Origin of the sequence: Pseudomonas sp. CYM-20-01 (assembly GCF_023169845.1) — a bacterium.
In the GTDB taxonomy this organism is placed as follows: Bacteria; Pseudomonadota; Gammaproteobacteria; order Pseudomonadales; family Pseudomonadaceae; genus Aquipseudomonas; species Aquipseudomonas azotoformans.
In genome coordinates this window covers 4,696,153-4,753,180 of sequence record NZ_AP025169.1, presented here as the reverse complement: position 1 = coordinate 4,753,180, position 57,028 = coordinate 4,696,153, and the positions used below count along the sequence as shown (strand labels likewise).

At 56.5% G+C, this 57,028-nt stretch carries 54 protein-coding genes and 4 pseudogenes (1 of these 58 cut by a window edge); 22 read left to right on the top strand and 36 right to left on the bottom strand.

Annotated elements, in window-relative coordinates:
* The first annotated feature begins 202 nt into the window (after positions 1-202).
* Positions 203-613, top strand: coding sequence for a DUF3742 family protein (locus M2497_RS21360; RefSeq protein WP_248483008.1), 411 nt, complete (start codon positions 203-205; stop codon positions 611-613).
* Here the strand turns inward: M2497_RS21360 and M2497_RS21355 are convergent.
* The 5 genes from M2497_RS21355 to M2497_RS21335 form a co-directional block, all read right to left on the bottom strand.
* The gene (locus tag M2497_RS21355) at positions 606-2,144 is read right to left on the bottom strand and encodes a conjugal transfer protein TraG N-terminal domain-containing protein (RefSeq protein WP_248483006.1); all 1,539 of its coding nucleotides are present in this window, start codon (positions 2,142-2,144) and stop codon (positions 606-608) included. The two genes, M2497_RS21360 and M2497_RS21355, sit on opposite strands and share 8 nt — an antisense overlap.
* Positions 2,145-2,154: 10 nt before the next feature.
* Positions 2,155-2,463 carry a hypothetical protein gene (locus M2497_RS21350; RefSeq protein ID WP_248483004.1) on the bottom strand — a complete coding sequence of 103 codons (309 nt, stop codon included), beginning with the start codon at positions 2,461-2,463 and terminating at the stop codon, positions 2,155-2,157.
* A gap of 3 nt (positions 2,464-2,466) precedes the next feature.
* On the bottom strand, positions 2,467-3,849 hold the full coding sequence (locus M2497_RS21345) for an integrating conjugative element protein (RefSeq protein ID WP_248483002.1): 1,383 nt from the start codon (positions 3,847-3,849) through the stop codon (positions 2,467-2,469).
* Entirely contained in the window at positions 3,846-4,802 is a 957-nt protein-coding gene (locus M2497_RS21340; protein WP_248483000.1) for a TIGR03756 family integrating conjugative element protein, read from the bottom strand. Before M2497_RS21340 ends, M2497_RS21345 begins: the two co-directional genes overlap by 4 nt.
* Before the next feature lie 105 nt (positions 4,803-4,907).
* Positions 4,908-5,162 (bottom strand): helix-turn-helix transcriptional regulator, encoded by a 255-nt coding sequence (locus tag M2497_RS21335; RefSeq protein WP_248482998.1) that lies wholly within the window; start codon positions 5,160-5,162, stop codon positions 4,908-4,910.
* A 167-nt stretch (positions 5,163-5,329) separates the two neighbouring features.
* Between M2497_RS21335 and M2497_RS21330 the strand changes: the two genes are divergently transcribed.
* The 3 genes from M2497_RS21330 to M2497_RS21320 all read left to right on the top strand — a co-directional run bounded on the left by M2497_RS21330 (position 5,330) and on the right by M2497_RS21320 (position 6,933).
* The gene (locus tag M2497_RS21330) at positions 5,330-5,587 is read left to right on the top strand and encodes a LasR-specific antiactivator QslA (protein ID WP_248482996.1); all 258 of its coding nucleotides are present in this window, start codon (positions 5,330-5,332) and stop codon (positions 5,585-5,587) included.
* Positions 5,588-5,953: 366 nt separating this feature from the next.
* Positions 5,954-6,202, top strand: coding sequence for a hypothetical protein (locus M2497_RS21325; RefSeq protein WP_169894261.1), 249 nt, complete (start codon positions 5,954-5,956; stop codon positions 6,200-6,202).
* Positions 6,199-6,933, top strand: a complete 735-nt coding sequence (locus tag M2497_RS21320) for a zeta toxin family protein (RefSeq protein WP_248482994.1) — start codon at positions 6,199-6,201, stop codon at positions 6,931-6,933. Before M2497_RS21325 ends, M2497_RS21320 begins: the two co-directional genes overlap by 4 nt.
* A gap of 38 nt (positions 6,934-6,971) precedes the next feature.
* Here M2497_RS21320 and M2497_RS21315 read toward each other — a convergent pair whose 3' ends face one another.
* The 9 genes from M2497_RS21315 to M2497_RS21275 are packed head-to-tail and all read right to left on the bottom strand — an operon-like array spanning position 6,972 to position 14,439.
* Positions 6,972-9,725 (bottom strand): conjugative transfer ATPase, encoded by a 2,754-nt coding sequence (locus M2497_RS21315; RefSeq protein ID WP_248482992.1) that lies wholly within the window; start codon positions 9,723-9,725, stop codon positions 6,972-6,974.
* Positions 9,725-10,141 carry a TIGR03751 family conjugal transfer lipoprotein gene (locus M2497_RS21310; protein WP_248482990.1) on the bottom strand — a complete coding sequence of 139 codons (417 nt, stop codon included), beginning with the start codon at positions 10,139-10,141 and terminating at the stop codon, positions 9,725-9,727. The genes M2497_RS21315 and M2497_RS21310 overlap by 1 nt, the downstream gene beginning before the upstream one ends.
* Complete coding sequence (locus M2497_RS21305; protein WP_248482988.1) at positions 10,104-11,621, bottom strand: TIGR03752 family integrating conjugative element protein; 1,518 nt, start codon at positions 11,619-11,621, stop codon at positions 10,104-10,106. The genes M2497_RS21310 and M2497_RS21305 overlap by 38 nt, the downstream gene beginning before the upstream one ends.
* A complete protein-coding gene (locus M2497_RS21300) occupies positions 11,621-12,424 on the bottom strand; it encodes a TIGR03749 family integrating conjugative element protein (RefSeq protein ID WP_248482986.1) in 804 nt (267 codons plus the stop codon). Before M2497_RS21300 ends, M2497_RS21305 begins: the two co-directional genes overlap by 1 nt.
* On the bottom strand, positions 12,421-13,062 hold the full coding sequence (locus M2497_RS21295; protein ID WP_248482984.1) for a PFL_4703 family integrating conjugative element protein: 642 nt from the start codon (positions 13,060-13,062) through the stop codon (positions 12,421-12,423). Before M2497_RS21295 ends, M2497_RS21300 begins: the two co-directional genes overlap by 4 nt.
* Positions 13,059-13,472: a TIGR03750 family conjugal transfer protein gene (locus M2497_RS21290; RefSeq protein WP_248482982.1), complete on the bottom strand. Its 414-nt coding sequence runs from the start codon at positions 13,470-13,472 to the stop codon at positions 13,059-13,061. The genes M2497_RS21295 and M2497_RS21290 overlap by 4 nt, the downstream gene beginning before the upstream one ends.
* A 7-nt stretch (positions 13,473-13,479) precedes the next feature.
* Positions 13,480-13,851, bottom strand: a complete 372-nt coding sequence (locus M2497_RS21285) for a TIGR03745 family integrating conjugative element membrane protein (RefSeq protein WP_104993674.1) — start codon at positions 13,849-13,851, stop codon at positions 13,480-13,482.
* 17 nt (positions 13,852-13,868) lie between these two features.
* Positions 13,869-14,108, bottom strand: coding sequence for a TIGR03758 family integrating conjugative element protein (locus M2497_RS21280; protein WP_248482980.1), 240 nt, complete (start codon positions 14,106-14,108; stop codon positions 13,869-13,871).
* Positions 14,095-14,439 (bottom strand): RAQPRD family integrative conjugative element protein, encoded by a 345-nt coding sequence (locus M2497_RS21275; protein ID WP_248488242.1) that lies wholly within the window; start codon positions 14,437-14,439, stop codon positions 14,095-14,097. Before M2497_RS21275 ends, M2497_RS21280 begins: the two co-directional genes overlap by 14 nt.
* An 880-nt stretch (positions 14,440-15,319) precedes the next feature.
* Here M2497_RS21275 and M2497_RS21270 point away from each other — a divergent pair.
* Positions 15,320-15,487, top strand: coding sequence for a hypothetical protein (locus M2497_RS21270; protein ID WP_248482978.1), 168 nt, complete (start codon positions 15,320-15,322; stop codon positions 15,485-15,487).
* A gap of 61 nt (positions 15,488-15,548) precedes the next feature.
* On the opposite strand, the gene M2497_RS21265 is transcribed toward M2497_RS21270, so the two are convergent.
* Complete coding sequence (locus M2497_RS21265; protein ID WP_248482976.1) at positions 15,549-16,565, bottom strand: AraC family transcriptional regulator; 1,017 nt, start codon at positions 16,563-16,565, stop codon at positions 15,549-15,551.
* Positions 16,566-16,829: 264 nt separating this feature from the next.
* On the opposite strand from M2497_RS21265, the gene M2497_RS21260 reads away from it, so the two are divergent.
* The 3 genes from M2497_RS21260 to M2497_RS21250 all read left to right on the top strand — a co-directional run bounded on the left by M2497_RS21260 (position 16,830) and on the right by M2497_RS21250 (position 19,910).
* Positions 16,830-17,213 (top strand): c-type cytochrome, encoded by a 384-nt coding sequence (locus tag M2497_RS21260; protein WP_248482974.1) that lies wholly within the window; start codon positions 16,830-16,832, stop codon positions 17,211-17,213.
* 19 nt (positions 17,214-17,232) lie between these two features.
* Positions 17,233-18,630 (top strand): D-arabinono-1,4-lactone oxidase, encoded by a 1,398-nt coding sequence (locus tag M2497_RS21255; protein ID WP_248482972.1) that lies wholly within the window; start codon positions 17,233-17,235, stop codon positions 18,628-18,630.
* Between the two features lie 65 nt (positions 18,631-18,695).
* On the top strand, positions 18,696-19,910 hold the full coding sequence (locus tag M2497_RS21250) for a DSD1 family PLP-dependent enzyme (protein ID WP_248488241.1): 1,215 nt from the start codon (positions 18,696-18,698) through the stop codon (positions 19,908-19,910).
* A gap of 86 nt (positions 19,911-19,996) precedes the next feature.
* Here the strand turns inward: M2497_RS21250 and M2497_RS21245 are convergent, their stop codons facing one another.
* Positions 19,997-20,950 (bottom strand): transporter, encoded by a 954-nt coding sequence (locus M2497_RS21245; RefSeq protein WP_248482970.1) that lies wholly within the window; start codon positions 20,948-20,950, stop codon positions 19,997-19,999.
* Between the two features lie 212 nt (positions 20,951-21,162).
* Between M2497_RS21245 and M2497_RS21240 the strand changes: the two are divergent.
* The 3 genes and pseudogenes from M2497_RS21240 (at position 21,163) to M2497_RS21230 (ending at position 23,506) form a co-directional block, all read left to right on the top strand.
* A pseudogene (locus M2497_RS21240) lies at positions 21,163-22,171 on the top strand (AraC family transcriptional regulator).
* 181 nt (positions 22,172-22,352) lie between these two features.
* Positions 22,353-23,108, top strand: a complete 756-nt coding sequence (locus tag M2497_RS21235) for a class II aldolase/adducin family protein (protein WP_248482968.1) — start codon at positions 22,353-22,355, stop codon at positions 23,106-23,108.
* Between the two features lie 101 nt (positions 23,109-23,209).
* Positions 23,210-23,506, top strand: a complete 297-nt coding sequence (locus tag M2497_RS21230; RefSeq protein WP_248482966.1) for an SCP2 sterol-binding domain-containing protein — start codon at positions 23,210-23,212, stop codon at positions 23,504-23,506.
* 34 nt (positions 23,507-23,540) lie between these two features.
* Here the strand turns inward: M2497_RS21230 and M2497_RS21225 are convergent, their stop codons facing one another.
* From M2497_RS21225 to M2497_RS21205, 5 genes are all read right to left on the bottom strand, one after another.
* Positions 23,541-24,152: an SDR family oxidoreductase gene (locus M2497_RS21225; RefSeq protein WP_248488240.1), complete on the bottom strand. Its 612-nt coding sequence runs from the start codon at positions 24,150-24,152 to the stop codon at positions 23,541-23,543.
* Positions 24,153-24,440: 288 nt separating this feature from the next.
* Positions 24,441-25,100 carry an SMP-30/gluconolactonase/LRE family protein gene (locus tag M2497_RS21220; protein WP_282578417.1) on the bottom strand — a complete coding sequence of 220 codons (660 nt, stop codon included), beginning with the start codon at positions 25,098-25,100 and terminating at the stop codon, positions 24,441-24,443.
* A 268-nt stretch (positions 25,101-25,368) separates the two neighbouring features.
* Positions 25,369-26,559: an MFS transporter gene (locus tag M2497_RS21215; RefSeq protein ID WP_248482964.1), complete on the bottom strand. Its 1,191-nt coding sequence runs from the start codon at positions 26,557-26,559 to the stop codon at positions 25,369-25,371.
* Between the two features lie 37 nt (positions 26,560-26,596).
* A complete protein-coding gene (locus tag M2497_RS21210) occupies positions 26,597-28,033 on the bottom strand; it encodes a coniferyl aldehyde dehydrogenase (protein WP_248482962.1) in 1,437 nt (478 codons plus the stop codon).
* A 55-nt stretch (positions 28,034-28,088) separates the two neighbouring features.
* Positions 28,089-29,321, bottom strand: a complete 1,233-nt coding sequence (locus M2497_RS21205) for an alanine racemase (RefSeq protein WP_248482960.1) — start codon at positions 29,319-29,321, stop codon at positions 28,089-28,091.
* A 263-nt stretch (positions 29,322-29,584) separates the two neighbouring features.
* On the opposite strand from M2497_RS21205, the gene M2497_RS21200 reads away from it, so the two are divergent.
* The gene (locus M2497_RS21200) at positions 29,585-30,382 is read left to right on the top strand and encodes an SDR family NAD(P)-dependent oxidoreductase (RefSeq protein ID WP_248482958.1); all 798 of its coding nucleotides are present in this window, start codon (positions 29,585-29,587) and stop codon (positions 30,380-30,382) included.
* 19 nt (positions 30,383-30,401) lie between these two features.
* On the opposite strand, the gene M2497_RS21195 is transcribed toward M2497_RS21200, so the two are convergent.
* Positions 30,402-30,668 (bottom strand): hypothetical protein, encoded by a 267-nt coding sequence (locus tag M2497_RS21195; RefSeq protein ID WP_248482956.1) that lies wholly within the window; start codon positions 30,666-30,668, stop codon positions 30,402-30,404.
* A gap of 238 nt (positions 30,669-30,906) precedes the next feature.
* On the opposite strand from M2497_RS21195, the gene M2497_RS21190 reads away from it, so the two are divergent.
* Complete coding sequence (locus M2497_RS21190; RefSeq protein WP_248482954.1) at positions 30,907-31,512, top strand: DUF3223 domain-containing protein; 606 nt, start codon at positions 30,907-30,909, stop codon at positions 31,510-31,512.
* 582 nt (positions 31,513-32,094) lie between these two features.
* Positions 32,095-32,343, top strand: a complete 249-nt coding sequence (locus tag M2497_RS21185) for a CsbD family protein (RefSeq protein ID WP_248482952.1) — start codon at positions 32,095-32,097, stop codon at positions 32,341-32,343.
* Positions 32,344-33,393: 1,050 nt separating this feature from the next.
* On the opposite strand, the gene M2497_RS21180 is transcribed toward M2497_RS21185, so the two are convergent.
* The 3 genes from M2497_RS21180 to M2497_RS21170 are packed head-to-tail and all read right to left on the bottom strand — an operon-like array spanning position 33,394 to position 36,731.
* Complete coding sequence (locus M2497_RS21180) at positions 33,394-34,278, bottom strand: SMP-30/gluconolactonase/LRE family protein (protein ID WP_248482950.1); 885 nt, start codon at positions 34,276-34,278, stop codon at positions 33,394-33,396.
* Between the two features lie 33 nt (positions 34,279-34,311).
* Complete coding sequence (locus M2497_RS21175; RefSeq protein WP_248482948.1) at positions 34,312-35,484, bottom strand: MFS transporter; 1,173 nt, start codon at positions 35,482-35,484, stop codon at positions 34,312-34,314.
* Complete coding sequence (locus tag M2497_RS21170; RefSeq protein ID WP_248482946.1) at positions 35,481-36,731, bottom strand: FAD-binding oxidoreductase; 1,251 nt, start codon at positions 36,729-36,731, stop codon at positions 35,481-35,483. The genes M2497_RS21175 and M2497_RS21170 overlap by 4 nt, the downstream gene beginning before the upstream one ends.
* Positions 36,732-37,532: 801 nt before the next feature.
* On the opposite strand from M2497_RS21170, the gene M2497_RS21165 reads away from it, so the two are divergent.
* Positions 37,533-38,351 (top strand): SDR family oxidoreductase, encoded by an 819-nt coding sequence (locus M2497_RS21165; RefSeq protein WP_248482944.1) that lies wholly within the window; start codon positions 37,533-37,535, stop codon positions 38,349-38,351.
* Positions 38,352-38,825: 474 nt separating this feature from the next.
* On the opposite strand, the gene M2497_RS21160 is transcribed toward M2497_RS21165, so the two are convergent.
* Both M2497_RS21160 and M2497_RS21155 read right to left on the bottom strand, forming a co-directional pair.
* Positions 38,826-39,134: an AraC family transcriptional regulator gene (locus M2497_RS21160; protein ID WP_248488239.1), complete on the bottom strand. Its 309-nt coding sequence runs from the start codon at positions 39,132-39,134 to the stop codon at positions 38,826-38,828.
* Between the two features lie 33 nt (positions 39,135-39,167).
* Entirely contained in the window at positions 39,168-39,329 is a 162-nt protein-coding gene (locus M2497_RS21155) for an AraC family transcriptional regulator ligand-binding domain-containing protein (protein WP_248482943.1), read from the bottom strand.
* A 2-nt stretch (positions 39,330-39,331) separates the two neighbouring features.
* Here M2497_RS21155 and M2497_RS21150 point away from each other — a divergent pair.
* A pseudogene (locus M2497_RS21150) lies at positions 39,332-40,374 on the top strand (alanine racemase); the annotation flags it as partial.
* Positions 40,375-40,378: 4 nt separating this feature from the next.
* Here M2497_RS21150 and M2497_RS21145 read toward each other — a convergent pair.
* Positions 40,379-41,104: pseudogene (locus tag M2497_RS21145) on the bottom strand (transporter); the annotation flags it as partial.
* 280 nt (positions 41,105-41,384) lie between these two features.
* On the opposite strand from M2497_RS21145, the gene M2497_RS21140 reads away from it, so the two are divergent.
* The 4 genes from M2497_RS21140 to M2497_RS21125 all read left to right on the top strand — a co-directional run bounded on the left by M2497_RS21140 (position 41,385) and on the right by M2497_RS21125 (position 45,856).
* Entirely contained in the window at positions 41,385-41,582 is a 198-nt protein-coding gene (locus tag M2497_RS21140; protein WP_248482939.1) for a hypothetical protein, read from the top strand.
* 133 nt (positions 41,583-41,715) lie between these two features.
* A complete protein-coding gene (locus tag M2497_RS21135; protein WP_248482937.1) occupies positions 41,716-43,644 on the top strand; it encodes a DUF1302 domain-containing protein in 1,929 nt (642 codons plus the stop codon).
* A 37-nt stretch (positions 43,645-43,681) separates the two neighbouring features.
* Positions 43,682-45,046 carry a DUF1329 domain-containing protein gene (locus M2497_RS21130; RefSeq protein ID WP_248482935.1) on the top strand — a complete coding sequence of 455 codons (1,365 nt, stop codon included), beginning with the start codon at positions 43,682-43,684 and terminating at the stop codon, positions 45,044-45,046.
* Positions 45,047-45,403: 357 nt separating this feature from the next.
* Positions 45,404-45,856, top strand: coding sequence for a hypothetical protein (locus M2497_RS21125; RefSeq protein ID WP_248482933.1), 453 nt, complete (start codon positions 45,404-45,406; stop codon positions 45,854-45,856).
* A 39-nt stretch (positions 45,857-45,895) separates the two neighbouring features.
* Here the strand turns inward: M2497_RS21125 and M2497_RS21120 are convergent, their stop codons facing one another.
* The 4 genes from M2497_RS21120 to M2497_RS21105 are packed head-to-tail and all read right to left on the bottom strand — an operon-like array spanning position 45,896 to position 52,365.
* Entirely contained in the window at positions 45,896-48,946 is a 3,051-nt protein-coding gene (locus M2497_RS21120) for an efflux RND transporter permease subunit (protein WP_248482931.1), read from the bottom strand.
* Positions 48,943-50,061, bottom strand: a complete 1,119-nt coding sequence (locus tag M2497_RS21115; RefSeq protein WP_248482929.1) for an efflux RND transporter periplasmic adaptor subunit — start codon at positions 50,059-50,061, stop codon at positions 48,943-48,945. Before M2497_RS21115 ends, M2497_RS21120 begins: the two co-directional genes overlap by 4 nt.
* 16 nt (positions 50,062-50,077) lie before the next feature.
* A complete protein-coding gene (locus tag M2497_RS21110) occupies positions 50,078-50,887 on the bottom strand; it encodes a MipA/OmpV family protein (protein ID WP_248482928.1) in 810 nt (269 codons plus the stop codon).
* Positions 50,884-52,365, bottom strand: a complete 1,482-nt coding sequence (locus M2497_RS21105; protein ID WP_248482926.1) for an efflux transporter outer membrane subunit — start codon at positions 52,363-52,365, stop codon at positions 50,884-50,886. The genes M2497_RS21110 and M2497_RS21105 overlap by 4 nt, the downstream gene beginning before the upstream one ends.
* A 97-nt stretch (positions 52,366-52,462) precedes the next feature.
* On the opposite strand from M2497_RS21105, the gene M2497_RS21100 reads away from it, so the two are divergent.
* Positions 52,463-53,152, top strand: coding sequence for a response regulator (locus tag M2497_RS21100; RefSeq protein ID WP_248482924.1), 690 nt, complete (start codon positions 52,463-52,465; stop codon positions 53,150-53,152).
* Positions 53,153-53,157: 5 nt separating this feature from the next.
* Positions 53,158-54,333 carry an ATP-binding protein gene (locus M2497_RS21095; RefSeq protein WP_248482922.1) on the top strand — a complete coding sequence of 392 codons (1,176 nt, stop codon included), beginning with the start codon at positions 53,158-53,160 and terminating at the stop codon, positions 54,331-54,333.
* A 32-nt stretch (positions 54,334-54,365) separates the two neighbouring features.
* On the opposite strand, the gene M2497_RS21090 is transcribed toward M2497_RS21095, so the two are convergent.
* From M2497_RS21090 to traD, 4 genes and pseudogenes are all read right to left on the bottom strand, one after another.
* On the bottom strand, positions 54,366-54,650 hold the full coding sequence (locus M2497_RS21090; RefSeq protein ID WP_248482920.1) for a hypothetical protein: 285 nt from the start codon (positions 54,648-54,650) through the stop codon (positions 54,366-54,368).
* 852 nt (positions 54,651-55,502) lie between these two features.
* Positions 55,503-55,707, bottom strand: a pseudogene (locus tag M2497_RS21085) (hypothetical protein); the annotation flags it as partial.
* A 390-nt stretch (positions 55,708-56,097) separates the two neighbouring features.
* Positions 56,098-56,829 carry a TIGR03747 family integrating conjugative element membrane protein gene (locus M2497_RS21080; RefSeq protein ID WP_248482918.1) on the bottom strand — a complete coding sequence of 244 codons (732 nt, stop codon included), beginning with the start codon at positions 56,827-56,829 and terminating at the stop codon, positions 56,098-56,100.
* An 88-nt stretch (positions 56,830-56,917) separates the two neighbouring features.
* Positions 56,918-57,028: the end of a type IV conjugative transfer system coupling protein TraD gene (gene traD / locus M2497_RS21075; protein ID WP_248482915.1), read on the bottom strand. Its footprint extends 1,995 nt past the window's final position; the window shows 111 of its 2,106 coding nt (coding positions 1,996-2,106); its start codon lies off the right edge, out of view; the stop codon is at positions 56,918-56,920.

Below are 57,028 nucleotides of genomic sequence, written 5' to 3'. Positions count from 1 at the left end.
TAGCGATCCGTACCTTGTATTTAGCTGGACGATTTATCTGGGTCAATCACTGTAGGGACGATGTTTCACGGGGTTTGTCTTCTGGCTTCCAATGAAGATTTTTCGGCCGGAAAAACTGATAAGCGGTCAGGCACGGGCCGTTTTCAGTAGTAGGCTGTTACTCTTGTCTCAACCATGAAAACGCTCAGAAGAGGGCGAGGCCATGCCGACTCAACAACCTGTTCGGAGTTCACGTGCCCACCGCTGGGCGTACGCCTGTGGTATGTCGGTGAAGCGTGGTTACCGTAGGTTGAAAACGTTTGAATCCCGCGTGGTTGAGCGTGCGGAAACGGCAGGTGTGCCCGGAGGTAAATTTCTTGTTCGCGGGAGTTTTCTGACTGCCAAGTTGGCATTGGTTGGATGGCTGCTCTTTATCGGTTTCTGGCTGGTCGCTTCTGTTGTGGTGTTGATCGCTGTGATTGCCCTTCTGCCGTTCAAGGCTGTCATCGACACGGATCTTCTTGAAGAAGACGATCCAGGTCCTGACTATCTTGGGGCTAACTCTTATCTTTGCAACTACGATGATAATGGCCACTACATAGGTCATTTCAAATCATCCGATGACGTCAGATAAGTTTCTTCGTAGCACCCATCAACTGATCTGTTCCTTTGCCCGCTGCACCATGCGCGGCTTTGCTTGCACCACCTAGCATCCCCTCAAGGCTGTTGCCGATTGAGTAGCCAGCCCAGCTCATGGCGGCTAAAAACAGTCCAGGCAGCACCAAGAACATCGCCCCCATCACATACTCGATCACCTGCGCCGTGACGGTTCCATCCATAAACCCGGACGTAGGCAGCGACAACAGCACCTGATTGGAAGCCGAAACCTGATTGTACAAGGTGTCGAGCATGCTGGAGTCGACCCAGCGAGCCAGTTCCCACCAGAAGCTCAACATGTGTAAGGTGAACAGCGCGAACGTCACCGTCATGACGGTCCTCAACTGGTAGGTACTGACCAACAGAATCAGCGGTAAGCTGATGATGACGCCCATGATGAGGAAGGCCTGCACCATTGGCAGAGCGGCGCGCAGCGCATTCATCGCCGGGAAGTTGCTGAAGGAGCCGAGGGCCAATCCGGTATTGGTGGCCAGGTTATTAAGCCCCTGATTGATCGAACCGCCACGAGCGCTGGAACCATAGTCCTGGTACACCTGTCCGGGCGACATGGACATCGATTGCTGGCGCGGACTGACCAGTTCGCGCAGGGTGGCATCCTCGATCTCATTGCTCGAGCGGCCAGTCAGCCAACCTTTCAGCTGAGTCAGCAGCGAAGGATCAACCTGCTGGATCAATCGCTCGCGCAAGCCAACACCGCTGTCGCTCCACCACTGCTTGCAAGTGGGGTAGCCCGCGCCATTCTCCAGCCGCGGCAAGGAAACATCGCGGCTTTCGTCATACGGCCAACTGATTCGCGGTGTGCGTGAACGATCCGTGTCGTAGTAGCCGGGCGTGTCGAGCAAATAGCTTGAGCCGATCCAGGAGGCGTCATGACTTTGTGCCTTGTTCAACTGCGGACGGTTGGTGAACAACCGAGAACGGGAATAGCCATAGCAGTCGCGGGTGAAGTCGGCGACTTCTTGCAGCAATACCTGGCTGTCGATGCGCGAACTGTCGATCTCCATGCGCATCTGCCGGATATCTGGTGCGCAGGGGATGGAGGCGGTGGCCGCGGCGGTTACCCCTTTGCTCGAAGCATGCACCAGAAACCACCAGATTGGCACGTTGGCGGAGCGTTCGCCGATAGTATTGAAGGTCGTCCCCCAGGCGGTTTCCGTCGGTTGGGCCACACTCACGCCGCAGCGCTGGCTCGCCGCATCATCGAACGCCATTGAGGCGAGGCTCAGCGGAAAGACCGGCGCGCAGCCAAACAAGACGACGACGTAGGCCAGCCACAGCCGGTTTTCGATTCGCGGCACCGAGAGCAGTCCCTTGTTTCCTTCATCCGCGCCTTGCTGACGGGCCGACAACCACTCTTGCAAAATGATTGCGCCAAAGGGCGCGGCGAACAGTCCGGTGTCGGACAGGACGCTCCAGAGGCCGTTGTTGATGATCCAGGCCAGCAGAGAGAGGTAAAACTCCAGGTAGCTGTTGGTGCTCATGAGCATGGTGGTGACCTCACAGTCGGGTGAGTTCGACGCAGGTAAAGAACACGAGCCCTAATGCTCCGATGCGCTTCATGCGCAGTCGATCCTGTGGTCGATGTCGGTAGCGCCGAAGCAGATCCCACCAGAGCGCAAAGAAGCCGCCATAGAGCAGGACGCGCCACCACCGCAGATGAGGTTGTAGGGATTCAAGTGTCTGCTGCAAGACCTCGAAACTACCCAGCGCAGTACGGCCGATCCAGACAACCAGTGCGGCTGTCAGGATCATCCCCGCGGCAATCCCCAGACTCGAAAGCAAAGTGACTAGCGGTGAGCGTTTCATGGCTCACTTGCGCCTGGCGTCAGCGTCGTTGAGTCGCCTAGGTTCGGGGTCGCCTTGCTCGACGGTACGCGAAGCATCGGCACCACCGGCATGGCGGTCGAGCACCAGGCTGGCGGTGTTGGTGGCCAGCATCCGCCGGATCTGCAGTTCGGTCCGCAGCAGGCGTATTTCGCGCTCCAGAGCGTCGATGTTTTTCGTCAAGGCGGTTTGGGCCGGCTCGGCGGAGGCGATGTTCGGTTCGTGACTGCCTGCCAGCAGCGTGCGCAGTAGCAGCAGTGCCTTGTCGAGTACACTGGACAGGGCCGTCTCGCTGGCCAGGCGTCGCGCCAGCAGATCCTGGTCAGGATCGTCGCGTAGGGCTTCGATCACGCCACGGGTCACCGGCAGCATGGAACTGGAGGCTTTAGCCAGGTTGTCAGTGGTAGGCGGCAGTGAACCCGACAGCAACCCTTGCAGAGCCTTGAGGCGTTCGCTATAGGCCTCCTGGATCAGCGGCGTCAGTCCGCTGCCGGCGGTCGCACGCAAGGTTTCGCAGGTGTCGCAGGTCGCAACTTCGGTCTCGCCCAACACCCGAACGGCCCATTCGGATTCTTCCTGCGGCGAAGCCCAGGTCTGGCAAATAGACCCACTCAGGCAATCACTGCTACTGATCGAGGCACTGTCATCCACCGACCGGTTATGCAGCAGGTTATAGCCCGCGCGCACCACGTCGGAAGTCACCCGAACGGGCGTCTGCCCATTACCTCCAGCCTTTGAGCCACCGACCCAAGACACCCCATTGTTGCCGTTATGGGTCTCGGTGTTTTTCACCGCGGCCACCGCATCACCGCCAGTTTGCTCCAGATTGCCCTGCATCTCCTGATTTTTGGCCAGCGCGCCCCAGCCGGCTTGACCGACCTTGTCGGCCATCTTCTCGGCCATGGCCTGGCAGGTCAGCTTCGAGCGGTCGAAGTCGATACGCCCCTGCATCACCCCGTTACTGAGCAACTCATAAAGGCCTGGGTTGGCGCGCTGGATGATCAACGCCGGCAGCGACATCGCGGCTTGGGTCGCGTTTTGCACGATGCTACCCATGATCTGCTGGAAACCTTCGGTGACGCCGTTCAGCTGGTTTTGCAGGGTATTGGTGAGGCTCATGTTTCCGCACATCATGTTCGCTCGCCATGAGCCGCCGACACCAAGACTAATGGGTCGGTAGAGCGAACTCGGTGAGCCGACTGCCGAGCCGCCACCGATGGTGTACATCACTCGGTCGTCGAGTACTTCGCCTTGGGTGCCTAAGCGGTAATCGCTTTCGGCGGCGTGGGCATGCGTGACCATGGCGAGCAGTCCGTAGAACACCAGACTCATCGTGCCCAACCAGGGTCGCGCGCGAAGCCGGCTCATGAAGCACCGCCTTCGAAGTCGATGCTGAACAGGAAGGTCTGTCCCTCACGTTTGCAACAGCTATAGGGCCGCCACAGCGACCAGGCGTAACCGCCATCCGTGCTCTGTACCGGATCGCTGGGGAAGATGGCGCATGTGGGCTGCACCTGGGGGGAGAGCAATTGCCATTTGTGGGTCGAAGCGTCGTTCTCGACGATCGGGCCTGGCGGCCAGTAGCCTTCGCGTTTGGCGGGCGTGAGCGGTATGTACACATGCGGCTGCCCGTTGCGGGTAATCACATCGCCGGCCCGTTGTGCCATGACTGCGGCCGCCTTGAAATCGTCGGGCTGTATCAGAAAGCCCTGCCGGGGGTAAACATTGCCCCACATGTTTACCGAGGCCTGATGACCGATTTCACGGATCCCCGGCATGAGCGATTCGGGGTAAAAACTTTCCGGGATGCCATGGCGCCAGGCCAGTGAGTCCAGGGTGCTCAGGTAGTAGGGCATGAACGCAGTTGCACCGCTGGCGCAGGCATAGCCGGATTGCGAAGCCAGTTGCGTTGCGACCCAGCCACCGGGGTGGCCGATGCCATCAACGTTCTTGAATCGAGGCAGGTTGTCGCGGCGAGCATTCGGCGTGATCAGGTTGCCGCCACCTTCTGCACCGCTGATGGGCGTGGAGAGGGTGGTCATCTCGGTCCAGGGGTTATTGCCGGTAGTGGCGTAGCTCGAGATGACCAGTTCAGGAATGAAATGACGAACCTTGGTCGAGGTTTTGACTGTGCAGCCGAAGGGTGTGCAGAGGAGCCAGAAACAAATACCGACGACCCTGTATTCGAGACAGTTTGGCGAAAGCACGGAGGAGGTGATGCTGACGGTGTCCAGCGCCATGCTTGGGCCGCACGCCAGCAGAATGCTTAGCGCCAAGGGCCGTAGTTTTGTCGGCGGAAGTGACGAGCAGGCAGCAGGCATTATCCAGGCTCTCGGTGTATGGCCTGGACAGGTTCGGTTAGGGACTGAAGACTGTCAGTGGGAATTATGAAGGCGGATTTATCGGATTTGTGAGGCGTGGGACTATTATTTGACGTAAAGGGAGCTGCGCAGCGTATCGGGGTATACAAGTAGTTGATCTGTGGTGATTTCGAAAATATTGGCGAGTTTGCACAGGACCAACAGCGACGGATTGCCTGTGCATCGTTCGATTTGACTGACGTAGGTGCGATCTACCTCGGCCATGAGCGCCAGTTGCTCTTGGGTCAGGTTTTTCATGCGTCTCATCAAGCGGATGTTTTCCGACAGATGCAGACGAAGCTGTTCGTAGTCTTGAGTCATGCGCGCAAATTGCGCCTTGAGGGACTCTCAATCCACGGGATATAGTCTACATTGGTATATCTAGGCTATTTGATGCTCATGCCTGTTATCGAGCGTTCATTTGATGTCGTTAAGATTTTCGAGGCTGGACTCTGCGTCTAACAATAAATCAGACATCTAGGGTGTGTATGGACGAAAACTACATTTCAATTCCCGCGGCGGATGGTTGCCCAAGTCTTCTGACACCTTGGGGCAGCGAGTTTTCGCCGATGATCGAGCGTGGTGTGCAATGTGCCCAGGCTTGGCTTGAGGCAACGACCGATATTCCTTTGTGGTGGGAACTGGCGCAAACCCGCAAAACCTTTCCGGTTGGTGACTGCCAGGATGCCTTCGAAGCCGGTTTTCTGTTGAGACTTCAGCAACGGCTTCGGAGCGTGTCACAGTAACCCTGTTGCTTATGGACGATTGCATCGTCTTGACCGCCCGTTTGCACTCAACCTGGCTGTATCGACACAGACCAGGCAGTTTGAGAACGATTGCCGCTTCGCTGGCGCGTTTTGTCCACCGGCTGAACAACTCGGTGCGGGGATCGTGCTTCCTTTATTTGGGCGCTGCACCAAGGGCGGCACTTGCTTCAAATGCCACCGGTCATGCATCGAACGAGAAAGTCTCTTGAAAGGTATGGTTCCAGACGCCATTCCTCTAGAATGGAGGCTGACAGAAGTAGCTTTCGCCCTGTTACAAACAGGTTTACGTAGCTAAGATTCTGATTAAGTGCAGATTCTGCACGCTCTGAGAACGTGGAGCGCGATATGAAAGCCAAACGAGTGTTGAGCGACGATCTGGTGAGCCGACTGGAGGATAAGATCCCGGTCATGGCTGAAGGCGCTATCAATACCGCCTATATCAACGCGCTGGCTGCCGGCCGCAGTGTGATGGAAGTAGTGAATGGCATGCTTGTTGAAACGACTGCCGACGGTAAGCACAAGGTTATTCGGGTGGCCAAACCCAAACACAAAGTGACGCAGGGCGGCGTCATCAAGGTGCGCCGCTGCTCATGACTGTCCCTCGGTTGAGGGTCTTTGCTGGACCCAACGGCTCCGGCAAGAGCACGATGAAAAGTGCCATCCCTTCCAACCTGATCGGTATCTACATTAATCCGGATGAAATCGAGAAGGCTGCTAAAGAGAGGGGGCGTCTGGAGTTCAGTGATTTTCAACTGGAAGTTGAGGGTGATGAGGTCCTCGGTTTTATTAGGGAACATCGGCTGGTCAGGTCTGTCCGGCTCGATGAGGAAGCGACCAACATCAGCTTTAGCAGCAACGGCCTGAATTTCCAGACGGTCGCGATGAACTCCTATTTTGCCTCCGTGCTCTCTGACTTCATCCGGAACAAACTCCTCGAAGCCCAGCTGTCTTTCACCTTCGAAACGGTGATGTCTAGCGACGACAAAATCGCTTTTATGCTCAAGGCAAGAGAGTCTGGGTACCGAACCTACCTCTACTTTGTGGCAACTGAAGACCCTGACATCAATATCAACAGGGTCAGGAACCGTGTCGCGGCAGGTGGGCACGCAGTTCCCACAGAAAAAATTGTCCAGCGCTACGGCCGTTGCCTGAGCCTGCTGCCTGTGGCTATTGCAGTTTCGGACCGGGCCTACATCTTCGATAACTCTGGTGCCGATCTGGTGCTGCTTGCCGAAGTTACGGATGGGACGGACCTTGAGTTCAAGGTTGATGAGGTCCCCGACTGGTTCATGGATGCCTACGTTGAAAAGGTGTCCAACGGCTAGCTGCCGGATTGGCCAAAGCTGGGAGCGCCACACCTCCCTTATATGGGCTCTATTCCTCGTGCGCTATCGATCCGTTCAGCTACCCGGTAAGCCGCTTCCAACTCCGAACAGCCATTCTCCTGCATCAGTGTCCAGCGTTCGGCTTTTTCCTCGGGCTCTGTCATGGCCAAGGCGAGGTAAAGACTGGGTGGCACGGCTCGAAACAGCGTCTCGAGCTTTTTCGACAGCACCACTCCCTCGGTGTATTTCCCCGGCTCTTTGCTGGCGGAGAGCAACAGGGCTTTCTGCGCCGGTGAAAGCTTCTTGAACCGTGCGATTTCTTCGATTTCCGCGGGCGGCATGTTCAAACAAATCCACCATTCGATCATGTTGAGCATGGTCTGCGCAGCCGTGGGAAAATCAGCAAGGTTCTGCGTCGCCAGCCAGAACCAAGCGCCGAGCTTGCGCCACATCTTCGTCCCCTTGACCACGAACGGCGCCAGCAACGGGTTCTTGGTGATGATATGCCCCTCGTCGGTGACCATGATGATCGGTCGGCCCAGGTACTGGTCGCGCTCGGCGAGGTTGTTCACGGTGTTCATCAAGCTGATGTAGCTGATGGACATCTGTGCCTCGTAGCCTTCGCGCGCGTAAGTGGCAAGGTCGACAATGGTCACATCGCTTTCGGGCCAAGGCGTGCCTTCGCGATCGAACAGTTCACCCTCGAAACCCTGGCAAAATAGGTCGATGGACTCGCCCATTTCCTGGGCACGCTCGCGACGTTTCTCCGGCAAGTGCGGGTCGGCGGCGACGCCCAGCAAGGCGTCGCGTACGTCGCGGGTCAGTACCTGGCGACCCGCCGCGACGCAGGTCTGCGCCGCATCGAGAATGCACTCGCGGATCAAGCTGCGATCGGCTCGACTCAGGCGCGCCTCTTCCTTGGCCTCGCCGCCGGTGATCATCAGGCGGGCAGTGATTTCCAATTCGCCGAGAACATCGCGCTGGTCTTCGCGACTGGATATCGCTTCATCGTCCAGCTCATCGATCGATAGGCTCGCCACCTCATCCGGTTGCTCGATTAGGCGCCAGGCATCGGCGAACGGGGCGAGACTAACCGAGGCGCCAGGTTTCAATTGGACCTTATTGACCGACAAGCCCTGTGTCGCGAAGTAGTTGCCCTGCAAACCAAACGAATTGCCGGCCTCGACGATAAATAAGCGTGGGCGGTACACCGCCATGATCTGCATCAGCAGGGTGACCAGGGTGGCCGACTTGCCGGCACCGGTGGGGCCGAACAACAGCAGATGGCCGTTCATGGCCCGGTCCAGGCGTGACAGAGGGTCGAAGCTCAGTGGCGAACCGCCGCGGTTGAACAGGGTGATGCCCGTGTGGCCTGTGCCGGTGCTGCGACCCCACACCGGAACCAGGTTCGCCAGGTGCTGGGCGAACATCAGCCGCGTGTACCAGTTGCGCGTGTCGCGGGCTGGGTTGTAAGCCATCGGTAGCCAACGCAGGTAACTGTTGCAGGCGGCGACTTCATCGCCTTCGCGTACCGGTTGCAGCCCCGCACCTAGCAGCGCGTTGGCCAGGCTGACCGAGTGTTGGTGCAATTGCTGCTTATCGTGACCGCGCACGTAGAACGCCAGGGTCCCGCGGTACAGCTTGTGCTGGCGACCGATGATCGCACGGGCCTCTTCAACATCTTGGCGGGTCTGAGTCGAGGTCAGGTTTTCACCGATGGCTTTGCGAGCAAGGCGGTTCAACTGATCCTCAAGTACATCCTGCGGTTTGACAACCAAGGTCAGACTCATCACCGTGCCTTCAGGTAACTGGTCGAACAGGGCATTCACCGCGTCGCCCTTGCGGGTTTCTCCAGTGAGTTGACCAATCAAGGGCGCCCGGCGAAGCTTGTCCACCACCATGACCCGGTGGGGCTGATCGTCAAAAAACCAGAGTCCGTGCTGCACATCCGAACGCGGTTCGTTGAAGAACAGCCGCTCGGCAAAGTCATGATCGAACGGCAGTTCCAGCGACACACCATCGCCCGACTCTGGATAGGCCACGCGGCGGTAGAACTCCTCGGGCTCTTCATCGCTAAGCTGGGGGGCCGGATTGAACCAGGGCAGCAGCCAGGCATACAGACCGCGGCCATCGACTCGCGTCGATTGCACCCCACATGCTTGAAGCGAGGCACCGATTCGTTCGCAAGCCTGTTGCAGGGATTGCACCGGGGTGAGCCCCGTTTCCTCAGCGTTAGACTCGAGCCAGCGATAGACCACCAGGCGTACCCGTCGGTTATTGCCACGCCAGGGCAGGCGCGTCACCACCTTATCCTCAAACAGACCGCCGGGCTTGGCGATGGCCTTCAGATGACGGCGGCTGAGCTCCAAATACGCCTCGGTGAAGACCGTGCCTCGTGCTCTATCTTGGATATAGTCGGTGAACTGGGTCAGGTAGGGGGTGAAGTTGTTGTCGTCCTGGCAGAAAAACTGCGCCACCCAAGGCGCTTGATCCAGCTCATCGAAACTGTCCTGCAGGGCATCTTCGAGGGCATCACGCGCCGCCATCAGCCAATCAGGTTCGCGCCCTTCGGTGCCGATGGGCAGTAACTCGAACACCGCAGCCACCGAGCGGTTGTCATCCAGTAGAAAACACTGTTCGGTGTCGAGGTATTCGACCCACGGCAGGTGATCGGTGAAGCTGGGGTTGCGCGCATACAGTGCAGCTTCATCTGCCAAGGTGGCGCGAGGGCGCAATGGGTGGCGCCAGGCTTTCCACGCAGAAGTGCGGTTGCCCGAATCGCCGGTACGCACTACAAGTCTTCCTGACGTTCACCAGGCAACGCGTACTGCACTCGTTGGTAGAACGGAAAGACGGTCGAGTAACCCGGGATCGGTGCCTGCTCGGTACCACTCAAATGCGGATACACGTACAGCACCAGATCGGGATTGGGCAGGCGCGGGAACAGGTTGTGGATCTCGTTCGCCGCTGTGCGCGTGTACGGTTCCTGGAGAGAAGAGGATAAATCTGCTTGGGCCAGCGGACGGCGTAACTGTTGCCGAGCCTCCAGCAGTTGCTGCTGAGTGCCTTGCGAACCGGCGCCGTTCCAGATGTCCAGCATGGTTTGCTCGCCGTGAGGCAGCAGCGTGTCCTTGTCGGTGGAACATCCCGTCAGTACCCAGCAAAGCAAGCTAATCCAGATCAGACAGGGAGGCATGGTCTTTTTCATGGCGAACGCTCCGGCCCTTGGGCTCGTAGTCGATGGTGATCTCATGGTCGAGGTGCAGTGCGACCTGTGCGGCGGGTGGCACATACACGGCAGCGAAGGTTTCGCCATACAGTTTGTTGACCCACTCGCGGATGTCGCTGACCCCACCACTGAGAATTGAATTCAGCGCGCTATTGCCACTGCTGCTGGTGACCCCGAGCGTACTGCCGCCCGAACTGATCACACTGCTGTTGTTCCGCTCATCCCCGAGCAAGGCGGCGACACCCGCACCGGCGGCAGTGATCAGGCTCTGGCTGCCGAGGTACTGTTGGGCGTTCGAGCGGCGCTCGCCAGCGATGCACGGAATGCCATACGGATCGGACAGGTAACCGAGGCCGCCACGGATCTTGTCGGTGTTCGAGCTCTGGGTGGTGGAGGCATTGCGGCTGGCTACTGCCTTCGGCTGAGGTACCGTGCGTATGGTGCCGTCTATGAATACGAAAGTGATCGACTCGACTTGCCCGCGCACGCAGGACAGGGTCCAGTCACCGGACGCCGTGCCGCTCATCACGGCCCCCGCGACGTCCGGCAGGTCGATGCCGTTGGCGGTCAGGTTCTCCGGGCCGACCAGTACCTTGAATGGGTAGGGATCATTCACTGTGCCGTCCACCGGGACTCGGCCGATCAGCGCGGTCATGGCGACCGAGCCCATCAATGTCGCGTTTTCGGGAATGGTGTAGATCGGTTTCGCGCCTTCGGTACGATCAACGGATCGCGTCAGGTCATGCTCACCCTGGGTGACTGCACGCAGCTGTTTCTGGCTGCGATCAATAGCGTTATCGTTCAAGCCCTCCAGTGAGTTGAAGGCACTAGGCAGGCTCAGTGCGGAGGCGGTCTTGCTTTTGCCTCGGGCGTCGGTGGGCCGAGCATCCGAGGGTTCAATCCACTGCAGCGCATCATTGGCAGGATGCTGTCCGTCAAACTGAGCACCGTCGCCAGGCTCGAGCCCCAATCCGATTGGCATATCCTTGCCTTTGCCGGTCAGCCCCGACAACTGATCCTGCAATTGCGTGAGCAGACCGTGAGCCTGACGACTGTCTTGTTCCGCTTTGAGTCGGGCCTCGTTGGCTTGTCGACGGCCTTCGTCGACCTGCTGGGTCACGCTGCCAAGCGCCGTCTGGATACGCGAATCGACACTGTTCTCCCGTTCGCGCAGGCGGTTGTTTTCCGTCTGCAGCGACTCGTTGTGTTTCTTCAATCCGAGCATGTCGCTGCGCATGGCCTTCACCTGGCCGACCAGGGTGGCGACCGTGTCGCGTGGGGTATCGCCCGCAATGCCGAGCGACTTGGCTTGCTCGGCGGATAACTGAATGTTGCCCTGATCAACTGGGTTCTCTAGGGAGGGCGTGCTGCCACCCGCGACCCAGGTTTTCAGGATGATCAGCACCACGCCCAGCAGCACAGTCGGTACCAGCCATTTGAGCAAGGCGTTAGCTTTCATCAATCTGCACCTCGCGCAACGGGAGGGAGCTGCACGGCGTGTTCGAGGCCGGCACCGCGAGTGACGAGGTAGGCGATCGTGGTGTCTTCAGCACTGCCGACAGGCCCTAGGAAAGCATGCTGGAAGGTCGCGGCGAACAGCTTGGCCTGAAGCCGACGCGGATCGAGTTGCACCGTCTCTGAACCACGATTGCGCAACTTCACCGCCGTCACCCAATAATCACCGAGTCGCCAGGCGGCGATGGATGTGCTGGACACGTTTTCGGTCGGCAGCAGGGTCGGCAGTTCAGTGCGCAGCTTGAGCGGTACGCGGCGTACGCCGGGCAGGGATTCTAAGGTGCGCAGCGGCGCGTACAGGCTCTGTGCGGCGTAGCGCGTCAAAGCGACCGGGATCGGCGTACGATCTGGAACAGTGAGGGTGCTAGATTCCATCTCGGTAGTCTGCACCGGAGCATTCTTGAGAATACGCACGGGCTCCAGCGGTTGATCACCAGGCGTGGCCGCGATATCCAGCAGGATGATCTCGCCCGTTGCGACCGATTGCAGCTGCAGTCGGGTCGGTGCAATGGTTTCCGACGCGCGCAGGTACAGCGTGCCGCCGGTAGATTGCACGCGTAGCTTGCCCGTCAGGGTTGAGGGCACACCGACTCGAACATCCTCATCGACGAAGATCACCCGCTCCTGATTGATCACCAGCGGGACCGCGAGGGGGAGGCGTTCCCAGTGCATTAGCTCGACGGACTGCGCCGCAACCTCCCATAACATCAGTACGACAGTCAGTGCCAGGGTAGACATCCGCTTCATGGCTCACCTCCAGGCAGGGAGATTTTTTGCGGTGTGCCCTGATAACAATCCAGTGCCAGTCCCCACTTATTGCGTTCGGGGTCCAGATCAAAACGCACCACGCGCAATGGGTAACGCACCACCACCCGTTTCACCGGTTCGGCGGCGTAATACTCATCGGCGTTGAGGTCGAGCTTGACCAGCCAGCTGTCGCGATCGAGTTGCTTGACCCTGAGCTGCGGATCTTCGCTATAGCCTCGGCCCAGGATCTCGTAGACGCCGCGCACCCGCTGGCGCAGTTCACCAGCGGCCTTGCGATACTCGTAGTCGCCGTCGAGGAAAGCCTTGCAGGAAGGTGTCAGGTAGGACTGCAAACCATAGATAGCGCGGCGATAATCCTGCTCGCCATCCGAGGGCCAGCGGTTGAGCTGACCAAAGATGTACAGGGCAAAGGCATACACATTCTCTGAGGGGATATCCCACCACTTTCGAGTGCTGCCCGAGCGCAGATCCGGTGGTACATGCACGGTCAGATCGGTCGGTGCCGAGCGCCAGCCGTACCAGAGCCCGGCACAGACCAGGGCAAGGATCATTACCGCCAGACGCAAGCTGAAGATATGGGCCTGTTGGGCGTCCACCTTGTTCCGAAAACGACTCATGGTTGCCACCGGGACAGGGCTGGGCGCAGTCGACGCGAACGGCGAACCGTCCAGGCGCCAGAGTGGAGAATCAAACTTCCGCGGCCCAGGCGCCAACGGCTGGCCAGTATCCATTCGAACTTGCGGTACAACCAGGTCTCGGGGCGGGCCCGTTTGGCCCGACGCAGTAGCGTGCCACCGGCAAATAACACCACCGTCATGCCTGCGATCATGCCGGTCGGTGCCACGGCAATGGAGGCGGTGGCAATCGCCAGAGGAACACCCAGCACCAGGCCAATGAACGCACCGATACCTAGCGCTATCCACATCTCATCGTTGGTCAAACCGCGCAACACGGCGGGATCACGACTGAGTCGCTCCGGCAGAAAAACCAAGGTGCCGTCGGCAAGACGATCGATAGAGTCGTTCACGCCAACCTCACAAAATTGCGGCGGCCTTGGTCAGGAACCAGATGATGATCACCACTAGCAGAGCGCCGATACCGACCACTGCGCCGAGGTCCTTCCAGGTCTTGCGCTGGTTTTGCACGTCGGCGTAGACGGTCAGGGAATGCCAGGCCACACCGAGAAACGCGAGCAGGGCGATCAGCAAACCGAGCAGTATGCCGCCGTCGTAGGCGTAGTTTTTGATCGTCTCGATCAACCCGGATCCTTCTCCGCGCGAAGGAGCTTCCATGGTCGGGAGTTCGGCAAAGGCCAGGCTTGGACCGAGCACCAACAACAAGCCGATTAGGCGTTGACTGGCACGATCACGCAGGTTGTTTTTCAGTGGGGCAAAGCACTTGAACATGACGGTGATCTCCGGTTTTAGGACAGCGTGAAGAACATCAAAACCAACAATGTGAGAAGTACACGGGCGTTACTGCCGCCAAACGTGCCGAAACGCACACTGCCTGTCGCCCATCCCCGGTAAGCCGTCCACATCATCCAGGCACACCACAACAAAGCCAGGACGAGAACCAGGGACAGCCACAGTGTCGAACTGCTCTGTGCCGAGAAGCCGGAAGCATGTTGGAAGGCGGCGGTCTGGGCGTCAGTCATGCTCATGGCGAGGACTCTGCGGATGGGGGGCGAGACGGTATTCTCCGACCAACTCAGTGGAGTCGCGGGGTTGAGCGCGAGAGGGGGATAAATAGCCCTGTATACCTTGACGAATGCGTTGGATGTCTTGAGTTAGGCGGGGATACTCGAAGCGATAACGCTCGTTTGATTCTGCCGAGCTAGCTGTCTGGGCTTTTGTCGCAAGATGTTCGATAGTGTCGAGTTGCTGCAAAATCAGACTCAACTGATCCTGTTCATGAGTAGATGCGGCATAGCTGCCAATATTGAACGTGATCAGTACGATCAGACAGCAGACTCGGCATAATATAGTTGGCATGTGGATAGCCCATTTGGTGATGGGGCTAGCATCCAACTGACAAATAGGACTCAGCAGTAAAAAATACGAAACACACTGCGTCATGTTATTTCGGTACAGGCGCTGAGCATGTAGCGAGCTCGGTCATACTGTCTAAGCTATGATCGCGGAGAAATCACGTATTGGAACGCTAATGCGATCTCGATCTATAAGCGTCTACCAAGGTTGATTGCAAATGATTGGTCAGGTGAGTGAAATACCCAGCTTTTAGCAGATCTGGAAGTGGCTCCAGCTAACGGTGTGTTTAGTAGTGGCCGATCCTCAGGGTAGGTCACCAGTTGGCTTAGCCGTTTACTCACGGCAGGCAACGACAACTCCAGATGGCGTGCTACTTCCGTAAGACCGGCACGCGTAGCCACCTGCTGAAAGAAACTCAGGCCAGTCATTGGATGGATGCTCCGGGAAATAAGACAGGCAATAAATTCGACTGTACCGGCGTGCCTGCGCGTAGCCTTGTTTGCCCAGGTTGCGCATAAATTGCCGGTTCGACGTGGCCGCCTTGGATGCGCCGTCTTAAGGCTACCGGGCAATTCATCTGAGCCTTCGGTTGTAAATCCTGTGTGGATCAGTTGTGTATCGGTACTGACAGATCTTTGCCTGGGGCAGGCGTTACTATTTTGCGCGATGATAACTTTTCCTACCCGCCTGCGATTGCGAGTCTAAAAACTAATAAACTAGTTGCCCAGACAGGATCGGAAGAAATGACTGTCAGTCGTTGTCTACGCTGGCGCGAAACTTATCCGCCAGCGCCATCAGCGGTGCAGCGTATTGCGCCACTACCGTCTTGATCGACTGCGGGGTGGATAAGCTGATATTCAAAATATGGTCCTGGTAATTGCGAATGCCGAGTGGCGTTGAAATAGCCACCACTTCGGGCTTCGGGATTGGTCCGGGCGCGGGGCATTTGATTGCCGACATCGTCAGCGGCGCAACGCCGATTGTCGACCCGCGGCCTTATCACCCAGACCGATTCCGCAAGTCGGCGTGGGGCAAAGTGGCGGACTTCTGAGTCAGTTCGGCTTGGTGTGATTGAATTTCTCCTCGATCAGTTTTCAGTGACATAAATCTCACTACTGAGTCTGTCGAGGCCCATGCCCGGTCCAGCGCTTGAATGCTCTGCGAAAGTTGTGGGCGTCACTGAACCCCACTTCATACGCCACTTCGTCAATGGTCAACCGTGGGTTGCCGAGCAGGGCGATTGCACGGCTCATGCGGATTTGGTCCAAGACATTCTGGTAGGACCTCCCTTGGTCTGCCAAGCGCCTGCGCAAGGTTCGATCACTCATGCACAGTTGCGTAGCGACGGCTGACAGGGACGGCGTCTGACGCAGATCTCGACGTACGATACGCTCTATGGATTCGATGAACTCATCCTCTATTGACTGCTTGGGAACGTTCATCTGAAGAAAATCCAAAACCTGCCGGTGGCTCAATGGGTCGTAGGTCGCGATGCGTTTTTCTGCCCAATGGACGTCACAGGCGAACAGGTTTTCCGACTGGTCATAACGGATAGGGCATTTGAATACTTGGTCGTAATGCGCTGAGTAGGACGGTTTTGAATAACTGAGTTCGATAAAGCAGGGGGCGAAGGTATCGCCTACCAATGTTCGTACCAAGTTAAGAAAAATACCGAAACTTTCTTCCACCAGAAACGGTTGGATATCCGGCTCGTGAAAGAGGCTGCTGGCACGAATCGTCAGGTATTTTCCGCTATCGACTCGCTCCAGTTGCAACAGCACACCAGCATGACGCTGCATTTTGATGCCCAGGTCGATCGCCTCACCCAGGGTCGGACTGGTGAGCATCGCATACCCCACCAGCCCGATCGAGCCGATTGTTTCTTGAGTGCCTATATCAAGCCCCAACCCACGGTTGCGTCCCTGGGTGCACGCCAATGCCCGGCGGATCATGGACGCGGCCTGACGAAAGGACACCAGGCAGTCAGGGTTTGAAAGGTCCGCTATCTCGAACCCCAGGCCCATGCATAAACGTACCGGGTCAATACCGAAGTCCTTGCTCATGCCGGCAAGGCAACGCAGAAGATAAGCATGAAAATTGGCTGTGGTGTAACGAGCGGAACCGTCCATCCAGTGCCCCTTTTTTGTTTGATTCTAAAGCCCAGATCCAGGTCGCGCGCAAGTATTTATCAACGGCACGAAGACTCCAAATAGAAACTACGGGTTTACGCCCCTTTAACCTTCAGTTAGCCAAGGATGGCCGCTAATGCCCCCATTCTGGCCTCGCCTACCCTGAACAGGGTCAGGCTCTTGCTTTACTTTAGCGTTGACTGAATGCGCGGTCGTTTCCCATAACAAAAAGCCTGCGAGACAGGCGTATTCGAGAGGACAGCCATGCGGCCCAGGCCCCCACTTTATCTGCGTATCGCTCATATCGGCTTGCTGACCGCCTCGATTGGCCTACTCACGGCCTGTGGCGATCAATCAAAATCCGTACAACCCACTACCAATGCCGCCAACGCGATGCCGACGGATAAGTCACTCGCGCCCATCTATGACACCAGTTGCAAAATCTGCCATGCCAATCCGCCGTCGGGGGCGCCTCAGACGGGCGACTCAAAGGCTTGGGCACCCAGGATCGCGCAGGGCGCTGACACCCTGCTGGACCACATCATCAATGGCTATAAAAGCATGCCGCCCATGGGGCTCTGTGTGCAGTGCTCGGAAGAGCAATTCCTGGCACTGACAGCCTTTATGTCCAGCCAGGAAATCAAATAAAAATCACCGGGGTACCTTCATGGCTACGGATCTTTCACGACGTCAACTGTTGCAGCATGCTGCCATAGCCGGCGCGTTTACGGCGTTAACAAGTAACAGCGCATTGGCCCAATTGGTTCGAGCACCGCGGCTTATCCCTTGGCGCAACTGGTCTGGCGGGCAAAGTTGCCTGCCGTTGGCGCGGCTGGCCCCCAAGGATCTGGATGAGCTGGTTCAGGTTATACGTCAAGCACCGGGCAAGATCCGTCCCGTGGGCTCGGCGCATTCGTTCAGTGCGCTGGTGCCGACTGACGATACTATTTTGTCGCTGAGCTATTTCAACGGTTTGCTCGATCATGACAGCAACACCTTGCAGGCCGAGTTTGGTGCCGGCACGCCGATGTCGCGCATGGGGCCGGCGCTCAAGGAGGTGGGTCAGGCGTTGAAAAACATGGCCGACATTGATTACCAGACCTTGGCTGGCGCCATCTCAACCTCGACCCACGGCACCGGGGCACGCTTCACCTCTTATTCGGGGTTTATCAGTGGCCTGCAACTGGTGACTGCCCAAGGTGAGGTGCTTGACTGCGACGCTACACATAACAGCGAGATTTACACCGCTGCGCGGGTCTCCCTGGGCGCCTTGGGCATCACCACTAAAGTCCGTATGCAAAACCGCACGCCTTATCGGCTGCGTGAGCGTCAATGGGTCGCCAAGACCGAAGAACTACTGGAGGACGTGGAGAAAAACGTCCGGGAAAACGATCATTGGGAAATGCTGGTTCTAACCCATTCCGACTACGCGCTTTCGATTGCCCTGAACGAAACCACTGACCCTGAAACACCGGCTCTCAGTCCGGAAGAGGCGAGCGGTAACGAGTTCGCCACGATCGTAGAGAAGCTCGACAAGTATGGCAGCGACTTCCCCTCTGCCAGGCGCACGCTGCTCAACAGCTTGCGCTTTGTCGCCGACTTCGAAGACCGGGTCGGCGATTCGTTCAAGATCTACCCCAACGTGCGTACGATACGTTTCAACGAGATGGAATATTCGATTCCGGCGCAGGCCGGGCCCGCCTGTTTGCGTGAGATTCTCAAGCTGATCGACGATCGGAACCTCAGCACCTGGTTTCCCATCGAATACCGCTATGTGAAGGCCGATGATATTCCCTTGAGCATGTTCGAAGGCCGCGACAGCTGTTCGATTTCGGTGCATCAGCACTACCAGATGGACCATCATAATTTCTTTGCTGCGGTAGAGCCCATCTTCTGGAAATACGGCGGGCGTCCGCACTGGGGCAAGCTGCATAGCCTGAATGCGCGCAACCTTCAGGCGCTGTATCCACGCTGGCGGGAGTTTACCCGGGTGCGTGATCAACTGGACCCGGGCGGCAAGTTTCTCAATGCGCACTTGTCATCGATTCTGGGAATGGCCCGATGAACCGCAGAGCATTTATGCTGGGCGCCGCTGGAGCGGGCGCGTTGATGGTCGGTGCGGGGGCATGGCTGCGTCCCGGCGACCGGGGCAGTCCTTACACCGCCTATTTCAGTGCATTGAACCGCGAGCTCAAGGCTCATGGGCCGATGCGACCGGTGATGCTGATTGATCTCGATCTGCTCGACCACAATATAGATCTGGTGACACAGTCGGTTGGGCGCGCCGGGAAGCACTTGCGGCTGGTGGAGAAGTCTCTGCCGTCACCTGGATTGCTGGCCTATATCACAAAACGTGCGAATACCCAGCGGCTGATGTCGTTTCATCAGCCGTTTCTGAATCACGATGCGCTGACGTTTCCCGAGTCGGACATCCTGATCGGAAAACCCTTACCGGCACGTTCCGCCGAAGTGTTTTATCAAACCCACCGGGGATCCTTCGATCCCTCCAGGCAGTTGCAATGGCTGATTGATACGCCTCAGCGATTGACGGAGTACCTGGCGTTGGCTGAAGGGCTGGGTGCGCGAATACGCGTCAATATCGAACTGGATGTTGGCCTGCATCGTGGAGGCATCGCTGACGACGCTATGTTGGGAAAAATGCTCTCGTTGATCAGCGAACATCCGCAGCATCTGGAGTTTTCGGGATTCATGGGGTACGACCCATTCGTGGGTATGGGCGTGCCCGGCGTTCTCGGCTCACCCCAGGATTTGTTCGACAAGGTGATGGTCATTTACAACGCCCGTGTGAATTATGTGCGCCAACGGTTCCCGGCGCTTTGGCGCGATGGGCTCACACTCAATACCGCTGGCAGCCCCAGTTACGGAATGCATGAGCAGGAGCGTTTGAGCAGCGAAGTTTCAGTAGGTACGGCATTTCTCAAGCCCACCCATTACGACCTGCCATCCCTGGTCGAACACGTGCCGGCTGCCTTTATTGCGACACCGGTTTTAAAAAGTACAGGCGCCGTTGAGTATCCGGCGCTGGATGACAGGTCCCGATTGTTCTCCTGGTGGAATCCCAACCAGCGCGCGACGTTCTTTATCTATGGCGGCAACTGGATGGCGGAGTTCGAGTCGCCTAAAGGCCTGGAAAGCAACGAGTTGTATGGGCGCAGTTCCAACCAGGAAATGGTCAACGGCTCACCGGCTGTGTGCTTGAATGTCGAGGATCAGGTGTTTTTACGTCCAACCCAGACCGAGTTCGTGCTGCTGCAATTCGGGGATTTGTTGGGAGTGCGAGGGGGGAAGATCGTCGAGACCTGGCCGGTGTACGACAATGTCTGAGCGCAAGCTGTAAAAGAGCCCTGACCAGCGCTCACCTCGCTCCGGTGTACCGAGGCAGCGAGGGGCGCTTTCAATCCCTGGGCGGGTCAGAGTGTGAAGGGCACACTGACCTTGGCCCAGAACATTTCGCCTTCTTGCCGATTCCGCGCATCGAACTCCTTGGCCCAGCGCATTTCAAAGCTCGCATATTTGAGAAAGGTTACATACATCGCCGGCCCGATAGCCGTCACCTGAGTGCGTACACCGTCGTGGACTTCCTCGCCGAAAATGTTCGTCACGGTTTGACCATCCTGTTTATCGTCGGTGGTTTGCTTGAGGTAGTACCCGTTCAGGCCCAGCCTCACATTTTCGCTGACCTTGTAGGTGGCTGAGTAATCGAAGTGGAGAATTTGTCCTGAACGGTATTTCGTATCGGGGTTGGTTTCGTTGAAGCTGTACGTGGATCGAATGGACAGTTCCGTGCGCTCGGTAGGTAACCAGGTTGCGGAAAGCACAGGTTTGTAGGTGTAGAAGTTATTGCTGGTATTGGCCAGGCGTGTGGCGTCGTATTCACCCGTGGGTAGGGTGACCTCAACCGCAGCCGCCAAGGTCAGGTTTTTCCCCATGTCCCACAGAACAATCGGGGCGAAGGTGGTATCCCCCCAACTTGAGCGCTGATCGCTCACGCCGAACATACTGACGTGCAGAATGTTGTAAGGACGCGCCACGTATCCCCCCAATCGCCCGCCCAGCACCCAGAACGGGCTGAGGTAGTCCAGGCGCGGGACAAAGGTGTCAGAAGATATTTTTACCTCGGAGACCTTTCCGCCCAGTGAACTCATGTTCAGTTTTTTTGCTTCGTAGTGGTTGTAATAGATGTTGAACGCAAACATGTTGTCGGGGAGGTTGTTCACATCCAGGGGCAACATCATTACCCCGTCAGTGCCAGGGCTGATGTTATCCACGCCACCTTCAGTTGCGTGAGCGGTGAGGCTGACGAGTGAGGCGAAGGCGATACTGCTGACCAGGTGCAAGGGTTGAAGTGTGCGGATCGGTTTCATAAGTGGGCTCATTATTATTGTTAGGCGCGCTGTGAACTTGCCAAGACGCCCTATAGAAATAATGCTTTGATGCGTTGCGGGGCAGGGGGGGGGAGGCCAGATTGGGGGCATATGAGGACAGTCTTTGTTCGTGCGTGGATACAGGCGGGCAAATGTCTATGATGCCCTCCCGGTGAATCCCCAGGCGGCTCATTCAGTCAGGAACCTTGAACATGCAGATGGACGTCGATCAGCACCAGGAACTCGCTCTGGTGTCGCCCCTTATGATGCTGACGCTGGCACAAACCGCGATGCGAGAGGGCGTCAGTGGCCAGAGCCTGTATCGCGGCCTGGGCTCCACCCTGGAGGATCTGCAGGATCCGGAACAGCGCATTTCCTATCGTCAGGCGTTGGCAATGATCCAGCTTGCGCTCAAGGCGGTGCCTAGCCAGGGTTTGGGCTTGCGCGTTGGGAGCCGGAACGTGTTGGGCACACTTGGGTTGCTTGGGTATGCCCTGTCACTGTGCAGGACCCTGCGCGATGCATTTACGATCAGCGCCCGCTATCAGAGCACCAGTGGTGGCATCGCTCATGCGACCTTTCACGAAGGGCCGCGTGAAACCTTTGTCGAGATCGAGAGCCAACTGTTCGATAACGGTGTCCAGGTCTTTTGCGCCGAAGAGCTGTTCGCCAGCCTCATGGTAAATGGCCGGGCCTTGCTGGGCGTTGACTTTAGCCCGATACGCGTAGAGTTTATGCACGCCGCTCCAGGCCATACTGACGCCTATCAAGCGATATTCGGCCCCGATATACGCTTCGGTTGCCTGCAATACCGGCTGGTGCTTTCGACTCACTGGCTGGACACACGTCTGTCCAATCACCATCCGCTCGCCTTGCGTCAGGCATTGCAGTTGCTGGAGACACAAAGCACCCAATGGCATCGCAAGATGGACTTGATCCAGGCAGTGGAGCGCGAAATATTCCGCGATTTGCAAGGCAGCAGCATCAGGAGCATTGCCCAAAGCCTGAACATGAGTGATCGCACCCTGCGTCGTCGGCTGACCGAACATGATGTTGCGCGACCAGGTACGTTACATGCGCTCCCAGCGTTTGCTGGAAACCCTGGGCCTGTCCGTCGAGCGCGTTTCCCATGAGCTGAGTTACAGCGACATACGCAGTTTTCGCCGCGCGTTCAGGCGCTGGACGGGACAGACCCCCAGTGCTTTTCGGGCACGCGATTGAGTCGGTTTCTTCAGGGCATCCAACAGCCGTATCGGCGAACTCGCGTGCAGGCGCAACCCTGTGCTGATGCTGACCTGAAATGACTCCCAGCTGTCCCTTTGAGCAACGGAGAAGCCCTGGGCCTGGCTTTATGCTTACCGTGTAGAACTGACAATAAGAACCATACGGTAAGGAGATTCAAATGCACATGCCTTCGCTCAAGGCGCAAGTGAGTGAGCAGGAGTGGCAGCTGCGATGTGATCTGGCGGCGTGCTATCGACTGGTTGCGTTGTATGGCTGGACGGATCTGGTGTTCACTCACATCAGTGCCCGTGTTCCAGGCCCGGAACACCATTTTCTGATCAACCCGTACGGGCTTCTGTTCGAGGAGGTCACGGCGTCTTCACTGGTGCTGGTGGATCAGGAGGGCAATCAGGTTCGCGAGTCCGGATTCAATGTGAACCATGCGGGCTTTGTCATCCACAGTGCGGTCCACGCCGCTCGCAACGATGTGCAGTGCGTGCTGCATACGCACACGCGCACGGGCGTTGCCGTAAGCGCACAACGGGCCGGCGTGTTACCGGTGTCGCAGCAGGCGTCATTCGTCCTCAGCGGGCTTGGCTATCACGATTACGAAGGAGTCGCCCTGCGTGATGAAGAGAAGCCGCGGTTGCAGGACGACCTGGGCCCGAATACGTTCCTGATGTTGCGCAACCATGGGCTGCTCACGGTCGGCCGAACCGTCGCCGATGCGTTCCTGGCGATGTACATGTTTGAGAGTGCCTGCCAGATCCAGATCAGCGCGCAGGCCAGCGGCGACTTGCTGACCATTGATCCGCAGATCCTCAAAGGCGTGGCTGACGCAGCGCGGGTGCAGACCGAAGGTCTGGGAGGCGGTTTTGTCTGGCCGGCCTTGCTGCGCAAGCTCGATCGCATGGATCCCCACTACAAGGACTGATCGGCGCCTTCGCGCCACGTACCGCTCGACTTCCGGGCGTAGGTCCGGGAAATCATGTTTATCAATCCCGAGTGCTTTGAGCACTGTATTGGAGTTTCAAGATGGAATACCTCGCCGAAGTGACCGAAAAATTCAAGTCCTCTATCGCAAGCGGCCCTGTTCCCGCTACCAGCCTGAAAGTCCACCTCAAGGACATAGGATTTCTCTGCGTTTCGGGCACCACAGTGTCGAACGACGATATCGAGGCCGATACAACCATCTCCATTTCACGCAAGGACTTCGAAAGCCTGGTGGCGGGCAAGTTGAACGCCCCGGTGGCGTTCATGCAGGGCAAGATCAAGATCAAGGGCGATCCGGGGGCTGCCTTGCAATGGCTGCCGGTGTTTCAGCGAGGTTAAAGAAAAAAGTCATGGCGATTGATATCTCTATGGCTCAAGGGCCCCAATAGCACCGACAGGTCGGCGTTATTGGGGCCTTTTGCTTAGTGAGAAGTTTCGGCTCGCCATGCCTGTTGCGCCTGTTTGCCGATTTTTTCCATCGTGTCGAAGAGATTGCGCATTTTTTTCGGGTCGGTCCCAGCATTCGGATCGCGCGGGCCTGTTCGGGCGGCATACACTTCAACGGATTTTTCTTGATGGCCTTGAACAGGGTTTGCGCGACGAACTCGGCCGTCACCGGTTCACTGGCAAAGGCAAACGCCGAGGCACCATGCTGAGCTTCCTGCTCCAGCATCAGGGTTTGCGTTGATGTCGGGTGGAGAATGGTGAAGTTCACCGGGCCGTGGCGCTCCTCCAGCGCCAGCGCATGATGAAAGGCGCGCAATGCCTGTTTCGACGCCCTATAACTGGCGATCCCGGGGATGGGCATGAAAGCGGTCATGCTGCACACCGTCACTATGTGGCCATGACCCTGTTTGCTAAAACGCCTGAGCACCGCCAAGGTGCCGGTGAGGGGGCCGAGAAAGTTGGTATTCAGGGTGCGCTGGTGTTGTTCCAGCGCAATGTCCCTGGCGTAACCGGGGCACACGATGGCCGCATTTTTGATGAGAATATCGAGCTGGCCGAACTGCTCGAAGGTCGCATCGATCGCATGCTCCCACTATACGGCCGAACAGATATCCAACTCGACGGCGCGGGCTTTTTCACCCAGAGAGGCTGCCAAGGCGTGCGCGCCTTTTGCATCGATATCTGCCAGCATCACGTTTTGTAACCCAATGAAACCGCGAGCCTGGCACTTGAGGCGCCAATACCGCTGGCGGCACCGGTCAGCAAGATAACCTGTGGTTTTTTATTCTTCATAGTGCTGTTCCTGTCGCTGCCACAAGAGAGAGGGTTAACGAGAATGTGCTGGGGCGGGTTGGCCGAATCTGTAGGTCGGCGCACCTTGAACATCGATGTTACACGCGAGCAATGTGCCTGCCTGCTCCTGATCGTCGAGCTCCACCGTGAGTGAGGTGACAAACAGGGTACGTCCATCGACAGCGCCGAAGCACGGCATGGTGGTGCCGCTGACCGGCATCTGAAGGCTGCGCAGCAGTTCGCCCTGAGGGGAGACCTGGTTGATCATTCCACGATAGATTCCGGCGCTCCAATAGTCGCCCTGCATGTCTACGGTGCCGCCGTCAGGCCGGCCGGTTTGTTCGAAGTCGAACGAGATCAGCACCCGGGGGTTGGAAATCGCGCCACTGGCGAGGTCGAAATCGTACGCGTTGATCGTCGCGCTGATGCCGTCTGTGTGATAGAGCGTTCGATGGTCCGGGCTCCATGCAAGACCGTTCGAGACAAACAGGTTGTCCAGTACCCGCGTAGATGTGCCGTCAGGCGTCACCCGGTACAGCGCTCCTGTGGTATTGATCGTGTTCTGGTCCATGCTGCCGACCCAGAAGCAGCCATCGGGGCCCACTTTTCCATCATTCAGCCGATTATCCGGTCGGTCGGGCTCCGGGTTGACCAGAAACTCAAGCGCATGGGGCTGCGGATCGAACAGGTGCACCCCCCGACTTGAGACCGGCTACGATCCGGTCATCCTGAGTGAGGCCTATGCAGCCGATAGGCGAGAGCATGTCGAAGCGCGTGAGGGCGCGGGTCTGCGGATCGAAATTGAACAGTGCCGGTGCATCGATATCGACAAACCACAGTACATTCCGTTCGGCATCTCAGAGCGGGCTCTCTCCCACGTGGAAGGGCACATCGATACACGGGGCCATCACGGGTTCTATGATATTCATGGATCAATTTTCCTGGTGGAGTAAGCGAATGGATCAGCCGATTGCTTGCTGAGTCGCTACGTGTGCCCTGTACTGTCCGCCGCCACGCAACGACAGCCAGACCAGGGGCATGGCCAGGGCGATACCCACGCCCAGCCAGTAGGAGAACGGCATGCCGCCCAACTGCGCGAAGAGTGAACCGGCCACTGCGGTGCCGACGCCTGCACCGATGAAGGTCACCACCACGCCCCAGGCGACCAGTGAACCATCCGGATCAACCTCGGACAGCAGCCCGGTCATAAACGGAATGATCACGAAGAATGAGGCGTTGAGAGCCAGTTGGCTGAAGAAGTAGGACCAACTGTCCGTGACGCGAAAGAACCAGATGATCGAGCCGATCAAACCCAGTTGTGCGAGCCAGATGATCGCCAGCCGGTGCCCGTGACTGGCGCGCAACGAAGGAATAATCGCGCCGCAGAAGCCCAGTAGGGACGATACGGACAACAGGATGCCGATCATCGAGGGCGATAGCCCTGCATGGCTGCCAACGATGCCGGAGACCGCCCACTGCGAGGCCTGGATGCCGTAGACCAGCCCGGTGACGGCCCAAATGGTCAGCACCAGGCCAATAGGCACGCGGGCACACGAACGCGATTGAGTCGACTGTTGCGTGAACTGGCCTACTCCAAGTATTGCAGGCGCCACGATCACGGCGACGCCGAGCAGCAGCACGAACAAGCAGCGGCCCAGCCAGCTCTCGGGCAGATAGGAAATCACCACCAGAATACTGCCGTTGATGGCCCCGGCCATCAGATTGATTTTGCCCCAGAGCTGGTCGGCTGCGATTCGCTGAGAGATGCCCGCGGCGACGATGACGAACAGAATGCCTTCACAGATCCCGGTGAAACCACGGGCGATGCTAATGGCCGCGGCGGTGGTGACCAGTGCGCTGGCTAACTGACCGCCCAGCGTGCCAAGGACGGCAATCAGTGTGAAACGATGCGTACCCCGGACAATCCAGCGCGGCACGAAGGCGCAACTGAGGGCCACGCCAAGTATTTCCACGCCGGCGATTTGCGTCGCGATGCTCTCATCAAGCTGGAACCGCAACATGACCGCGGCGACCAGGAAGGGGGACAGGACCAGTCCGCTCGTCGCCAGCGAGTAAGCAAGGGCGAGCCTGATAACCTCGCGGGACTTGAGTTCAGGACGCAAGGGTAACGTTGCCACTGAAGCTGATTTCATGGGGCCACCTAACTTACTTATTGTTATGAGAGAACCGTTACTTTCCCAGCATCAGACGCGTGATCAAGCGTGTGAGTTTTCCGTAGGGCGCTGCGATCCGATGGGACATGTTGAAACGGCTCAGCTTGAACACACCGCGGGCGTGGGACATTTGCACGAAACCATCGTAACCGTGATAAGCCCCGGTGCCGCTTTCGCCGACACCGCCGAAGGGCAAGTCTTCCTGTGTGGCATGGAGCATCGTGCCATTGATCGTGACGCCGCCGGAGCGGGTGCGGTCCAGCACCTGCTCAATGCTCGCCCCGTTATGGGTGAAGCAATAGAGGGCCAAGGGCTTGGGTCTGTCGTTGATCAGTTTTATGGCGTCATCCAGGGTTGCATATCCAATAACCGGCAGAATCGGCCCGAAGATCTCCTCGCGCATTACGGTATTGTCCAGGCACACATCAGTTAGGATCGTCGGCGGGATCTTGCGCTCCTGCGCTGAGCCTTCATTAGTTGGCCGCCAGACCCTCGCGCCAGAAAACTCGGCTTGCTCGATCATGTCATCGAGCCTCTCGTAATGGCGCTGGGAGACGATCGAGGTGTAGTCCTGGTTGGCGCTGATGCGCGGGTAAAGCGCTTTTGCCGCATCCAGCAAGGCGAGCGCGAATGTTTCGACTAGGTCGTCGGGCACCAATACGTAGTCCGGCGCCACGCAGGTCTGACCGGCATTGAAGAACTTTCCGATGGCAATGATCCGCGCCGCTTTTTCCAGCGAATAATCGCGGCAGTACACGACTGGCGACTTACCGCCCAGCTCAAGTGTGACCGGTGTCAGGTTGGCGGCGGCGGCCGCCATGACCTGGCGACCGATGCGTGTCGAACCGGTGAACAGCAAATGATCGAAGGATAGGGTGCTCAAATGGGCTGCCACTTCCGGCCCGCCGGTGACAACGGCAACCTGATCTGAGGGGAAGGTTGCGCTGATCAGCTCCTTCAATAGCTCAGCGGTGCGTGGCGTCAGTTCCGCCGGTTTGATAATCGCGCGATTACCGGCCGCCAGCGCCTCGATCAATGGGACCAGCGTCAGTGTCAGCGGGTAGTTCCAGGGCGCCATGATGCCGACCACGCCCAATGGTTGATAGACCACTGTTGCGCTAGCGGGTTTGAACGCCATCCCGACCTGGCGTTTCTGGGGGCGCATCCAACGTTTGAGGTGCGAGCGCACATATTTGATGCTGTTCAGAATTGGCATCAGTTCGCCTAGCTCGGTTTCGCTGAACGAGCGATTGCCGAAGTCCATAGAGATTGTGTCCAGAAACCGCTGTCGGTTGCTTTTGACCATCCTCTCCAACTTGTCCAACGCGTCGATGCGTTGCGTGTAGGTGGGGGCTCCATGGAGGCGCACGGCGTGCTGTTGCGCCTCGAAGATCGATTGCAGCTCATTGGCCGAGGCAACGGGGGCGGGCGCTGAAAATGCGGGATGGCTCATTATTATTTTCCGTTAGCGAATCGCAGTGTGGGCAGGGCGAACAACCTTAATTAGATCAAAAGAAACACTTTTTCTCTCCTCGGTAAGTGAGCACCTTGTCGACGACCTTGCCGCCCTCAATGAGCAACAGTTCATTGAAGCGCTCACACAGCTCACCGGCCTTGGCGTGCCGAAACAGGATGGGCTCGCCAATCGAAGGCGGGGTTGCAAGTGAGTGACGCACCGGAGTTTGTACTTCACCGGCGGACTCATTGGGGATCAACGTGCAACCGGCAGGCAGCCAAGGCTGTGGAAGGCGATCAGGGCCTATCGGCCCAGAGGCGATGTAGCCCCCCCCTGAACAGGTCAAGACGCCTGCCTTCGGCACGCGAGTGATGGCCAAGGCAAAGCCTGCGCAGGGGAGCGGCGTGAACGCCTGGTAATGATCGAACAACGTCGGTGCATAGAGACCGGAGCCTGCGGCCAACTCAGTGACCGATGCGTCTTCACGGGTGCTTTCAAAACTGCCGGTGCCACCACCGTTGACAAAGCGCAGGGTATGCCCATCCTTTTTCAAAGCCGCAACCACGGCCTGACGTCGTGCATTGACCTCGCGGATCGACTTGCGCTTAAGGTAGCGGACCACCACATTCTTGATAGCCTGCCCCGGTACATCGTCCATCAAGCCTGCGATTTGCCCTTCGTATCCCATCAACCCTTCCAGCACTACGCCTTGGCGTTTGGCGATGAATTGCGCGAGGGTCAGCGCGGTCGGTACGTCATGCACAGGTGAGCGGTGCACGCCGAAGTAGACGCCCGGAAAAGCCGAAGACATATCCAGGTCAATGGACAGAGCAATCACCACATCTTCCTCCAGTGCGATCTGGCTGATTTTGATGACCTGTTCGGCACAATCGACCATTAACGTGATCGAACGGCCCTTTTTTATCTGCACCGCTGCCGCCCTGATGTCCGCCAGCTCGACGCTGGGGTAGGCCACAACGATGTCGTCAAAGCCTTCGCTGGCCAGCCACGCCGCCTCACCCACTGAGTAACACAGCAAGCCTTGCATGAACGGTCCGGCTGCAAGGATCCGGCGAATGACGTGTACCGAACGCACTGACTTGGTGACCAGCCGCACAGGCAGGCTGCCCGCACGTAACTTCAGTCGTTCAAGATTGGCGGCGAATTGGTCGAGATCTATGAATGCGGCGGGCAGTGGTTGATTGGCCAGAGCATCGCGGTAATAGAGATAGTCGCGAGGCGGTACTTCAAGGCGTGTTGTTGTTTTTGTGTCTACACGGCTCATCGGGTGGTCTCTGGATGAAATATCGAGTCTTGGCGAGAAAAATACGGCGCCGTATGGGACAAGGATATAGGGGGCGGGTGATGGCCACCTAGGCTATAGATGGCCGTCAAGGGGTCGGAATAGGCCAGCCAACTCGGGGGATGCATGGCCGCTACAGACCCGAAACTGGCCTTGGGGCCTGTGCGGGTATTTCCGGGCGGGCCTCTACACTCACCCTTGGTACACAGCTCTCAATAATTGATAACAAAAACAGAGGTGAAGGCATGCGTTACGCACTGATTACAGGAGCATCGGCTGGGATCGGCGCCGAGCTCGCCCGGTTGTTCGCGCGGGACGGCATCGGCGTAGTGCTGTGTTCCAGTCCGCGTAGTCGTGACAAACTGCAGGCGCTGGCCACGGAGTTGAAAAGACTGCACTCGGTCGACGCTTATGCTCTGTGTGAGGATCTGTCGTTGCCGGGAGCGGCAGAACGCCTGGTTCTCCAGGTCAATGAGTTGACACTGCCGATCGAATACCTGGTCAACAACGCGGGTGCTGGCATTGTTGGCCAGTCTTTTCAAGACCACGACCCTGCTCAGATGACCGGCATGTTGCAACTGAACGTCGTGGCCCTGTCGCAATTGACCTTGCAGTATGTGCGACCGATGATCGAGCGTGGTCGCGGCCGCATACTCAATCTCAGTTCTTCGGCCGGGTATGTGGTTCCCCATGGTCTCGAGGCGGCTTACGCTGCATCGAAGGCCTACGTTATCAGTGTTTCCGAAGCCTTGGCCCATGACCTGCGAGGCACGGGCGTAAGTTGTACCCATATTGCCCCTGGGCCAACACGTACCAACTTCTTCAATGCCGCAGGGTTGATCGATGAGCGCCGTATGGCCAAGCTTGGCTACAGCCAACCGCACGACATCGCGCTGATTGGTTATCGAGCTATGCACGCGGGGCGAACGGCGGTCATGCCGGGCATCAGCAATAAGATTGTCACTTGGTTGGCCCGCATTTCTCCGTCCAGAACCCTGACCGGGATCATTTCTGCGTACGTGGTTTCCCGCAATCTTGATTGAGCCTGAGTGCGCTCCACGGCTAACCCGACAGACATCGGGTTAGCCACGCAGGTCCGTTTCCTTGAATAACGAAACATAACAGCACCGGAATCAACCCCAGGGTAACCAGCGTCCCTAGCACCAGGCCGCCCATCAGCGTGATCGCCATGCCTTCCCACAGTGACCCGGCAGTAGGCCAGAGTTTTAACTTGAGCTCAGCGACGTGTGCAACCGTGGTGGTTTCCTCGCGCCACTTGCTCATCTGGGTGGTGAAAAAGCTGAAACCTGCGCAGGCAAAAGTGCTCACTGCGCTCGGCTTTGAATTCGCCTGAACAATATTCGGGGAAAATGGGGGGGCGCAGTTTGGCAAGTGCTGCAGGACGTTGGCCTAAGGTTTCATTTATAGCTGCGGATATTCTGACGTGTCTTGGATACGTTACCTTGCGGTTGCGGTTGCGGTTGCGGTTTTGAGTTTACTGATGAGGTAGGGAGGCTTCCGAATGTTCTGGCTGGGGCCATTCGAATAAAAATCAAACAAGAAGCTTTTGGATCGGCTCAAGAACTATCTACAAAAAGCACCGGCAGGCGTGATCACCAATAAGCTTGCATTCAAAAAACTGCACCTGTTGCTTGCGATGCATCCGGACGCGGACAGAAAAATTGGCGTCGGAATTGAACACTTCAGGATCGAGAGAAATGCATTGGGGGCGGGGAAGGGGATCTGGCTCGTCTGCGTGGATGGCAGTGAAGATACCTTTTCCTACAAGCGGTGTATCAGAGGCGTCGTTCAATCATCCCATGGCAAGGTATACGAGGCGTTGAGGTTTGCAGTGCGTCCGCAATTGGTCGCATTTCGCGATGCACTTGGTCTGCCTGTAATGTGTGCGGCGAGCGGAGTGATCATCACACAGCGAAAAGATTTGCACATCGATCATAGGGAGCCGTTTTGGATACTGCTGGAGCGATTTTGCCAAGATCGTAAGGTCGATCTAACTAAGCTTGAAACGTTTGGAAACGGAGAAAAATTGGCATTGGTTGATCAGGATGTCTCATCCGACTTTGCGCAGTACCATCGTCTTCATGCGGAGCTTCAGCCTTTACTGAAAGCTGTCAACGTCGCGAAAGGAGGGCGCTTTGCCGGTAGGATTTAATGGCGATGGAGAACAAATCGATCCACGGTGAAGGTTTGAGGGTGTTTGGCCACACGTTTTTTCGACGGTAGTGTGCTTCCGAGGCAATACAGCGAAATAGAGGTCGTTGGCTGGATGACTGCTCTCTCCGATTGGCTGTCGACAGACCTCGATAGCATGGCTTGGAATGGCTACTGCTTTTGCTCTTGATACGGCTTCAAAAAGTCCAGAGTCAAGTCCATTCCTGCTTTAGGAATAACAGAAACCTTTTAGCTTTCAACGGGTCGTACGCCAGATGCGAGTCTCGTTTCCCGTTCCAAACACAAAGAAAAAAAGCCACTCTAACGAGTGGCTTTTTTTTGCTTGCGATTTACTGAATAGATGCTTCGGCATCTTTTTTCGCTTATGCACAAAACTATTGAAGTTCAAGAGTGAGAGCACCTCGTATTCCTGCAACATACCAAAGTAGGCGCATTGCGCGCAGATTCGGACCTCATCAATTTTGAACTAATCATAATTCCCATCCCCCTAATGCTGTGCAGATTGCTCTGGCTCAGGTCGACCTGAAGTATCTACCTATTACGCGCTTAGGTGTGGTGAATTATGAAGAGTGAACAAGTGGAAGGTGTTGCAGAAAAACTTGCCGGCAAAGCGCAGGGTGCCGTTGGGAAATTGTTCGGTGATTCGAAGCTGGAAGCTGAAGGTGCTGGTCGACAGGTTGCTGGTCAACTAACCCAGAGTTACGGCGACGCACTGGACCGCGTGTCTACGTTCGTAAAAGAGAAACCTGTCGCTGCACTTGCAATCGGTGCAGTAGCGCTGTTGGTGCTGGACCGTCTCCTGCGCCGCTGAGTCATACGCCGCGGCCCTCGGCGTAGATTAACGCTTTGATGCTGTCGCGGCTCCTTTCATCTGTAGAGCGCCTTTTCCAAGTGCTCAACGAACACGCGCAATCTGCGCGGAACATGCTGACGAGTCGGAAGCACCCTGTGGCTCACCTGAAGGGTCACTTGCAGCTAATATAGGCGCTTGATAACTAAACTGAAATCGATGATCGAAAGCCCGCGTAGTGCGGGCTTCGTCGTTTCTGGAGCCTGCTAAACCAAGATCAGGAGCCTCCATCCCATCGCTAGGATCTTGGTCTGAACTCTGCACTGTTCAAGCTCAGAGCCGCCTTAAACAGCCGTAGGTTCATCTGGTCTACACCGAGGCGGCTTTTCCAGGGAATGTCCTGGTGTAGGTGAGCCTGATCACAGCGATCCAAAGAAAGCAATGTCCACTTTGGGTCATCTGATCCGAAAGAGCGGTGATCTGTCCGAGCCATCAAGTGAATATATGAAGCAAGTCGTACGGGATTTCATCACGTTGTTCAATTGTCTGTAGTATCAGGATTTCCCGGTGTCGGAGACGCATGCTTTAGCGAGACATGCCGACTGGACGATCCATCTTGGCCTGGTCCTAAGGAAGTGCGCCACACTGCTTGGAGCTAGAACTCAGCCGACCCCCTTAGTGCCATTGAACAGCTGACAAGGTACAGGCACCTCGCTTATTACGCGTAGTCTTTATCCGTCCCGAGGTTCTTTTTCAGGAAAAGTCGGAGAGGCGACAACTATCCTGACACCGGAGGGGGAAGCGGCCTAGTGCAGCAATTTTAAATTGAGGGGGGACTGCCAATGTGGTCTGCTCTGGAGCTACTCGTGGCTTTCGAAATCAAAAACCAAAATTCCAGTTCGTTGCGCGGTATGGAATACAACCGCATCGTTAAAGGATAATTCGAATCATCAATTGGCTGAAAGCAGAGCGCCAGAGGTACCCACCGGTTCTCCGGCAGGACCTCTTGTATACCGTTATGCAACGTTTTATGCAAGCCGCAGTGGAAGATCCGTCGCAACTCCCGTCAACTCAGCGTAAGGTCTCGACACTGAACCTGTATGAAGGAACACCTGCAACGTCAATCTCGCATGAAAGTAAAGTCCCCTCTTGTCGCACATCATCAACATCTGATGCTAAAGATGTCACAAAAAGAGTTGAGGCATCATCCCCCCCCAAACAAGGCATCGTTGTAGCTAAAACAGGCATTTGCAAGCTGCGTAACAATCTTCCTTCGGGAGAAACTTGATTTATTCTTCCTCTGAAAATACCGGCACTCCAGTAATTTCCATGTACATCCATAGTTGCGCCATCGGGCCAGCCAAACTCTTCATGATCGAAAGTGAAAAAATCTCGCTCGTTAGAAATCGTACCGGTAGCAACATCAAAGTCAAACGCCTTGACTGTTGAACTTAACCCATCCGAGTGATACATAATTTTCCCATCAGGGCTCCATGCGAGCCCGTTGGAGATAAAAATCCCATCCTTAACCAGGGTTACTTCTCCGGATGCGGTAATACGGTATAACGCGCCGGAAATATTCATGCTGTTCTCGTCCATACTGCCGACCCAGAAGCAGCCATCCGGCCCAACTTTTCCGTCATTTAGCTGATTGCTGGGGCGGTGTACTTCAGGATTCACGATAAACTCAAGTTCGCCCGTTGCAGGATCAAACAGATGTATGCCTGTTTTAAGCGCTGCGACTAGACGCTCATCCTCAGATAAGCCGATACTTCCAACAAGGGCGGGCATCTGATAACGATTGAGTACGCCACTTTTTGGGTCGTACGAATGAATTGCATGGTTGTTTATATCAACAAACCAAAGCAATGACCGCCTATCATCCCATAGTGGGCTTTCCGCAATCTCAAAAGGCAAATTAGTACACACAGTCATCTGAGGGGCTATTTGATTCATTTTATTTTCCTTCACAGGTAAGCAAAAAACAACTCAGCTCGAATAGCTTAAGGGGTGCTTCCTCCGTTCTCGAAAAGCCGTCCAAACAAAAGGAATAGCTAGAACTATACCGATACCAAGCAAGATTGCGAACTGGCGGCCACCAAAAGAATGATAAAGTTGTCCAGCTATTGCTGTGCCGATGCCCGCGCCTACGAAGGTCAGCACAACCGTTCGAGCCACCAACGTCCCATCGGAGTCTATTTCTGAAAGCAGCCCAGTGAGGAAAGGAATAACCACAAAAAAAGAACAATTCAAAGCAACTTGATTTAGAAATAGGTATAACAGTGTGTTTGACTCGAAAAACCCTATAAGTGAGACAATCATCACTACCTGTGCCAGGAGTATAAGTACTAAACGATGACCATGGCTTCTACTCATGGCGGGAAATATTGCGCCGAGAAAACCGATAAGTGACGAAATCGAAAGAAAAATACCTATTGTTGAGGTCGTCAGACCGGCACGCTCACTCACCAGACCGGCAACTGCCCATTGAGATGCCTGAACGCCATAAATTAGTATCGTTACAGCCCATATCGCAAAAATCAACTCTCTTGACGGCTTACCAGTTGGTAACTTTGATCGCAATCTTTCGCCACTTTCAGCTAAACCTCCTATAGGCAGTACATACTTTGATGTCAAAATAACCAAGCAGAATAACGTGAGGAAAATCCCTCGATTAATCCACGCAGCCGGTAGAAGGGAGGCAAATATCAGAATGCTGCCATTCAATCCGCCTGCGATCACATTGATTTGTCCCCAAACGCGCTCCGCTAATGCTCGTTGCGAAAGAGCAGATGCAATCACCACGAAAATCATCCCCTCGAACAGTCCAGCCATACTCCGCGCAGCACCCATTACCTCAATGGTTGGAGCAAAATAACTTAAGGCCTGTGCGACGCCCGTGCCGAGTACACCGATAACCACAAATATAGGTGCGGCCTTGGTTATCAAACGAGGAAATACAGCGCAACTAATCGCGATGCCTATAATTTCGAGCCCCGCAATCTGCGTTGCGACACCTTCATCTAAACTGAAACGAGACATTACCCCCGCAACGAGAAACGGTATAAAAACGAGCCCGTTTGTCGCAATTGCGTAGCCTAAGGCGAGGCGAATTATTGATTGGATCGTCAATGCTTCCCTTACAATCAATTGCGCCTTCACCGCGGGGTCTCCGCAGAAGTCCTGTTCTCTGTTGGATTTGCACTGTAGTAGTTAGCATAACGAGAACGACACTGTTCGAGCATATCGCTTTCGGGTAATTTCTCAACAAACCGGGAGGGAAGCATTCGTGACAAATTCATTGAAGGCCGACCCGCAATGATCCAGTTGGCCAGCAATTCACCTAGCGCTGGAGACACCGAGAAACCGCCAACATTGCAACCGCCGATAGCATACAAGCCGGCTACACCTGGTACAGGGCCCAGAATATGATCGCCATCGGTTGTCATGGTAGGCAGCCCACCGCGATGTTCTTTTATAGCCACATCACGAAAAACTGGGAATTGTGCTTCAACAGATTTTGCCAGGCGCTTCAATACATCAATATCCAAATCTAGATCTTCAATGCGGAAATCCTTGCCCATTGAGTTTGCACCGTAAAAAATCGGATTGGATTCATAACCGCCAAACATTAGCCCGCCCCTGTCGGGACGGATGTATATATTTGCATCGAGAATTCGGACTGTGGGCTGCGCTGACGTGACTTCAGCGAGTGGCTCGGTAACCATCAACTGATGTCGAACTGGAAATGCCGGCAAAGCAACACCTGCGAAGGATGCTACAAGCCTTAGCCAGCCACCGGCTGCATCTACCACGACAGGGGCTTTGAGATCACCTCGGGATGTAGCCACCCCAGTTACCTGTCCGCGCTCCACAATGATCTGCTCTATCTTAGTGTGAGGCAATAAAGTAGCGCCTAATTTCTGTGCGGCACGCGCATAACCAAGCGGTAGTTGTCCCGGGTCTAAATAGACGTCACTCCGCACGTAACCTGCTGCAAGAATATCCTTTGGATTCAAGAAAGGCATCAATTGAGCGGCTTCCTCGGCGGAAACAAGGTCAACGTCCAACCCCATATATTTGCCGAGCTCAACACCTCCGTGAATCAAGGTGGCATGTTCCGCCGTGCGAGCCAGCGTAAGGCTGCCTGTTTGAAAATACTCCAGTGGCTCGCCAGTTTCTTCGGTAAATTCGATGATCTTTTTAACTGAGTGCGACGCGATATGCGTCATCATTTCTGAACGACGAACCTGACCTGTCAAGCCTGCAGCCCGGGGAGAAGTTTGGGAAGCTATCGCCGCCTGATCGATTAGAGCTACGTTACGACCTGCAGCAGAAAGATGGAACGCCACGCTAGCACCAAATGCACCAGAGCCAATAACTACAACATCGAAGTTACCGATTGTCATTCAACTATCTCCTTAATTATTGTATAGGTAATTGAGACCGACTGAAGCCTGAAGCATTTATCTTGAGGCGCTAAGGTTGCTGCGCCAGCGCCCATATTTAACTTTCTGCATTTTCATAAAAATATAGTATCTGCGCCCCGACGACGATAGGGCGCTTTCGGCCAGAGAAGGGTCTGCCAAGGCCATGAAAAAGGAGCACGATGTCGCGCAAGGAAGCCATTGGACTAGAGGTGTCGTCCTTTCTCGGCTGAATCGTGTCTTATTATCCGCAGAGGCCATGATGCCGAGCACACTACAATGATGGCCGCTATGGATCAGTTACTCTTTTCTTCACGTGGCATTTAACCCAGGTCGCCGCGAACGAACGGCCTGCCAAACCACTTCTGCCAAATACCCTTACGAAATTGCAACCGGCTTAAGACCACCCCAAACCTAGTGGGCCGCATGCGCCAGGAGCTTACTGGCCTGACCGAACCCCTAAAATGGCCTTATTCCCCCTTGGTCGCTAAGCATCCACCCTCATAATCTCTTGAATACGGCGGACGGCCCTGCCATGCAGCTTCATGAACACGAACCCAGTGACAACTTCCCTTTGAGGAGGTTAATAGACGGAGTCGTTGCGGCTCATATTCGATACGGTCACGTCACATATACTTGGAGAAAGCCTTCGCTCAAAACGTCGTTACGATCGGATTACGCTGACTGAAGAGGTCATTCGTTGGCAAAGAATCAGGAATAACCTTCCAGTCATTCCCCTTATTTTGATTGCCTTGCGTTATGGTAATTGCAGGAGTAATACCCATGAAGAAAAAAAATAACCAAGTTATGCTGTTAACTGGTGCCGCCAGCGGTATTGGTGCAGCCACTGCGAAGCTCGCTATATCTCAGGGTTATCGTGTCATGCTGGCAGACATTAATATTAAAGGGGCACGCGAACTGGCGGCGTCCTTGGGTATTAATGCGGGGGCTGTGGGCCTAGATATCTGCTCGGAAAAACAATGGACGAATGCCATCGAGGCGACGATCAGCAAATTCGGCCAGCTTGATATACTCGTCAATAATGCGGCAATCGTTTATACAGGTTACGCACGTGACGTGCCCCTGGCACAACATCAGCGAACACTTGATACCAACTTCATGGGGCCACTTACCGGCACCTTGGCAGTCCTCAAACAATTTAATGCGCAAGGTCATGGCCACATCGTTACGGTGTGCAGCATGACCGCGTTCATGCCTTTTCCCGGTATCGCCAGCTATGGTGCGTCAAAACAGGCGCTTCGAGCATTTCACCATGCACTCGCTCTGGAGGAACGCAATGGCCCAATCGATTTCACCATTTTGCATCCAACGTCAACGGAAACACCGATGCTTGAACAGGAAGCGAAAGACGACGCTTCGTCTTTCGCTTTTGCCAGCGAGCCGGTCACTGCAGAATTCGTCGCACAGACACTGCTCACTGCCATTAAGAAAAAATCAATAGAAGTATTTATGCCGCCCGAGCAGGCTCGCGCAGTACGCATGCTAGGCACCGACCCGAAGAAGATGCGCGCCTTGTTCGATACCATGGAGGAGATCGGCAGGCAAAGCCAACGCGCACGCCGTGCAGAGGCAGATGCGTAGGTTACGGTAAACGCGATTTAACTATAGGTCTTAATACGAAGAGGGGCTCAATCACATGAGCTCCTCTTGCAATAAGACTAGGTCATATTAATAATTCTCGTTAGAGCCAATAGCATTACGCATGCCGTGCTTCAATTTGAATCGCCTCGAGTTTCTTAGGCAGGTAATCCGAGGTTTCAATCAGGGTGAGTTGGGTACTCACAGGGTACCTCCGAAGGGAACAATCAGGGGGTAAACACTCAAGGAGAGTGTTGTACCCGAGGTGGATGCGTAACGGACACCACCTGATGACGCGCTGCGGCGAATTTCAAATACTGCGACTGACGGTCAGGAAGCGAATGCGTACGACGCTGCTGGCCATTCGAGATGAACTGAAGTGCCGACGTCATGAGCCCATCCGGGCTCAAGGGCAATGGCTCACCCAAGTGGTCAGGGGCTACTTCAATTACCACGCGGTGCCGGGAAACCTACAACTTAATGGGACTTCCGAGGCCCATGTCCGGACCAGCGCTTGAACGCTCTGCGAAAGTTGTGTGCGTCGCTGAGGCCTACTTCATACGCCACTTCGTCGATGGTCAACCGTGGGTTGGTGAGCAGGGCGACTGCGTGCACCATTCGAAGTTGATCCAGGACATTCTGGTATGACCTCCCTTGGTCTCCCAGACGCCGTCGCAAAAACCGATCATTCGTGCGCAGTTGTGTAGCGACCGCCGATAGAGACGGAGTCTGGCGTAGATCTCGGCGTACGATGCGTTCTATGGATTCGATAAACTCATCTTCCATCGACTGTTTGGCAACATTCATCTGAAAAAAAACCTACCGGTGGCTAAGCGGGTCGTAGGTCGCTATGCGTTTTTCTCCCCAATGGGCGTCGCAGGAGAATAGGTTTTCCGACTGGTCATAACGTATAGGGCATTTGAATACTTGGTCGTAATGCGCTGAGTAGGACGGTTTTGAATAACTGAGCTCAAGGCCCATCCCCGATGCGGCCAGTGATGCTGATTGATCTCGACCTGCTCGACCACAATATCGACGTGGTGATGCGATCAGTCAGGCGTGCCGGCAAACACTTGCGGCTGGTGGAGACGTCTCTGCCGTCACCTGGACTGCTGCCTATATCGCAAAACGTGCGAATACCCAACGGCTGATGTCGTTTCATCAGCCGTTTGTGAATCACGATGCGCTGACATTTCCCGAATCGGACATCCTGATCGGTACACCCTTGCCGGCACGCTCCGCCGAAGTGTTTTATCAAACCCACCGGGGATCCTTCGATCCCTCCAGGCAGTTGCAATGGCTGATTGATACGCCTCAGCGATTGACGGAGTACCTGGCGTTGGCTGAAGGCCTGGGTACGCGAATACGCGTCAATATCGAACTGGATGTTGGCCTGCATCGTGGAGGCATCGCTGACGACGCTCTGTTGGGAACAATGCTCTCGTTGATCAGCGAACATCCGCAGCATCTGGAGCTTCGGGCTTCATGGGGTACGACCCATTCGTGGGTATGGGCGTGCCCGGCGTTCTCGGCTCACCCCAGGACTTGTTCGACAAGGTGATGGTCATTTACAACGCCTGTGTGGATTTTGTGCGCCACCGTTTCCCGGCGCTTTGGCACGACGGGCTCACACTCAATACCGCTGGCAGTCCCAGCTACGGCATGCATGAACAGGAGCGCTTGAGCGGCGAATTTCAGTGGGCACGGCGTTTCTCAAACCCACCCATTACGATCTACCATCCCTGGTCGAACATGTGCCGGCCGCCTTTATCGCGACACCGGTTTTAAAAAGTACAGGCGCCGTCGAGTATCCGGCGCTGGATGACAAGTCCCGATTGTTCTCTTGGTGGAATCCCAACCAGCGCGCTACGTTCTTTATCTATGGCGGCAACTGGATGGCGGAGTTCGAGTCGCCTAAAGGCCTGCAAGCAACGAGCTGTATGGGCGCAGTTCCAACCAGGAAATGGTCAACGGTTCACCGGCTGTGGGTTTGAATGTGGAAGACCAGGTTTTTTTACGTCCCTCCCATTGAGGTAGGAACCATTCAGGCCCAGTCTCACGTTTTCGCTGACCTTGTAGGTGGCTGAGTAATCGAAGTGGAGAATTTGTCCTGAACGGTACTTCGTACCGGGGTTGGTTTCTTTGAAGCTGTGCGTCGATCGAATGGACAGTTCCGTGCGCTCGCTAGGTAACCAGGTTGCGGAAAGCACAGGTTTGTAGGTGTAGAAGTTATTGCTGGTATTGGCCAGGCGCGTGGCGTCGTATTCACCCGTGGGCAGGGTGACCTCAACCGCAGCCGCCAAGGTCAGGTTTTTCCCCATGTCCCACAGAACAATCGGGGCGAAGGTGATATCCCCCCAACTTGAGCGCTGATCGCTCACGCCGAACATACTGACGTGCAGAATGTTGTAAGGACGCGCCACGTATCCTCCCAATCGCCCGCCCAGTACCCAGAACGGGCTGAGGTAGTCCAGGCGCGGGACAAAGGTGTCAGAAGATATTTTTACCTCGGAGACCTTTCCGCCCAGTGAACTCATGTTCAGCTTTTTTGCTTCGTAGTGGTTGTAATAGATGTTGGACGCAAACATGTTGTCGGGGAGGTTGTTCACATCCAGGGGCAACATCATGACCCCGTCGGTGCCAGGGCTGATGTTATCCACACCACCTTCAGTTGCGTGAGCGGTGAGGCTGACGAGTGAGGCGAAGGCGATACTGCTGACCAGGTGCAAGGGTTGAAATGTGCGGATCGGTTTCATAAGTAGGCTCGTTATTATTGTTAGGCGCGCTGTGAACTTGCCAAGACGCCCTATAGAAATAATCCTTTGATGCGTTGCGGGGCACGGTGTGGGAGTCCATTATTGGGGGCATATTAGTACAGGCCGTTATACGGGTCTGAACAGGCCAGCTCAATCGGGATCTGGATGGCCGGGACTGACCCCAAACTGGCCTTTAGGCCTATGCACTTTTGGGTCGGTCCGGTTCTACACTCGAGTCCAACGTCAAGCCCGCATAACAAGACACCAGGCAGGTGGTGTAATGCTTTTTGCATTGATTACGGTAGCCTCAGGCGGCACCGGAGCTGAGTTGCCAATCGAGTTTCTGATCAACAATACAGGGGACGGTATTGTCGGCCTGGCTTATCAAAACTATAACGCCTTACAACTCACAGAGATGGTGCAGCTCAACATCATTTTCCTGCCTCAGCTTGCATGGGGCGTGACCTGTACGCATTAGATGTAAACAGGTGTCTCTGGATCTGAATAAGTTCGTCCGCAGGCTCACGTCAGGGTGAGCCTGAGAGTGCGCGCACTTACCCATAGAGGTAGGGCGTGAAAAATAATAATAACTGCCGCGGAGCAAAGTGAGCATGATCAAAGACGTTGAGAAAATTACGAAAGTGTGCATTTGCGCCGGAATCAGTCGGGTGTTGGCTGGCTTATTGCCCTCAGTCTTAGTTATTCCGTCTGTGGGAGCCGTAGAGTTCAGTTTTATGGGCAGTCAAGTCAAGGGCTCTCTCGACTCGACCGTATCTTATGGGGCTGCGTGGCGAGTGCAGAGTCAGGACAAGAATAACGATGCGTTAAACGGGAATGACGGCGATCGTAACTTTAGCCCAGGCCTAATTTCGCAAGTTTATAAACTTACGTCGGAACTAAGTGCCACGTATCAGAACTACGGTGTCTTTGTTCGTGGCTCGGCTTTTTATGACAGCCAGATCATGAATAATCACACCGATTACTATGATCATTCAGACATCGTTGAGCCAAGCCAGAACTCCCCCAAAGACAACCGTTTCACCTATGAAGCACGACGTGATGCCGGACGAGGCGGGCAGCTCCTCGATGCCTACATCTACGGCAAGTGGGATCCCTTTGATCATCCCCTGTCAGTACGAGTGGGCAAGCAGGTATTCAACTGGGGTGAAAGTGTATTTTATCGAGGCGGTGTAAATACCACCAATCCCTTGGATGTTACTAAATTCCGCTTACCCGGCTCACAACTCAAAGAAGTCTTGGTACCGGTGGGGGCCCTAAGTTTCAACCTCGGCCTGACCGACAATTTATCCATGGAAGCCTTTTACCAGGTCGACTGGAAGGAAAGTTCTCTGGATCCGGTGGGCACCTATTACTCGACGACGGATCTGTTTGGTAAAGGCGGAAAGCAAGCCTACGTACAGATACCCGAGATGTCGCCGGCCTTCGCTGCGTATCAAGGCATCGCTGCGGCGGTTCCGGGTATCGGCTTGGGTGCCGGACCCCATGGAATTAACAGTTTCATGGACGCCAACACCGGTATCTTCAAGGTGGCCAACGTTGGCAAGGATGTCAAAGCCAGGGACAGTGGACAGTTTGGGATAAACTTTCACTACATAGCGCCAGCGCTTAATTACACGGATTTCGGTTTTTACTTCGTTAATTACCATACCAAGGAACCGTTGGAATCCCTCAGTCTCGCAAACTATAAAGGGATCGACCTCGCCACCTTGTCTGACGTGGCAGGCAACAATGCGGGCGCGATAGCGACTCTTGATATGGTGGGTAACGCCGTGGTACGGCGCGCGTATGTGGAAGACGTCCACATGTACGGCTTCAGCTTCAATACCACCTTGGGTAATGCTTCATTGTTTGGCGAACTGGCGTATCGACCCAACATGCCCATCAGTATCAGCGCAACCAATGACTTACTGGGTGACATCCTTGGCCAGGGAATCGCAGGCACTACTAATATTTATGACTCTTCGGTGGCAGGTGGCCAGGCCTGCGTTCATGTGTCAGGCAAGTCGCTGTGCCGTGACGGTACGTTGAATAACTATAAGAGGGTAGAGTCCTACAATGCGTCTGTGGGGACGATCTACAACTTTGGCCCCGCACTGAGCTTTGATTCGTTAATCGGCATTGCCGAGTTGGCAGGCGAACACTTGGGGGGGGGGCTGACCTATACCGCCTTTACGCCGACACCGGAAGTTCGAAAGTTTGCCGGTTCACCAGACTTATCTGATTCACCGCTCACCCGTAATTCCTACGGTTATACGCTGGTGATCACGGGGACCTGGAATGATGTGTTTGCCGGTGTCAATCTCTCGCCCTCTATTAACTATTCCGATGACGTTAAAGGCAATTCCGATCTGACCGGTAACTTCATGGAGGGCCGAAAAGCTTACACCTTTGGTGTCAAGGCAGATTATCGCGGTGGCCTGGAAACTCAGCTTCAATACACCACTTTCACTGGGGCCGGTAAAGGCAACACTGTGCGCGATCGTGACAATGTGAGTTTTGACGTCAAGTATTCCTTCTAACACGCCATTTTTCAGACACTACTTGCGGAGATTAACGATGTTTAAAGTAGCCCCATTATTGAGCATGGCCATGATGATCGGTTCTGTTGCCGTCACGGCTCAGGCGGCAGTTTCTGCGCAGGAAGCACAGCAACTACATACGGTTTTAACGCCATTAGGAGGAGAAAAGGCTGGCAACGCTGATGGCAGCATTCCCGCGTGGACGGGCACCGGCGTAACCCCACCGACCCCTTACAAATCTGGCGACCATTATGTCGATCCGTTTCCACAGGACAAGCCGCTGTTCACCATTACTGCGGCTAACCTGGCGCAATACAAGGAGAAGCTGACGCCCGGCCAGATAGCGATGTTCAAGACGTACCCCGACAGTTATCAAATGCCGGTTTACCAGACTCGACGTAGCGCTAGCGCCCCACAGTGGGTTTATGACAATACCCTGAAGAATGCGACCACCGCGCAATTGCAAGAAGGCGGCAATGGTTTTACCGACGCATTCGGTGGTATCCCATTCCCTATACCAAAGAGCGGCGTCGAAGCGGTCTGGAACCACCTTGCCCGTTACCGCGGAACCCATTTGGTCCAGCCACTTAATGAGGCTTCCGTCGGGGCTAATGGTAACTTCACTATGTACAAGTTCCAGCAGGAGGTTCTGTTCAATTATTACGATCAGAAGTCCAACTATGCGGACTTGAAAAACGTCATGTTTCACTATTTCAGCACCGCCATCAGCCCTCCGCGAAGTGCTGGCGAGGTCGTCCTGGTCTTTGAAACCATGGACCAGGTCATGGAGCCACGACTGGCTTGGGCTTATGAACCAGGCACCCGTCGAGTCAGGCGAGCGCCGACGCTGGCTTACGATACGCCTGGCGATAGCGACGGTATTATGACCCTCGACAGCAAGGACATGTTTAATGGATCACCCGACCGTTTTGACTGGAAATTGATCGGAAAAAAGGAAATCTATGTTCCGTATAACAATTACAGAATGATTGCCGCCGGCGTTACCTACAAAGATCTCTTCAAACCCGGTCACCTCAACCCCGCTTACACCCGTAATGAGTTGCATCGTGTGTGGGAAGTGGAAGGGACGCTTAAAAAAACGGCGCGGCATTTATATTCCAAGCGCACCTTGTACTTCGACGAGGACAGCTGGCAGATCGTCCTAGCTGATCAATACGATGGGCGTGGGGAGTTGTGGCGCGTGTCGATTGCTTATCTGCTTAACTTCTACAACCTGCCCACTGTCTGGTCGGCCGTGGACGTGTTTCATGATCTGCAGTCTCGTCGCTACGTGGCACAGAAGATGGACAGTGAAGAGCCGCGCAGCATTGACTTTGACCAGCCCAACCCATCAAGCGATTACTTCAACCCTGCTGAGTTAAGGCGTCGTGGTACGCGCTGATTGACCGGTTGTTTGCGATGACAGCGCGCAGGGTTAACTCCCCGTTCTTTGCCCAATGTTTGGGTTTATGGGCGGCGGCGGCCGTGCCTGCGGGCTGATCGCACTGGGTTTAACTGGTATTCGTCAGTGGAACAGGGTTGGATATTCTATGGCATTCAGAACACTTCCTAGGTTTAGCCACCGTGCTCATTCTTAAGTTGGACTGAAATTGAGCTTTCACGAGAGCCATAACGACCGTTCGGCATTGCTGGATTAAAGGTTTTCATCGCCTTTCGGCATACAAAACCAGGCGATATGAACCTGGCTTTCAAGAATGGATGACTCAATGAATGTTTAAACAAGCGAGCTTGGCTCAGAATGAGTGTGGTATGCGGCTTATCACCAGCTTTAAACGTTCCGCCTTGCCTGATCGCTGTCTTGCTGCTCATGGTCATCACGCTATTGGCTTTCAATGTGCCTGTTGCCGCCGCCAACGGCGGCACTGGAAAAACTCAGGACTCGTCTGATTCTATTGAGTTCGCCAATGACCCGCGAGGCACGGGCGTAAGTTGTACCCATATTGCCCCTGGGCCAACACGTACCAATTTCTTGATTGCCGCAGGTTTGATCGATGAATGCCGTATGGCCAAGCTTGGCTACAGCCACCCGCACGACATCGCGCTGATTGGTTATCGAGCGATGCACGCGGGGCGAACGGCGGTCATGCCGAGCATCAGCAATAAAATTGTCACTTGGTTGGCCCGCATTTCACCCTCCAGAACCCTGACCGGGATCATTTCTGCGTACGTGGTTTCCCGCAATCTTGATTGAGCCTGAGTGCGCTCCACGGCTAACCCGACAGACATCGGGTTAGCCACGCAGGTCCGTTTCCTTGAACAACGAAACATACAGCACCGGAATCAACCCCAGGGTAACCAACGTCCCTAGCGCCAGGCCGCCCATCAGTGTTATTGCCATACCCTCCCAGAGAGGCCCGGCAAACAGCATCAAGGGGATCAACCCGATAATGCAGGTCAGTTTGGTCATGACGATAGGGCGCAGGCGCTTCACGGCGGCGTTCACCACCGCCTCGTATACCGGCAGGCCCTCGTGGAGTTCGACTTCGATACGCTCCAGCAACAGCACGGCGTTGTTGACGATGATCCCCGCCAGTGACAACAGGCCGAAGGTGGCCATGAAGCCGAACGGGTAACCGGTGATCAGCAGCGCAACGGCCACACCGATCAGGACGAAGGGGATCGCAGAGACCACGATCAGCAACTTGCGAAACGAATTGAACTGCCATACGAACAGCAACAGCATGGCGATCAGCGCGTGCGGCAGGTATTGCAGCAGCGCCTGGTTGGCGTCCGCCGAGTCTTCGATCTCGCCGCCCAGCTCAATGCGGTATCCCGGCGGCAGGGGTAGTGCCGCCACCTGCGGCGCCAACCGTTCGACGATGGACGTTGCCGTCAACGACGGGTTGTGACCGACCACGGTGATGGCGCGTTCCTGATTGCGCCGCATCAGGGTGGAGGGTTCGCTCGACGCAACGATGCGGGCAACGGCCGCCAACGGCAAGGGGGGCGAGCCGTCGACCGGGTAAAGCAGGATGCCGCGCAGATCGGGGGAGGCATCGGTTGTCGTCGAAGGCTCGCGCACCACCAGCGGGACGCGGGTCTGGTTGTCCTGCAATGACGACACCTGGAGGCCGCCGAAGTGCAGTTGCAGGGCCTGGGCAATGGCTTGGGTGTCGACACCGGCGCGCCGCGCACTGTGCTGATTGACCTCGACGGTATAACGCGTCAGGCGGTTGCCCCAGTCATCGCGTACATCCAGGGTGCCCGGCAAGGCACGCAGGGCTTTTTCGATCTGGCCGGCCAGGCTACGCAATACCTGTTCGTCCGGGCCCAGCACGCGATAGATCGCGACACCGGTCTCGGTGGTACCCAGGGAAAAACGCTTGGGTTCGGCGCGCAGTTCCGGGTGTTGCTTGAGCAAATAGCTGCGCGTGTTGGCAATGACGGCATCGATATCCGTACCGGCCTTGACGCTGACGGTGAAGTACGCAGTTTCCGGTGCCGGCAAAGGCGGGTTGAGGCCCAGCACGATACGCGGCCCGCCATCGCCCACGTAGCCGATGCTGTCGGCCACCTGGGGGTCCTTGCTCAGCCACAGGCTGATGTCACGCACGCTTTGCAAGGTCTTGCGCGAACCGCTGCCAGGCTCCAGGGTGATGGGTACCTGGAACTGCAAGCGGTCGGACTGAGGCAGAAAATCATAAGGCACGCGCATCAGTTCGAAGATCGCGGCGGCGAGTAGCACCAGCATGGCCATCACAAACAGCGCTTTGTGCTGCAGCACCCGACGGATAACGGCCCGATAGCCACGGTAAAAACCGCTGTCATAACCGTCCTCTGGCGCGTCCTGGGGGGCAGCCTTGGCGAAATACAGGCACAGCAGCGGCGTAACGGTGATGCTCAGCAACCACGAGCCGAGCAGGGTCAGGGCCAGCACGACGGCCAATGATCGCAGGTATTCATTGGTGCTGGTCTGCCCCAGGAAGAACGGCGAGAAGGCCAGCACGATCACGAGTGACGAGGTCAATAGTGGAACCGCCAGGGTGCGCCCGGCGTCTTCGCAGGCCTGGCGCCGATCCTCACCGGCATGCAGTCGGCGCTCGATGTCCTCGGCAATCACAATGCCGTTGTCCACCAGCAGGCCCAGGGCGAGGATAATCGCGGCGATGGACACGGTTTGCAGCTCGACCCCCAGCATGCGCATGGCGATCAACGTGCCTAGGATGGTCAGCGGCACAATGGCGCCGACCACCAGCCCGGTTCGCCAGCCGAGGAATAGCATGACCACGGCCATGACGATGACCACCGTCTCGATCATTACGTGCTTCATCTTGGCCATCTGCTGATCGACCACATCGGCTTGGAACGTCACCACATGGGCGGTAAAGCCCAGCGGAAGTTGCTGTTCCAACTGTGCCAAACGAGCGCGCAGGGCTGTGCCGAACTGATGGATGTTCTGTCCCGCAGCCATGGACACAGCCAGCACCACCGCGTCCTGGCCTTGATACACCGCAGCGGTCTGGGGAGGGTCGGCAGCCATCACCGAGATCTGCGCGATGGCGCCGAGTGCTACCGATTGCGTGGTACCGTCTACACCGGGCAGTTGGATCGGCAGCTGGCGCAGTTGCTCCACGCTGAGCACTTCACCGGTTACGGTCAGGGTGGTGATCTGCCCGCCAATGTTGGCGATACCGCCGGGGGCCAACACATTCTGTTGCTGCAATTGCTGGAACAGTTGCTGGGGAGATAAGCCCAGCCCCGCCAGGCGCTGCGGGTTGAAGTCGATCGACAACTGCTGGTCCTGCATGCCGTGCAGCGTCACTTGCCCGATGCCGGGTAGCCCGCCCAACTGGTCGCGCAGGCGCTTCAGCGGCCCGCGCATCTCGCTCATGCTGTAGCCGGGCGCGGTAATCGCGATGGATGCGACGGCGACGCGCCCGAAATTATCGTCGACAAACGGCCCTTGGGTGCCCGGTGGAAAGCCGGCGCCAGCTTCGGCGACCTTGTTGCGGACTTGTTGCCACAGCACCCCCAGGTCCTTGATTTCGTCGCGCGCCGTCACCTGGATCACCACGCTGCCGGGGTGAACGGTGGTCACGATATTTTTGATCTGCGACAGCTCGCGCAGTTTTTCTTCCGTTGGCCGCGCCAGCAGCTCTTCGGCACGTTCGCTGGGCAGACCGGGGAACTGGATGCTCACCAGCGCATCGCGGATGGTCACCGAGGGTTCTTCCTGGGTCGGGAAACTCAGGAACGTTGCCACGCCTGCGATCAGGATCAACAGCGCGGTGAATAGCGTCAGGCGGCTTGCGCCCAAGGCGTGTCGGGTCAGGTTGATCATTCGGTTGTGCTCAGGCGACTGGAAGGCGCTAGCAGGTTGACGGGCTGACCGTCACTGAGAAACGCGACGCCGGTGACGACCACTTGCTCGCCGCCCTTGAGGCCGTTGTCGATGGCGACACGGCCCTGGTCGATCAGGCCGATCGTAATGTCACGCAGGGCGACCTTGCCCTGGGTCGGGTCATAGACAAACACCTGCACCTGGCTGGCGTCGCCGCCCATGCGCAGGGCCTGGGTTGGAATCGACAACGCGGGCTCGGCAGGGGCCACCAATCGCACGTTGAGGTTTACGCCGCTGGGGAGTGCGAGGTCGCGGGCATTCAGGCGGAAACGCGCGCTTTGCAACAGGCCGTTCTGCGCCCGCGCCGACAAGCCTTCGAGCACCAACGGCAAGGTTGAACCGGGTGCGGCCGGGTCGGCTGCGACGGCGTGGTCCCCAGGCTTGAGGCCGGCGGCCTGTTCCACCGGGATTTGCACGATGACCTGAAACGCGCCGCCGGCCTCCAGCTCCATTACCACTTGGCCGGGCGACAACTCGCTGTACAACTGCGCGGGTCTTGCCACGACGCGGCCGTCAAACGGCGCAATCAGTTGGCCCTGGCGCTGATCGCGCCGTACCAGGTCCAGCGCCGCTTCATCGGCGGTCTGCTGCGCGACGGCCGCTTGCCACGCCGCTTCAGCTTGCTCCACAGCGCTGGCCGCGACACTGCCCTGGGTAAACAGCTGTTGCTGGCGGACCTTGTTGCGCTTGCGCTCGCCGGTTTGCGCCACGCTGGCGAACAAGGCCGCCTGCGATTGTTTCAGACGTAACCGCACGGCTGCAGTGTCCAGGCTTGCCAGCACCTGGCCTTGTTTTACGGTATCGCCGACGTCGACGTTCAACGTCACCAATCGGCCCGCGCCTTCGAAGGCCAGGGCTGCGCGTTGGCGTTGGCGCACCACACCGGTCAATGGCGCAGCGTCGGCCTCTGCGGCGTGTACGGTGGTGATTTTCACCGACCTTACGGCTGGCTGCGACACCGCTTCCTCGCGCGAACAGGCCGCCACCATGAGGCAGGCAACGCCGAGCAGCAGGGGACGGCCCCAAGGACGGAACAACTGAGCAAAACCCTGCATGCCTGGCGCCTCGTTATCAGAAGGTGTAGTTGATGGCGAACATGCCCAGGCCGGCGTTTTCACGTCGGACCAGCGGGCTGTTACGGGCCTGGTCGGCGTACTGGGTCAGCGTCAGGCTGACCAGCGTCGACCAGTGCGCGTCCAGGCTGTGCTGCCAGTTCAAGGCGGCGGAGTAGGCATAGATCCCGGCGTCGGCGTCGTATCGCCCGTAGAGTGAGCGTTGGCTCTGTGCCTGGGTGACGCCGAAGAAGGTCTGGTTGTAGCGGCCATCACCGGCATGGGCGTCGATGTCCAGGGCCAGGGTGTCGCTGCCTGTGTGGAATAGAATGCCTTCCAGGCCGAATCGGTAGCGGTTACCGCGATGTTCGCCGGCCATGCGCAGTTCGGCTTCGCCACTGACCGACAGCCAGTCAAGCAGTTGCTGGCTGAGGGTGAAGTCGGCGACGGTGGCGCCGCTGACATCACCCATGCCGTTCAGCTCGCGGTCGCCCGGGCGGCTGGTGCTGTCCTTTTCCTTACGGCCCAGGTCGTAGTTGATCGCCGCGCTGGCGCCAAAGCCGCTGTCGGATTGAAATTGCAGGCCGACACCACGGGTGGTGTCGGCGAACAGCACGCCGCGCTGGATGCTGAACATCGGCAGCACGAGCGCGCGGTAGCGGTTGGCACCCATGTAGCGCGGCGTGACACCCATGCCAAGGCCCAAGGTGGCGGTGGTTTTGTCGGCTGCGGGGTTGGCGTCGGCCGCCTGTGCTGGGGTCGCGAGCGTGCAGGCCACCAAGGCGGCGCCCCACAGCACGGTGCGGGTAGGGGGAGTGGTCAAGTTCATGGTGAAACCCTTTCAGCGGAGGAAAATAGCGGTGCGCCGGACAGCGCGCGATACAGCGCCAGGCGGTTGAACAACAACTGGTAGGTGGCCTTGCGTAATTCGATGGCGGATTCAGCCAGACGAATTGAGGCGGCCGGGTGTTCTGAGCGTGCAGCCGCACCGGAGGCAATCTGTTGGTCCAGACGCTTGGCCTTCAATGCGGTCAATGCCGCCAGATCAATTTGCGTGTTGGCGTTGGCCAACGCTTGCTGACGTTGAGTCAACAGGTCGGCGATTTCGCGGAAGGCGTCCTGCACGGTCTTTTCGTATTGGGCGGCGGCTGATTGTTGGCGAGCGGTCGCGAGATCCAGGTTGGCCTGGTTGCGGCCACCGTCGAATAGCGGAAGGTTCAGTTGCGGGGTGAACAGCCAGGCGCCGCTGCCGGATGAAAACAAGTTGCTCAAGCGCGGGCTGGCGATGCCCGCGCCGGTGCTCAAGGTGATCGAGGGGAAGAACGCTGCTCGCGCGGCGCCGATGTTGGCATTCGCGGCGCGCAGGGTTTCCTCGCATTGGCGCACATCGAAGCGCTGCAAAAGCCGCTGTGACGGCAGATCGACCAGCCATGACGGCGGGTTGAGATCGATGACTGGGCTTTGTGCCGCCGCTGCCAGAGGGGTGACTTGATACCCTGTGACCCACGACAACGCCTGTTGCGCACGCGCATGTTCAGCGCTCGCATCCTCAAGTTGCAGCGCGGAACGACGGACCTGCATGCGCTGAGTGTCAACCGTGTCCTGCGCCACTAGACCTGCTTTTTGCTGGTCGTCGAGTACGCTCAGCAGCTGGTTCTGGTTGTCGAGAATGGACTGGGTGTCGGCCCTCACGTTGGCCTGCAAGCGTTCCTGCAAATATAGCCGCGCCACTTCGACGATCAGCGCCTTACGCGCGGCCTGGGTACCGTAGCGCGTGGCCAGGTAATCATGTCGCGCCGCTTCGGACAGGCTGCGCACGCGTCCGAAAAAATCCAGCTCAAAGTCCGAAATACCCACGGACGCCACTGCGATGTCCTGCCCATAGCGTTCGTCGGCGGCTTTGTCGTGCAAGTGCTGGCGGTTGCGTTGCAGCCCTAAGGCCACGGTGGGCAGGCGATCGGCGCGGGAAATACCGAACTGGGCGCGGGCTTGCTCGACACGCAGCAACGCCATGCGCAGATCACGGTTGTAGTCCAGGGCCTGTTCAACCAGGTGCAGCAACTGCGCCGATGAGTCCAGGCTGCCCAGCAGCTGTTTCTCTTCTTCGCTGAGCGCTTCTACATCGTTGATCGTGGAGGAGGGGGCGTCCGCTACCCGTGTGCCTTGCAGGTTGTCCGGTACCGGCAACGCAGGCGTGTGATAGGTCGGCGCCAGCGAACAGCCGGCCAACATGCCGACCAGCAGCAAAACCGCGCCGAGGCGTTCAGGCAGCTTGATAGGCTTGGACAGCGATGCAGTGGTCGGCATAGGATCGGTTCGCGAAAGTCGGGCGTAGGGCAATACTGGCAGCGGACTTTCAATAAACCGTTCGTGAATTATCAAGGTTTCATCAAGAGGCTTCTTTGTGTCAGGAAAACGTATCCTCATTGTCGAAGACGATGCCGACAGCGCCAATATTCTCGAAGCCTATCTGCGCCGGGATGGCTTTGAGGTGGCCTTGGCCGAAGACGGTCAGCGTGGTCTGGACCTGCACAAAAGCTGGCAGCCCGACCTGATCCTGCTGGACGTGATGCTGCCCCGCTTGAGTGGCACTGAAGTGTTGTCCGCCGTGCGCCGCAGCAGTGATACGCCCGTTATTATGGTCACGGCCATGGGCGACGAGCCGGAGAAACTCGGCGCTTTGCGCTATGGTGCCGACGACTATGTGGTCAAGCCCTACAGCCCGCGCGAGGTGGTGGCGCGCGTGCACGCGGTGTTGCGGCGCACCACGGGCAGCCAGCAGGTGGAACAGCTGTTGCGCCATGAAAACCTGCGAGTGGACCTCGTCGCCTTTACCGCTGCTATTGAACACCGCGATGCGCCAACGCAGCTGCTGGATCTGACGCCGACGGAGTTCAAACTGTTGGTCACCTTGCTCAAGACACCCTCCAAGGCGTTCACCCGTGATGAGCTGCTGGAAATCTGCCTGCCGGAAAGCGAAGCCCTGGCTCGCGTCGTCGACACCCATGTGCATAACCTGCGGCGCAAGCTCGAGATCCATGGCATCGCCGGGGTGCTGGTGACGGTGCGCTCCATTGGCTATCGATTCAGGTGAACAGCATGCTTGAGACATCACGGGTCAACGATAAACCCTTGTGGCGCTGGATCGGCATGCGCATGAGCCTGTTGGCGATTGGCGCGGTGGTGGTGATCGCCATCTGCATGTGGATCAACTTCAGGCTGTCGGACCGGTATTTTTTGCAGCACCTGCCGCCGCCGGCGCGCGAGGAGTTGCTGCAGCTGCGCGCCGAGCCGCAGCTCAACGAAAAACGTCTGCGTCAATTGGTTGCCGAATATTATCCGGTGGAATTCTTCCAGCCGGACATTGCCAACCGTGACTGGCTGATTCTGGCTTGCCTGGTGCTGGCCGCCATCCCGATTATCATCGTCTTTGGCTTGTGGTTTTCGCGACCCTTGTCCAGCCAGTTCTCGGCGATTGCCCAGGGCGCGCGGCGGGTCGCCGGCGGTGATTTCCTGACGCGACTGCCGGTTCATCGCGACGCACCTGATGAGCTGCAGCACCTGATCAGCGACTTCAACAGCATGACGACGCAACTGGAGCGCTATGAGCGCGATGTACGCGATTCCAGTGCGGTCATCGCCCACGAATTGCGCACGCCATTGAACGCCGCCATGGGCCGGGTGCAGGGAATGCTCGACGAGGTGTTCCCCAGTGATGCCGCGCAGTTGGGCATGGTCAAGCGTCAGCTCGATCAACTGCGCAAACTGGTGGATGACCTGCACCTGCTGTCGATGGCCCGTGCCGGCCGGTTGGTGCTGGAGCGCAGCGATTTTTCCCTGGCGGCCCTGGTCGCCGAGCGGCTGGCCTGGTTCCAGCCGCAACTGGATGAGGCCGGCGTGTGCACGCAGGTCAGTATTGCCGATGGGGTTCGTCTCCATGCCGATCGTGATCGCCTGGGCCAGGTGATCAATATCTTGGTGGATAACCTGCTGCGTTACGCGGCTGGTGGGGGCGAATTGAGCGTGATGGCGCGTCGAGTCGAAGACCAGGTGGTGATTGAGATCTGTGACCGTGGCCCAGGGATCGAGGCAGAGCACCTGGACAGCGTATTTGACCGCTTCTGGCGGGCGGAGCGCTCCAGGGCGCGTTATTCGGGAGGCAGCGGGTTGGGCTTGTCGATTGCCCGTGCGATCTGCCGAGCCCATGGCGGCATGATAACGGCGGAAAATCGCGCCCTTGGGGGGGCACTCATTAGCGTGAGAGTTCCTGTTTAATGCCTTAGTTATGATGCTGTTGCAGCCCTAGATTAACGATTCTCGTTACTTGACATCTGAAGCGGTGCCTGCACGCTGCACTTAGTGATCGCGGCAATAGCGAGCCCAGCCTTCGGATCGGAAGTCGGCCTTTTCAAGGTGATTGATAGCAGCGACAGCTCGATAGTACCCAGCGCTTCCTCTGGCCGTTTGGGTGTAGCTCTCAGTGGAAAGAAAGCCGGCAAGGCGGCTGGCAGTTGATCTTGGTAACGCGGCATCCAATTGCGGATCACATTGGCGTTGATGTAAGCAAATGTACGCAGCTGATGCTTGAGCATTTCGCACCGAGCCAGAGAAGTCAAATTGACTGCGGATGTTCGCTGCCGAGCGATACAAACGCCAGATTGAACGACTATTTGCCCCGGTACCGCTCACTAGCTATCGCTTTCGACGAGTGCCCGTATGCGTAGCCACCCCTTCCACATCGGTGCAATGACGAAGAGCTCGGCTACCGAGAGTGATCTAGCTCGGGGCTTGTTGGGATAGAATGTTAGATTCGACCGCAGCTACTTAGAGAGCCTGTAGCTGTCCCGACATTATTCAATATTCGTCAAACTGCGGATTTGTACTCATATGAGTGACTCATCCCTAACGATCTTTCCCTAGAGTTTGCCGAAAATCACAAAAATGGATGATTCAAAGGCTCAAAAAAAAGATGGTAGAAAAAGATCTTTTTATGAATGCTATACGTAGAAATCTCCAAAATATGTGCTGTTAGGTTAAACGAGTTTTGCATTTTCTAACTGTGAGCCAGCGTTGTCAGGACCTGTGGTAGCCGTTTAGGATGTCGCATTTGGCTAGGTATTGCTTTTTCGCAAACGCCACTTTTTATGGCTTTAACCAAGTCATTCGAATGGGGAACTATAGCACCCCAGGCGGCGCGCCAATTGGTCCCGTGGCGGTCCACAACGAATTTGCGTGACGAGGCCTCGCCTCGGGTCCGGCACAACCTAAACGTGTACTTCACCCATCTCACAACTCGCACTTTCCTGACGCACCACACCAGATTTCTCGCTGCAGCAGCGCCGGTTTAAAAATGTTGCCATCCGGCATCACCGGCAAGGCATCAACCACCGCAATGCGCTTGGGGATCGCTGCTCGCTCACCGATGTGCCGGGCGGCAAACTCTGTCAGTTGCTCGGTGGTGCATTCCTCTCAGCGCTCACCCTCGGCAGGGTTTTGGTCAGGAAGTGGGTATTATCAATCCAGTATTTGAGCGTTCCAAATAGATGTTCAACGGTCTGGCAGCTCACCCCTCACCATCGCTGGATCATGTTCTAGGAGACCCTGCATCGCGTCGACTACAGCCTCATACTCCCGGCGTTTCAAACGGCGCGCAACGAGCGGCCGACGAAACGGGCAACTGAAATCAGTTGTTGCCACATAAGTGGCAGCCGATTAATTACGCAAAGCGTGATGTCCGTACGCTTAAAGTGTTCGCAAGCAGATGTCGTCCAATGATCCCTGAATATCGGACTAATTAGTTTCGCCAAAGCGGTTTCCCTGCCTTGTTCTTGGTAGTTTTTGCGCTAAGAATATTGAGTATCGTGCCCGGCATCATTTATCTGGAGAAATCGCCTACTCACTTGCATGTTCTTTGCATTTGAGGGACTGTACTAGGCTATCCGTACCACTTTCGTACCACGACCATCCCATGCCCGGCGCCCCGTTCCTTTCTTTTTGGCTGTAGCAATCTCATGCACTACACTCTACCAGTACGTTCTATCAAAGGTACTTTTTGAAGGTTGCCGCGGTGATCATAGTTGCTATTCCGAGCATCACCGCGCAAGGCAAAAAAATCGCCATGGGATTGGGCGAAAACGGTAAGGACAGGTAGATAATCCAGGGCACGATCAGCAGTGGTAAAATTGCTCGCTTAGCACGATGATAGACAAAGCTGCTTTCTTGCCCTGCGCCAAATTTGCGTAGGTCACGGCGCATTAGCCCATCAACAAAGCCAGTGAGCATGCTCAGCAAGAACAGTGGCGTGGCTAAGACCAGAATGGTCAGACGCACTACAAAGGTGAAGGTAATGTATACCGCGGCCAGCACGAAATCTTCAATACTCACATAGAGCTGATTGGTCCAGTGCCAGAACCTATTTCCCTGGCTCGACACCCGGGCCTGATGAGCAAAGTCCGCAAATCCAGTTTTGACCAAAAGCCGCTCGGTGAGGAGATCCAGTATCTGGACGATCATCTGCCCAGGTTGTTGGAGAATGAATGAAGATTTGAAGTGCTCGCTAAGCCAACCCAGTTCATTAGTCAGCATGCCTTGGCTGTGTCTCCAGCCTTGATCCCCCCAGAAGAAAAGCAGGCCAGCCCACTCGATCAAGATCGAGAACAGCAATGAGGCAATTAACAAACTGATGATGCGCAATACTAAGCCGATCGCTGAGATGATCAATCCCGGGCGCTGGGTCGGTTGTGGCGGCGTGTTCCGGACGGAAGTCGCCATCGTTCACTCCATTGTGCTTTGCATTTGGTATCGTCAGGAAACCTTCTGAATAGCTTGCTGCTGAATCGAAACCTGTGGTGGGGTAGGGCTACCCCACCTGATCCAGATCGAAGTTGGTAGTTGGGCCGCCACCGCTGGCGCTCCACCATTGTCCCGCCTGTGCGTTGTAGGTGGCCCGCATCCGCTGGGTTAGCTCCTG

Coding starts and splice junctions, on each gene's coding strand:
- M2497_RS21360 (WP_248483008.1), top strand. CDS start 203: ATGCCGACTCAACAACCTGTTCGGAGTTCACGTGCCCACCGCTGGGCG.
- M2497_RS21355 (WP_248483006.1), bottom strand. CDS start 2,144: ATGCTCATGAGCACCAACAGCTACCTGGAGTTTTACCTCTCTCTGCTG.
- M2497_RS21350 (WP_248483004.1), bottom strand. CDS start 2,463: ATGAAACGCTCACCGCTAGTCACTTTGCTTTCGAGTCTGGGGATTGCC.
- M2497_RS21345 (WP_248483002.1), bottom strand. CDS start 3,849: ATGAGCCGGCTTCGCGCGCGACCCTGGTTGGGCACGATGAGTCTGGTG.
- M2497_RS21340 (WP_248483000.1), bottom strand. CDS start 4,802: ATGCCTGCTGCCTGCTCGTCACTTCCGCCGACAAAACTACGGCCCTTG.
- M2497_RS21335 (WP_248482998.1), bottom strand. CDS start 5,162: ATGACTCAAGACTACGAACAGCTTCGTCTGCATCTGTCGGAAAACATC.
- M2497_RS21330 (WP_248482996.1), top strand. CDS start 5,330: ATGGACGAAAACTACATTTCAATTCCCGCGGCGGATGGTTGCCCAAGT.
- M2497_RS21325 (WP_169894261.1), top strand. CDS start 5,954: ATGAAAGCCAAACGAGTGTTGAGCGACGATCTGGTGAGCCGACTGGAG.
- M2497_RS21320 (WP_248482994.1), top strand. CDS start 6,199: ATGACTGTCCCTCGGTTGAGGGTCTTTGCTGGACCCAACGGCTCCGGC.
- M2497_RS21310 (WP_248482990.1), bottom strand. CDS start 10,141: ATGAAAAAGACCATGCCTCCCTGTCTGATCTGGATTAGCTTGCTTTGC.
- M2497_RS21305 (WP_248482988.1), bottom strand. CDS start 11,621: ATGAAAGCTAACGCCTTGCTCAAATGGCTGGTACCGACTGTGCTGCTG.
- M2497_RS21300 (WP_248482986.1), bottom strand. CDS start 12,424: ATGAAGCGGATGTCTACCCTGGCACTGACTGTCGTACTGATGTTATGG.
- M2497_RS21295 (WP_248482984.1), bottom strand. CDS start 13,062: ATGAGTCGTTTTCGGAACAAGGTGGACGCCCAACAGGCCCATATCTTC.
- M2497_RS21285 (WP_104993674.1), bottom strand. CDS start 13,851: ATGTTCAAGTGCTTTGCCCCACTGAAAAACAACCTGCGTGATCGTGCC.
- M2497_RS21280 (WP_248482980.1), bottom strand. CDS start 14,108: ATGAGCATGACTGACGCCCAGACCGCCGCCTTCCAACATGCTTCCGGC.
- M2497_RS21275 (WP_248488242.1), bottom strand. CDS start 14,439: ATGCCAACTATATTATGCCGAGTCTGCTGTCTGATCGTACTGATCACG.
- M2497_RS21270 (WP_248482978.1), top strand. CDS start 15,320: ATGCCGAGTGGCGTTGAAATAGCCACCACTTCGGGCTTCGGGATTGGT.
- M2497_RS21265 (WP_248482976.1), bottom strand. CDS start 16,565: ATGGACGGTTCCGCTCGTTACACCACAGCCAATTTTCATGCTTATCTT.
- M2497_RS21260 (WP_248482974.1), top strand. CDS start 16,830: ATGCGGCCCAGGCCCCCACTTTATCTGCGTATCGCTCATATCGGCTTG.
- M2497_RS21255 (WP_248482972.1), top strand. CDS start 17,233: ATGGCTACGGATCTTTCACGACGTCAACTGTTGCAGCATGCTGCCATA.
- M2497_RS21245 (WP_248482970.1), bottom strand. CDS start 20,950: ATGAAACCGATCCGCACACTTCAACCCTTGCACCTGGTCAGCAGTATC.
- M2497_RS21235 (WP_248482968.1), top strand. CDS start 22,353: ATGCACATGCCTTCGCTCAAGGCGCAAGTGAGTGAGCAGGAGTGGCAG.
- M2497_RS21230 (WP_248482966.1), top strand. CDS start 23,210: ATGGAATACCTCGCCGAAGTGACCGAAAAATTCAAGTCCTCTATCGCA.
- M2497_RS21215 (WP_248482964.1), bottom strand. CDS start 26,559: ATGAAATCAGCTTCAGTGGCAACGTTACCCTTGCGTCCTGAACTCAAG.
- M2497_RS21210 (WP_248482962.1), bottom strand. CDS start 28,033: ATGAGCCATCCCGCATTTTCAGCGCCCGCCCCCGTTGCCTCGGCCAAT.
- M2497_RS21205 (WP_248482960.1), bottom strand. CDS start 29,321: ATGAGCCGTGTAGACACAAAAACAACAACACGCCTTGAAGTACCGCCT.
- M2497_RS21200 (WP_248482958.1), top strand. CDS start 29,585: ATGCGTTACGCACTGATTACAGGAGCATCGGCTGGGATCGGCGCCGAG.
- M2497_RS21185 (WP_248482952.1), top strand. CDS start 32,095: ATGAAGAGTGAACAAGTGGAAGGTGTTGCAGAAAAACTTGCCGGCAAA.
- M2497_RS21180 (WP_248482950.1), bottom strand. CDS start 34,278: ATGAATCAAATAGCCCCTCAGATGACTGTGTGTACTAATTTGCCTTTT.
- M2497_RS21170 (WP_248482946.1), bottom strand. CDS start 36,731: ATGACAATCGGTAACTTCGATGTTGTAGTTATTGGCTCTGGTGCATTT.
- M2497_RS21165 (WP_248482944.1), top strand. CDS start 37,533: ATGAAGAAAAAAAATAACCAAGTTATGCTGTTAACTGGTGCCGCCAGC.
- M2497_RS21160 (WP_248488239.1), bottom strand. CDS start 39,134: ATGGAAGATGAGTTTATCGAATCCATAGAACGCATCGTACGCCGAGAT.
- M2497_RS21155 (WP_248482943.1), bottom strand. CDS start 39,329: ATGGGCCTTGAGCTCAGTTATTCAAAACCGTCCTACTCAGCGCATTAC.
- M2497_RS21140 (WP_248482939.1), top strand. CDS start 41,385: ATGCTTTTTGCATTGATTACGGTAGCCTCAGGCGGCACCGGAGCTGAG.
- M2497_RS21135 (WP_248482937.1), top strand. CDS start 41,716: ATGATCAAAGACGTTGAGAAAATTACGAAAGTGTGCATTTGCGCCGGA.
- M2497_RS21130 (WP_248482935.1), top strand. CDS start 43,682: ATGTTTAAAGTAGCCCCATTATTGAGCATGGCCATGATGATCGGTTCT.
- M2497_RS21125 (WP_248482933.1), top strand. CDS start 45,404: ATGAGTGTGGTATGCGGCTTATCACCAGCTTTAAACGTTCCGCCTTGC.
- M2497_RS21120 (WP_248482931.1), bottom strand. CDS start 48,946: ATGATCAACCTGACCCGACACGCCTTGGGCGCAAGCCGCCTGACGCTA.
- M2497_RS21115 (WP_248482929.1), bottom strand. CDS start 50,061: ATGCAGGGTTTTGCTCAGTTGTTCCGTCCTTGGGGCCGTCCCCTGCTG.
- M2497_RS21110 (WP_248482928.1), bottom strand. CDS start 50,887: ATGAACTTGACCACTCCCCCTACCCGCACCGTGCTGTGGGGCGCCGCC.
- M2497_RS21105 (WP_248482926.1), bottom strand. CDS start 52,365: ATGCCGACCACTGCATCGCTGTCCAAGCCTATCAAGCTGCCTGAACGC.
- M2497_RS21095 (WP_248482922.1), top strand. CDS start 53,158: ATGCTTGAGACATCACGGGTCAACGATAAACCCTTGTGGCGCTGGATC.
- M2497_RS21090 (WP_248482920.1), bottom strand. CDS start 54,650: ATGCTCAAGCATCAGCTGCGTACATTTGCTTACATCAACGCCAATGTG.
- M2497_RS21080 (WP_248482918.1), bottom strand. CDS start 56,829: ATGGCGACTTCCGTCCGGAACACGCCGCCACAACCGACCCAGCGCCCG.